Below are 50,591 nucleotides of genomic sequence, written 5' to 3' on the forward strand. Positions count from 1 at the left end.
AATTTCTTGACGACCATAGAGCATTGGAACCACCTGATCCCATCCCGAACTCAGAAGTGAAACGATGCATCGCCGATGGTAGTGTGGGGTTTCCCCATGTGAGAGTAGGTCATCGTCAAGATTAAATTCCGAAACCCCTATCTGCTGATGCAGGTAGGGGTTTTGTTTTGCCCGCAGGAAAGCGCTTGGGTGTTTCTATGCAACCGTCTTGTGCATGGCTATCATGCGGGCCTCGTTATCAGGCGCAGTTCGTATGCTCACGTTACTAAAACTTCTGAAGGACGGCCGTTTCCATTCGGGCCAAGCGCTGGGTGCTGGGTTAGGTATCAGTCGTAGTGCGGTATGGAAACAATTGCAGCATTTGGAAGCGGAGTTAGGCTTATCTGTGCATAAGGTCCGGGGCAAAGGGTACCGTTTGGCAAAGCCACTGCTGCTTTTGGATGTGGCCGAAATTTGCGCGAAAGAAGGCTGCGAGTGGCCTGTTCATCTGTATGACTCCATTGATTCCACCAATGCCGAAGCGCTGCGGTCCATCGGCCGTGGGGTGGAAGCGCCATTCCTTGTTCTGGCCGAGCGGCAAATAGCCGGTAGGGGGCGTCGCGGCCGCAAATGGGTCAGTCCATTCGCCGAAAACCTCTATTACAGCTTGGTGCTGCGCATTGACGGTGGCATGCGGCAGATTGAGGGGCTCAGTCTTGTCGTTGGGCTTGCCGTCATGCATTCGTTGCGTGACATGGGTGTTGTTGAGGCTGGGTTGAAGTGGCCTAACGATGTGTTGGTAGGTGAAAAGAAAATCGCCGGCATACTACTTGAGCTGGTGGGGGATCCTGCGGATGTTTGTCACGTTGTCCTGGGCGTCGGGATAAATGTGAATATGCATTCGACTGACGAGGTAGATCAGCAGTGGACCTCCATGAGTCTTGAAGCGGGTCGTGATTTTGACCGGAACGAGTTGGTGGCGCGAATGGGTGGAAAGCTTCAGGAATACCTGAAGCTGCATCATGCGTCGGGATTTGCAGCGATTCAGTCGGAGTGGGAGCGATATCATTTGTGGCAGGGGCGGGCTGTGTCGCTGATCGCCGGTATCAATCGTATCGACGGCGTGGTGATGGGCATTGATCGTCAAGGGGCGCTGCGTTTGAAGGTGGATGGTGTGGAAAAAATATTCAGTGGTGGCGAGCTCAGCTTGAGGTTGCGTGATGATTCTTGAGCTCGATTGCGGCAATAGTTTTATCAAGTGGCGTGTTGTTTGCGCAGATGGCGTCACCCCGGTTGGCGGTGGTGTAGTGGGCTCGGATAGCGATCTGCTCGCGAGCCTGACCGGCCCTGATAAATTTCAACTGAAGAAATGTCGTCTGGTCAGCGTCAGGACTCCTGAGGAGACCGATTTGTTAGTCGCCTCCCTGGTCGAGACCTTTGGCATCTCTGTAGTTCGCGCAGCACCTACCCGGGAAATGGCGGGCGTTAAGAACGGTTATGAAGACTATCAGCGCTTGGGGCTTGATCGATGGCTGGCTTTGCTTGGTGGTTACCATCTGGCTTCGGGTGCATGTCTGGTTCTGGATTTTGGTACGGCAATCACGGCGGATTTCGTCGCTGCTGACGGGCAGCACCTGGGAGGGTTCATCTGTCCGGGTATGCCTCTGATGCGTAATCAGTTACGTACCCATACCCGGCGAATCCGCTATGACGATACTGCTGCAGAGCGGGCTCACGAGAGTCTTGCTCCTGGCAGGGCAACGGTCGAGGCAGTGGAGCGTGGTTGTATGCTGATGTTGAGGGGCTTTGTGCTGACTCAGCTCGAATTGGCGCAGCAATACTGGGGGGAGAGCTTCGAGGTGTTTCTGACAGGAGGGGACGCCAATCTGGTTTCCGGGGTTGTTCCGGATGCCAAGGTCGTGCCTGATCTGGTTTTTGTTGGTTTGGCGATGGCTTGTCCTTTGTCTTGAGGTTTTTTATGCGGTGGCTGTTTTTGTTGTTGCTGGTTTTAAATGGCTTCTACTACATCTGGCATCAGCAGGAGGTCCCGCTTCGCGCGAAGGATGTCACTCCGCTGAGCCTGTATCGGGGTTCGCAGCAAGACATTCATCTCCTGAGCGAGACGGCGGATGCGCTAGTCAGGCGTGAGCCGGGTAAATCGAGTGAAGGGCAAAAGAACTGCAATTACCTGGGTGGCTTCGTTCGCCCGGAGCTGGCCAGGCAGTTGGAGCAGCGACTGGCTTCTTCGGGAGTTGCGGGCCGTACCGTTACGTTTAGCTCACCAGCGTCTCCAGAGTCTGGTGGACTCTGGGTCCAGGTTCCACCGGATAGCGCGGCGAAGATGAACGAGGCGCTGCTTCAAAACCTTTCCAAAGAATTCAATGAGTTAAAACATAAAATAATGCCTTGCGAAGGGGTTGCGCCTGCTGGGTAGTTTGCATAGAATGGCGCCCGCTTCGCAGTGAAGACCTTTAACGGTCATCGGTACGAAGCGGCGTCAACGCAGCTAACCTCAGGTTTTTTATGAGAAAATGCTTGACAGAAGGCTGGCATGATATAGAATGCCGGCTCGCTTAGGAGGGGTTCCCGAGCGGCCAAAGGGATCAGACTGTAAATCTGACGTCTACGACTTCGAAGGTTCGAATCCTTCCCCCTCCACCAGTTTTAGCGTGAGCTGCAAGCTCCGCGGGTATAGTTTAGTGGTAGAACCTCAGCCTTCCAAGCTGATGATGCGGGTTCGATTCCCGCTACCCGCTCCAAGTTTGCAGGTTGTGCAAAGTGTTTTGCTCTTGTAGCTCAGTTGGTAGAGCACACCCTTGGTAAGGGTGAGGTCAGCGGTTCAAATCCGCTCAAGAGCTCCATATTACAAGGCAGATATGAAAATATCTGCCTTTGTTTTAATGGCTCGTGTGACTCGCTAAATTCTTCTCCTAGGGGTGATTTCGATGGCTAAGGAAAAGTTCGAACGTAATAAGCCGCACGTCAACGTCGGTACCATTGGTCACGTAGACCACGGTAAAACCACGCTGACCGCTGCTCTGACCCGTGTCTGCTCCGAAGTTTTCGGTTCGGCCAAGGTTGACTTCGACAAGATCGACAGCGCCCCGGAAGAAAAAGCTCGCGGTATCACCATCAACACCGCTCACGTTGAATACGATTCGGCCGTGCGTCACTACGCACACGTTGACTGCCCAGGTCACGCCGACTACGTAAAAAACATGATCACCGGTGCTGCCCAGATGGACGGCGCGATCCTGGTTTGCTCGGCCGCCGATGGTCCGATGCCACAAACCCGTGAGCACATCCTGCTGTCCCGTCAGGTAGGCGTTCCGTACATCGTTGTCTTCCTGAACAAGGCTGACATGGTTGACGACGCTGAGTTGCTGGAACTGGTTGAGATGGAAGTGCGCGACCTGCTGAGCACTTACGACTTCCCAGGTGATGACACTCCAATCATCATCGGTTCGGCTCTGATGGCTCTGAACGGCCAAGACGACAACGAAATGGGCACCACTGCGGTGAAGAAGCTGGTTGAGACTCTGGACAGCTACATCCCAGAGCCTGAGCGCGCTATCGACAAGCCGTTCCTGATGCCAATCGAAGACGTATTCTCGATCTCTGGTCGCGGTACTGTTGTGACTGGTCGTGTTGAGCGTGGCATCGTCCGTATCCAGGAAGAAGTTGAGATCGTCGGTCTGCGCGACACTCAGAAAACTACCTGCACCGGCGTTGAAATGTTCCGCAAGTTGCTCGACGAAGGTCGTGCTGGCGAGAACTGCGGCGTGCTGCTGCGCGGCACCAAGCGTGACGACGTTGAGCGTGGCCAGGTTCTGGTCAAGCCAGGCACCGTTAAGCCGCACACCAAGTTCACCGCAGAAGTTTACGTTCTGAGCAAGGAAGAAGGCGGCCGTCATACTCCGTTCTTCAAAGGCTACCGTCCACAGTTCTACTTCCGTACAACTGACGTGACTGGTAACTGCGAGCTGCCAGAAGGTGTTGAAATGGTAATGCCAGGTGACAACATCCAGATGACTGTCACTCTGATCAAGACCATCGCGATGGAAGACGGTCTGCGTTTCGCTATCCGTGAAGGCGGTCGTACCGTCGGCGCCGGCGTCGTAGCCAAAGTCATCGAGTAAACAGTTGTAATGTCTTTTTCGGGCCGGCATAATGGTCGGCCTGATTTTGTTTTAGGTCAGTAGCTCAATTGGCAGAGCGACGGTCTCCAAAACCGTAGGTTGGGGGTTCGATTCCCTCCTGACCTGCCAGATTCACTCGGTGTGTCTGGCTTTCTTTTCACAGGATCTTCATAGATGACTCCTAAAGCTGAAGCTCAAGGCTCTCGCTTCGATCTGCTCAAGTGGCTAGTGGTAGTCGCTTTGGTGGTTGTTGGCGTTGTTGGCAATCAGTATTTTTCTGCTTCGCCGATCCTGTACCGCGTACTTGCATTGCTCGCTATTGCTGCTGTTGCTGCCTTTGTAGGCCTGCAAACAGCCAAGGGCAAGTCTTTCTTTGTACTCGCTAAGGAAGCTCGCACCGAGATTCGTAAAGTCGTATGGCCGACTCGCCAAGAAACCACGCAGACCACGTTGATCGTTGTGGCTGTTGTTCTGGTAATGGCGTTGCTGTTGTGGGGGCTTGATTCCCTGCTCGGCTGGCTTGTTTCCTTGATTGTTGGCTAAGGGTGTCCCGTGGCTAAGCGTTGGTACGTTGTGCATGCTTACTCGGGTTACGAGAAGCATGTCATGCGCTCGCTGATAGAGCGCGTAAAGCTGGCTGGCATGGAAGATGGCTTTGGCGAGATTCTGGTCCCCACTGAAGAAGTGGTGGAGATGCGTAACGGCCAGAAGCGCAAAAGTGAACGCAAGTTCTTTCCAGGCTATGTGCTGGTACAGATGGATATGAACGAAGGGACTTGGCACTTGGTCAAGGATACCCCTCGGGTGATGGGCTTCATTGGCGGAACCGCCGACAAGCCTGCGCCGATCACTGACAAAGAGGCAGAAGCAATTCTGCGTCGCGTCGCTGATGGTAGCGACAAGCCGAAGCCGAAGACGTTGTTTGAACCAGGTGAAGTTGTACGGGTCACTGATGGTCCATTCGCCGATTTCAATGGTACGGTCGAAGAAGTTAACTACGAAAAGAGCCGGATCCAAGTGGCGGTGCTCATTTTCGGTCGCTCTACTCCGGTAGAGTTGGAGTTCAGTCAGGTCGAAAAGGTCTGATTGAGCAGGCATCCCAACCCCGCAGCCCAAGGCTGTGGGGTTTTGTCGTCACTGGGATAAACGCGCAAGCAACCGGGGAGCCTTTCGAGGCGTTCGAACCCGTAATTGGAGTGCCTCATGGCCAAGAAGATTACCGCTTACATCAAGCTGCAAGTGAAGGCCGCTCAGGCTAACCCAAGCCCACCCGTTGGTCCTGCACTGGGTCAGCACGGCGTGAACATCATGGAATTCTGCAAGGCTTTCAACGCCCGTACCCAGGGTCTTGAGCCAGGTCTGCCGACTCCAGTGATCATCACTGTCTACAGCGACCGTAGCTTCACTTTCGAAACAAAAAGCACCCCTGCTTCGGTTCTGCTGAAGAAGGCTGCAGGTTTGACCAGCGGTTCCGCTCGTCCAAACACCGTTAAGGTTGGCACCGTTACCCGTGCTCAGCTGGAAGAAATCGCGAAAACCAAAAACGCGGATCTGACTGCAGCTGATATGGATGCAGCCGTGCGTACTATCGCCGGTTCTGCTCGTAGCATGGGCCTTAACGTGGAGGGTGTGTAATGGCTAAGCTGACCAAGCGCCAAAAGGCTATCGCCGGCAAAATCGAAGCAGGCAAGGCCTACAACTTTGTAGACGCCGCCGCTCTGCTGGCCGAGCTGTCGACTGTCAAGTTCAGCGAGTCGTTCGACGTTGCTGTAAACCTGGGCGTTGACCCACGTAAATCCGACCAGGTCGTTCGTAGCGCTACCGTGCTGCCACACGGCACTGGCAAGACCGTACGTGTTGCCGTGTTCACCCAGGGCCCGGCAGCTGAAGCTGCTCTGGCTGCTGGCGCTGATCGCGTAGGTATGGACGACCTGGCTGCCGAAATGAAAGGCGGCGACCTGAACTATGACGTCGTGATCGCATCCCCGGATGCCATGCGTGTTGTAGGCCAGTTGGGTCAGATCCTCGGTCCACGTGGCCTGATGCCTAACCCTAAGGTTGGTACCGTGACTCCAGACGTAGCCACCGCGGTTAAAAACGCCAAGGCTGGTCAGGTTCGTTATCGCACCGACAAAAACGGCATCATCCACACTTCCGTTGGCAAGATCGGCTTCGACGCCGTCAAGCTGAAGGAAAACGTTGAAGCCCTGATCGCTGATCTGAAGCGTATCAAGCCAGCTTCTTCGAAAGGTATCTACGTCAAGCGCGTTACCCTGAGCACCACTATGGGCCCAGGTCTGATCATCGATCAGAGCTCGCTCGACGCGTAAGACTCAGGTTGGCGCAAGCGATTGTGCCAATCACATATTGGGGTCCCTGCCTGGCGGGGGCTGTCCAAGACCGTAGGCGACGCAAGTCTTAAACCACAAGCCTACGCAGATGGTGCTCCCGGTTCCTTACCGAATCAGACACCAAAACGACATTCGGTTTCGATCGGATGAAACGGTAACAAGCAGGAGTTAAACCCGTGGCAATTAAACTCGAAGACAAGAAGGCCATCGTCGCTGAAGTCAACGAGGCTGCCAAAGCTGCTCTGTCCGCTGTCGTGGCTGATGCCCGTGGCGTAACAGTAGGCGCTATGACCGGACTCCGTAAAGAGGCTCGTGAAGCTGGCGTTTACGTACGTGTTGTACGTAACACCCTGCTCAAGCGCGCTGTTGCTGACACTGAATACAGTGTCCTCAACGACGTGTTCACCGGCCCGACCTTGATCGCGTTCTCCACCCAACATCCAGGCGCTGCTGCCCGTTTGTTCAAGGAATTCGCCAAAGGTCAGGACAAGTTCGAGATTAAGGCAGCTGCGTTCGAGGGCAAGTTCCTCGCAGCTAACCAGATCGACGTACTGGCAACTCTGCCGACCCGTGACGAAGCAATTTCTCAGCTGATGAGCGTGATTCAAGGCGCAACCAGCAAATTGGCTCGTACTCTGGCGGCACTGCGCGACCAGAAAGAAGCTGCCGCAGCCTAAGGCTCGACACTCCTTTTCGCGTTTTTTGTTTATTTCGATGGTCGCGTAGGCCGTCCCCCAATCCAGGAATATAGAGTCATGTCTATCTCTCAAAACGATATCCTCGAAGCCGTTGGCAACATGTCCGTAATGGAAGTTGTTGAGCTGATCAAAGCTTTCGAAGAAAAATTCGGTGTTACCGCTGCTGCTGCTTCCGCTGGTCCAGCTGTTGCTGCTGCCGTTGCTGAAGAGCAAACCGAATTCAACGTCATGCTGACCGAAGCTGGCGAGAAGAAAGTTAACGTGATCAAGGCAGTACGTGAGCTGACCGGTCTGGGCCTGAAAGAAGCCAAGGCTGTAGTTGACGGCGCTCCTGCCATGGTTCTGGAAGCTGTTGCCAAAGACGCAGCTGACAAAGCCAAAGCAGTACTGGAAGAAGCAGGCGCTAAAGTCGAGCTGAAGTAAGCATCGACTTTGCGTCTCCAGCCCGAGCGTTAAGCGACAGGCTGATGGCTGGTGGCTCTTGCCACCGGCCTTTTTCCGTTATTGGCAGCCGACTGGGTCGGTGCTGATCACGCGCTGTAACCACCCGATGTGGTGGCGCAAACCAAGGGGTTTGCACGATTTTCTGGCTGCTCCCGTCGGGAGGGGCCAAACAAGCAGGTGACCAAGCTGGGGAACGCTGATGGCTTACTCATATACTGAGAAAAAACGTATCCGCAAGGACTTTAGCAAGTTGCCGGACGTCATGGATGTGCCGTACCTCCTGGCCATCCAGCTGGATTCGTATCGTGAATTCTTGCAAGCGGGAGCGACTAAAGATCAGTTCCGCGACGTGGGCCTGCATGCGGCCTTCAAATCCGTTTTCCCGATCATCAGCTACTCCGGCAATGCTGCGCTGGAGTACGTCGGTTATCGCCTGGGCGAACCGGCATTTGATGTCAAAGAATGCGTATTGCGCGGTGTGACTTACGCCGTACCTTTGCGGGTAAAAGTGCGCCTGATCATTTTCGACAAAGAATCGTCGAACAAAGCGATCAAGGACATCAAAGAGCAAGAAGTCTACATGGGTGAAATCCCCCTGATGACTGAAAACGGTACCTTCGTAATCAACGGTACCGAGCGTGTAATCGTTTCCCAGCTGCACCGTTCTCCGGGCGTGTTCTTCGACCACGACCGTGGCAAGACGCACAGCTCCGGCAAACTGCTCTACTCCGCGCGCATCATTCCTTACCGCGGTTCGTGGTTGGACTTCGAGTTCGACCCGAAAGACTGCGTATTCGTGCGTATCGACCGTCGTCGCAAGCTGCCCGCATCGGTACTGCTGCGCGCGCTCGGCTATACCACCGAGGAAGTGCTGGACGCGTTCTACACTACCAACGTCTTCCATGTGCAGGGTGAAAACCTGAGCCTGGAGTTGGTGCCTCAGCGCCTGCGCGGTGAAATCGCCGTCCTGGATATCCAGGATGACAAGGGCAAGGTTATTGTCGAGCAAGGTCGTCGTATCACCGCTCGTCACATCAACCAGCTGGAAAAAGCCGGGATCAAAGAGCTGCAGGTGCCGATGGACTACGTCCTGGGTCGCACCACCGCCAAGGTCATCGTGCATCCGGCCACTGGCGAGATCATTGCCGAGTGCAACACCGAGCTGACCACCGAGATCCTGGCGAAAATCGCCAAGGCTCAGGTTGTTCGCATCGAGACTCTGTACACCAACGATATCGACTGCGGTCCGTTCATCTCCGATACGCTGAAGATCGACTCCACCGGCAACCAACTGGAAGCCCTGGTCGAGATCTATCGCATGATGCGTCCTGGCGAGCCACCAACCAAGGATGCCGCCGAGACCCTGTTCAACAACCTGTTCTTCAGCCCTGAGCGCTATGACCTGTCTGCGGTCGGCCGGATGAAGTTCAACCGTCGTATCGGTCGTACCGAGATCGAAGGTTCGGGCGTGCTGAACAAGGACGACATCGTTGCGGTGCTCAAGACTCTGGTCGACATCCGTAACGGCAAAGGCATCGTCGATGACATCGACCACCTGGGTAACCGTCGTGTCCGCTGCGTAGGCGAGATGGCCGAGAACCAGTTCCGTGTTGGCCTGGTGCGTGTCGAGCGCGCGGTCAAGGAACGTCTGTCGATGGCTGAAAGCGAAGGCCTGATGCCGCAAGACCTGATCAACGCCAAGCCAGTGGCTGCGGCGGTGAAGGAGTTCTTCGGTTCGAGCCAGCTGTCGCAGTTCATGGACCAGAACAACCCGCTGTCCGAGATCACCCACAAGCGTCGTGTCTCCGCACTCGGCCCAGGCGGTCTGACTCGTGAGCGTGCAGGCTTCGAAGTTCGTGACGTACACCCGACTCACTACGGTCGCGTATGCCCGATCGAAACGCCGGAAGGTCCGAACATCGGTCTGATCAACTCCCTGGCCGCCTATGCGCGCACCAACCAGTACGGTTTCCTTGAGAGCCCGTACCGTGTGGTGAAAGACGCCCTGGTTACCGACGAGATCGTGTTCCTGTCCGCCATCGAAGAAGCTGATCATGTGATCGCTCAGGCTTCGGCCACGATGAACGACAAGAAAGTCCTGACCGACGAGCTGGTAGCTGTTCGTCACTTGAACGAGTTCACCGTCAAGGCGCCGGAAGACGTCACCCTGATGGACGTATCGCCCAAGCAGGTAGTTTCGGTTGCTGCGTCGCTGATTCCGTTCCTCGAGCACGACGACGCCAACCGTGCGTTGATGGGTTCGAACATGCAGCGTCAAGCTGTACCGACCCTGCGTGCCGACAAGCCGCTGGTAGGTACCGGCATGGAGCGCAACGTTGCCCGTGACTCCGGCGTTTGCGTCGTGGCTCGTCGTGGCGGTGTGATCGACTCCGTCGATGCCAGCCGTATCGTGGTTCGTGTTGCCGATGACGAAGTTGAAACTGGCGAAGCCGGTGTCGACATCTACAACCTGACCAAATACACCCGCTCCAACCAGAACACCTGCATCAACCAGCGTCCGCTGGTGAGCAAGGGTGATCGGGTTCAGCGCAGCGACATCATGGCCGACGGTCCGTCCACCGACATGGGTGAACTGGCACTGGGTCAGAACATGCGCATCGCGTTCATGGCATGGAACGGCTTCAACTTCGAAGACTCCATCTGCCTGTCCGAGCGTGTGGTTCAGGAAGACCGCTTCACCACGATCCACATTCAGGAACTGACCTGTGTGGCGCGTGACACCAAGCTTGGCCCAGAGGAGATCACCGCGGACATCCCGAACGTGGGTGAAGCTGCGCTGAACAAGCTGGACGAAGCCGGTATCGTTTATGTAGGTGCCGAAGTAGGCGCAGGCGACATCCTGGTCGGCAAGGTCACTCCGAAAGGCGAGACCCAACTGACTCCGGAAGAGAAACTGCTGCGTGCCATCTTCGGTGAAAAAGCCAGCGACGTGAAAGACACCTCCCTGCGTGTGCCTACCGGCACCAAGGGTACCGTCATCGACGTACAGGTCTTCACCCGTGACGGTGTCGAGCGTGATGCTCGTGCATTGTCCATCGAGAAGACTCAGCTCGACGAGATCCGCAAGGATCTGAACGAAGAGTTCCGTATCGTTGAAGGCGCAACTTTCGAACGTCTGCGTTCCGCTCTGGTTGGCCACAAGGCCGAAGGCGGCGCGGGCCTGAAGAAAGGTCAGGAGATCACCGACGAGGTCCTCGACGGTCTTGAGCATGGCCAGTGGTTCAAGCTGCGCATGGCTGAAGATGCTCTGAACGAGCAGCTCGAGAAGGCCCAGGCCTACATCGTTGATCGCCGCCGTCTGCTGGACGACAAGTTCGAAGACAAGAAGCGCAAACTGCAGCAGGGCGATGACCTGGCTCCAGGCGTGCTGAAGATCGTCAAGGTTTACCTGGCAATCCGTCGTCGCATCCAGCCGGGCGACAAGATGGCCGGTCGTCACGGTAACAAAGGTGTGGTCTCGGTGATCATGCCGGTTGAAGACATGCCGCACGATGCCAATGGCACCCCGGTCGATGTGGTCCTCAACCCGCTGGGCGTACCTTCGCGTATGAACGTCGGTCAGATCCTCGAAACCCACCTGGGCCTCGCGGCCAAGGGTCTGGGCGAGAAGATCAACCGCATGATCGAAGAGCAGCGCAAGGTCGCCGACCTGCGTAAGTTCCTGCACGAGATCTACAACGAGATCGGCGGGCGCAACGAAGAGCTGGACACCTTCTCCGACCAGGAAATCCTGGACCTGGCGAAGAACCTGCGCGGCGGCGTTCCAATGGCTACCCCGGTGTTCGACGGTGCCAAGGAAAGCGAAATCAAGGCCATGCTGAAACTGGCAGACCTGCCGGAAAGCGGCCAGATGCAGCTGTTCGATGGTCGTACCGGCAACAAGTTCGAGCGTCCGGTTACCGTTGGCTACATGTACATGCTGAAGCTGAACCACTTGGTAGACGACAAGATGCACGCTCGTTCTACCGGTTCTTACAGCCTGGTTACCCAGCAGCCGCTGGGTGGTAAGGCGCAGTTCGGTGGTCAGCGTTTCGGGGAGATGGAGGTCTGGGCACTGGAAGCATACGGTGCTGCATACACTCTGCAAGAAATGCTCACAGTGAAGTCGGACGATGTGAACGGCCGGACCAAGATGTACAAGAACATCGTGGACGGCGATCACCGTATGGAGCCGGGCATGCCCGAGTCTTTCAACGTGTTGATCAAGGAAATTCGTTCCCTCGGCATCGATATCGATCTGGAAACCGAATAACACGTGACGCGAATCGAGAGCGGGGCTGTCTTGCCCGCTCTCTGCTCCGCCAGGAGGAAAGGCCTTGAAAGACCTACTGAATTTGCTGAAAAACCAGGGTCAAGTCGAAGAGTTCGACGCCATCCGTATTGGATTGGCCTCGCCTGAGATGATCCGTTCGTGGTCGTTCGGTGAAGTTAAAAAGCCGGAAACCATCAACTACCGTACGTTCAAACCTGAGCGTGACGGTCTGTTCTGCGCCAAGATCTTTGGCCCGGTCAAGGATTACGAGTGCCTGTGCGGTAAGTACAAGCGCTTGAAGCACCGCGGTGTGATCTGCGAGAAGTGCGGCGTTGAAGTCGCGCTGGCAAAAGTTCGTCGTGAGCGCATGGCGCACATCGAGCTGGCGTCGCCGGTTGCCCACATCTGGTTCCTGAAATCGCTGCCGTCCCGTATCGGCTTGCTGATGGACATGACCCTGCGTGATATCGAACGCGTTCTCTACTTCGAGAGCTATGTCGTTATCGACCCGGGCATGACCACCCTTGAAAAAGGTCAGCTGCTCAACGACGAGCAGTACTTCGAAGCGCTGGAAGAGTTCGGCGACGATTTCGATGCCCGCATGGGTGCCGAAGCTGTCCGCGAGCTGCTGCACGCTATCGACCTGGAGCACGAGATTGGCCGTCTGCGCGAAGAAATTCCGCAAACCAACTCCGAAACCAAGATCAAGAAGCTGTCCAAGCGTCTGAAGTTGATGGAAGCCTTCCAGGGTTCCGGCAACCTGCCAGAGTGGATGGTGCTGACCGTTCTGCCGGTTCTGCCGCCAGATCTGCGTCCACTGGTCCCGTTGGATGGCGGTCGTTTCGCGACTTCCGACCTCAACGATCTGTATCGTCGAGTGATCAACCGTAACAACCGCTTGAAGCGCCTGCTCGATCTGTCCGCTCCGGACATCATCGTGCGCAACGAAAAGCGTATGTTGCAGGAAGCGGTCGACGCACTGCTCGACAACGGTCGCCGTGGCCGCGCTATCACCGGTTCGAACAAGCGTCCTCTGAAATCCCTGGCTGACATGATCAAGGGTAAACAAGGTCGTTTCCGTCAGAACTTGCTCGGTAAGCGTGTTGACTACTCGGGTCGTTCGGTAATTACCGTAGGTCCAACCCTGCGTCTGCACCAGTGCGGTCTGCCCAAGAAAATGGCACTGGAACTGTTCAAGCCGTTCATTTTCGGCAAGCTGGAAATGCGTGGTCTCGCTACCACCATCAAAGCTGCCAAGAAGATGGTCGAGCGCGAGCTGCCAGAGGTCTGGGACGTTCTCGCTGAAGTGATTCGCGAACACCCAGTGCTGCTCAACCGTGCACCGACTCTTCACCGTCTGGGTATCCAGGCGTTTGAACCGGTACTGATCGAAGGCAAGGCTATCCAGCTGCACCCTCTGGTCTGTGCTGCGTACAACGCCGACTTCGACGGCGACCAGATGGCCGTGCACGTACCGCTGACGCTGGAAGCCCAGCTCGAAGCGCGTGCGTTGATGATGTCGACCAACAACATCCTGTCGCCAGCCAACGGTGAGCCAATCATCGTTCCGTCGCAGGACGTTGTATTGGGTCTGTATTACATGACTCGTGAAGCGATCAACGCCAAGGGCGAAGGTCGTGTATTCGCGGATCTGCAGGAAGTTGACCGTGTGTTCCGTGCCGGCGAAGCCGCACTGCACGCCAAGGTCAAGGTGCGGATCAACGAAACCGTCAACGATCGTGACGGTGGTAGCGTCAAGAACACTCGCATCGTCGACACCACTGTCGGTCGTGCGCTGTTGTTCCAGGTTGTTCCGCCTGGCTTGTCGTTTGACGTCGTCAACCTGCCGATGAAGAAAAAGGCGATCTCCAAGCTGATCAACCAGTGCTACCGCGTGGTTGGTCTGAAAGAGACCGTGATCTTCGCTGACCAGCTGATGTATACCGGTTTTGCCTATTCGACCATCTCCGGCGTTTCCATCGGTGTTAACGACTTCGTTATCCCTGATGAAAAAGCCCGCATCATCGGGGCTGCCACCGAGGAAGTGAAAGAGATCGAGAGCCAGTACGCGTCCGGCCTGGTAACCCAGGGCGAGAAGTACAACAAGGTGATCGACCTCTGGTCCAAGGCGAACGACGAAGTCTCCAAGGCGATGATGGCCAACCTCTCGAAAGAGAAAGTCATCGACCGCCACGGCAACGAAGTCGACCAGGAATCGTTCAACTCGATGTACATGATGGCCGACTCGGGTGCGCGGGGTTCTGCTGCGCAGATCCGTCAGCTCGCCGGTATGCGTGGCCTGATGGCCAAGCCGGACGGCTCCATCATCGAGACGCCGATTACCGCGAACTTCCGTGAAGGTTTGAGCGTACTTCAGTACTTCATCTCCACTCACGGTGCTCGTAAGGGTCTTGCGGATACCGCGTTGAAAACCGCGAACTCCGGTTACCTGACCCGTCGTCTGGTAGACGTGGCGCAGGATCTGGTTGTGACCGAGATCGATTGCGGCACCGAACACGGCCTGGTCATGACGCCGCACATTGAAGGCGGTGACGTTGTCGAGCCGCTGGGTGAGCGCGTTTTGGGTCGTGTCATTGCCCGTGACGTATTCAAGCCGGGCACCGAGGACGTCATCGTCCCTGCTGGCACCCTGGTTGACGAGAAGTGGGTCGAGTTCATCGAGCTCAACAGCATCGACGAAGTGATCGTACGTTCGCCGATCAGCTGCGAAACCCGCTACGGCATCTGCGCCAAGTGCTACGGCCGCGATCTGGCTCGTGGTCACCAGGTGAACATCGGTGAAGCGGTCGGCGTTATCGCTGCCCAGTCCATCGGTGAGCCGGGTACCCAGCTGACCATGCGTACGTTCCACATCGGTGGTGCCGCAAGCCGGACCTCCGCGGCCGACAGCGTTCAGGTGAAGAATGGCGGTACTGTCCGTCTGCACAACCTGAAGCACGTTGAGCGTGTCGACGGTCACCTGGTGGCGGTGTCGCGTTCCGGTGAGCTGGCGATTGCCGACGACTTCGGTCGTGAGCGCGAGCGCTACAAGCTGCCGTACGGTGCGGTGATTTCGGTGAAGGAAGGCGACAAGGTCGACGCTGGCGCTATCGTGGCCAAGTGGGATCCGCACACTCACCCGATCGTTACCGAAATGAAAGGTACCGTGACCTACGTGGGCATGGAAGAAGGCATCACGATCAAGCGTCAGACTGACGAATTGACCGGTATGACCAACATTGAAGTACTCGACGCCAAGGATCGTCCAGCTGCCGGCAAGGACATCCGTCCAGCCGTGAAGATGGTCGACGACAACGGCAAGGATCTGTTGCTGCCAGGCACTGACGTAATCGCTCAGTACTTCCTGCCAGCCAACGCCCTGGTCGGTGTGGCGGACGGCGCGCGGATCGCGATCGGTGATGTTATCGCTCGTATTCCGCAAGAAACTTCGAAGACCCGTGACATCACCGGTGGTCTGCCGCGTGTTGCCGACCTGTTCGAAGCCCGTCGTCCGAAAGAAGCCTCGATTCTGGCTGAAGTCAGCGGCACCATCGCGTTCGGTAAAGAGACCAAGGGCAAGCGCCGTCTGGTCATCACCCCGAACGACGGTAGCGATCCGTACGAAGAGCTGATTCCGAAGTGGCGTCACCTGAACGTCTTCGAAGGCGAACAGGTAAACCGCGGCGAAGTTATCTCCGACGGTCCGAGCGATCCACACGACATCCTGCGTCTGCTGGGTGTGAGTGCGCTGGCCAAGTACATCGTGAACGAGATCCAGGACGTTTATCGTCTGCAAGGCGTGAAGATCAACGACAAGCACATCGAGACCATCCTGCGTCAGATGCTGCGTAAAGTTGAGATCTCCGAGTCCGGCGATTCCAGCTTCATCAAGGGCGACCAGATGGAACTGACTCACGTACTGGTGGAGAACGAGCGCCTGGCGAACGAGGACAAGTTCCTTGCCAAGTTCACTCGCGTACTGCTGGGTATCACCAAGGCGTCGTTGTCCACCGAATCGTTCATCTCGGCGGCTTCCTTCCAGGAAACCACGCGGGTACTGACCGAAGCGGCGGTAACCGGCAAGCGCGATTACCTGCGCGGCCTGAAAGAAAACGTGGTCGTGGGTCGTCTGATCCCGGCCGGTACCGGTTTGGCCTACCACAGCGAGCGCAAGCGCCGCCGTGAAGCAGACAAGCCGTTGCGCGTAAGCGCCAGTGAAGTGGAAGCTGCACTGACCGAAGCACTGAACTCGAGCGGTAACTGAGTTCTGCGCTGATTGAGTGCCTGGCCCTGGTCGCCCCGTTCGGCGGATCGAGACAAATTGTCGAGATCCGGCGGGTGGGGAGGTCGGGGCCTTGCCTTGACTGGGGACAAGATCCTCTTTAGACTCTTGATCCCCTAAATTTGGCGGGAGTTCGTTCCTGCCATTTTGCTTTTCTTGTAAGACAATAGCGTCGCAAGACAACAGTGGAGCTAGTAGATGGCAACTATCAACCAGCTGGTACGTCAGCCGCGTAAGCGTATCGTCGAGAAATCCGACGTGCCTGCGCTGCAGAACTGCCCGCAACGTCGTGGCGTATGCACCCGTGTGTATACCACCACGCCGAAAAAACCTAACTCGGCACTGCGTAAAGTATGCCGTGTGCGTCTGACCAACGGTTTCGAGGTTTCCTCGTATATCGGCGGTGAAGGCCACAACCTGCAAGAGCACAGCGTGGTACTGATCCGCGGCGGTCGTGTAAAAGACTTGCCAGGTGTTCGTTACCACACCGTCCGCGGTTCTTTGGATACCTCCGGCGTCAAAGGTCGTAACCAAGGTCGCTCGAAGTACGGTACCAAGCGTCCGAAGTAATCGGTCGTTTTGCAGTTTTTCATTTTTATTGAGTCGATAAGAGTAAGGTCGGGCAAGCGTGAGCTGTCCCGGGCTAACCTGAAGACCGCTTGAGGGCTTATCATGCCAAGACGTCGCGTAGCAGCCAAACGTGAGATTCTGGACGATCCGAAATACGGAAGCCAGATCCTCGCCAAGTTCATGAACCACGTTATGGAGAGCGGCAAGAAAGCCGTTGCCGAGCGTATTGTTTATGGCGCACTGGACAAAGTTAAGGAACGCAAGAACAGCGATCCCCTGGAAATCTTCGAGAAAGCTCTCGACGCCATCGCTCCGCTGGTCGAAGTGAAGTCGCGCCGTGTAGGCGGTGCTACTTACCAGGTTCCGGTCGAAGTTCGTCCTTCCCGTCGTAACGCCCTGGCAATGCGCTGGCTGGTAGACTTCGCCCGCAAGCGCGGCGAGAAGTCCATGGCTCTGCGTTTGGCTGGTGAACTGTTGGACGCTGCTGAAGGTAAAGGTGCTGCAGTTAAGAAGCGTGAAGACGTGCACCGTATGGCTGAAGCCAACAAGGCTTTCTCGCACTACCGCTTCTAATTTTAGCGTCACTCAATTTGCGAGGGCTTTATGGCTCGTACTACACCGATTAATCGCTACCGTAACATCGGTATCGTTGCTCACGTGGATGCTGGTAAGACCACCACCACCGAGCGCGTCCTTTTTTACACCGGCAAAAGTCACAAAATGGGCGAGGTGCATGACGGCGCCGCGACCACAGACTGGATGGTGCAGGAGCAGGAGCGTGGTATTACCATTACTTCTGCTGCTATCACCGCCTTCTGGAAAGGTTCCGAGAAGCAGTACCCACACGAGCATCGCTTCAACGTAATCGATACCCCGGGCCACGTAGACTTCACCATTGAAGTTGAACGCTCCCTGCGCGTACTCGACGGCGCGGTCGTTGTGTTCTGCGGTACTTCGGGTGTTGAGCCTCAGTCGGAAACCGTATGGCGTCAGGCCAACAAATACGGCGTTCCTCGTCTTGTTTACGTAAACAAGATGGACCGTGCTGGTGCCAACTTCCTGCGCGTGATCGGTCAGATCAAGCAGCGTCTGGGTCACACTCCGGTGCCTATCCAGCTCGCTATTGGTTCGGAAGACAACTTCCAGGGCCAGATCGATCTGATCAACATGCAGGCCGTGTACTGGAATGATTCCGACAAGGGCATGGTCCCTGTTCGTAAGGAAATTCCTGCCGAGCTGTTGGAAGAAGCCGAGCAATGGCGTAGCAACATGGTTGAGGCTGCGGCCGAAGCCAATGAAGAGCTGATGAACAAGTACCTCGAGGGCGAAGAGCTCTCCAACGAGGAAATCAAGGCCGCTCTGCGTCAGCGTACTATCGCTGGTGAGATCGTTCTGGCTGTTTGCGGTTCTTCCTTCAAGAACAAGGGTGTTCCCCTGGTTCTCGACGCCGTTATCGACTTCCTGCCTGCTCCAACCGACATTCCTGCTATCAAGGGTTCCAACCCGGATAACGAGGAAGAAGAAATGGAGCGTCACGCAAGTGACGACGAGCCGTTCGCGGCTTTGGCATTCAAGATCGCTACCGACCCATTCGTGGGTACCTTGACCTTTGTCCGGGTTTACTCGGGCGTGTTGGCCTCCGGCGACGGCGTGATCAACTCGGTAAAAGGCAAGAAAGAGCGTGTGGGTCGTATGGTGCAGATGCACGCAAACGCCCGTGAAGAAATCAAGGAAGTGCGCGCTGGTGACATCGCGGCCTTGATCGGCATGAAGGACGTCACCACTGGCGAAACCTTGTGCAACGCTGACAAGCCAATCATCCTGGTTCGCATGGACTTCCCGGAGCCGGTTATTTCGGTTGCCGTTGAGCCCAAGACCAAGGATGACCAGGAAAAAATGGGTATCGCTCTGGGCAAGCTTGCTCAGGAAGACCCGTCTTTCCGCGTCAAGACTGATGAAGAGACTGGTCAGACGATCATCTCCGGCATGGGCGAGCTGCACCTGGACATCCTGGTTGACCGGATGCGCCGTGAGTTCAACGTCGAAGCCAACATCGGTAAGCCTCAGGTTTCCTATCGTGAGCGCATCACGAAGAACTGTGAAATCGAAGGCAAGTTCGTTCGCCAATCCGGCGGTCGTGGCCAGTTCGGTCACTGCTGGATCCGTTTTGCACCGGCTGACGAAGGTCAGGAAGGTCTGCAATTCGTGAACGAAGTCGTAGGTGGTGTGGTTCCTAAGGAATACATCCCGGCGATCCAAAAGGGTATCGAAGAGCAGATGAAGAACGGCGTTGTTGCCGGCTATCCGCTGATCGGCCTGAAGGCAACAGTGTTTGATGGTTCTTACCACGACGTCGACTCCAACGAGATGGCGTTCAAGGTGGCTGCTTCCATGGCAACCAAGCAACTGGCCCAGAAGGGCGGTGGTGAGTTGCTCGAGCCGATCATGGCGGTAGAAGTCGTTACGCCTGAAGACTACATGGGTGATGTCATGGGCGACCTTAACCGTCGTCGTGGCATGATTCTGGGTATGGAAGATACGGTTTCCGGCAAGGTTATCCGCGCCGAGGTTCCGTTGGGTGAAATGTTCGGTTACGCGACCGACGTTCGTTCCATGTCTCAGGGTCGCGCAAGCTACTCTATGGAATTCAAAAAATACAATACAGCTCCGTCGCATATCGTCGAGACTGTTACTAAAAAGCAAGGCTGATTCAGCCCTTTAGGCAAGGAGTTAATTGTCGTGGCTAAAGAAAAATTTGATCGTTCCCTACCGCACGTCAACGTTGGCACCATTGGTCACGTTGACCACGGTAAAACCACTCTGACCGCTGCTCTGACTCGCGTCTGCTCCGAAGTTTTCGGTTCGGCCGTTGTTGCTTTCGACAAAATCGACAGCGCTCCGGAAGAAAAGGCTCGTGGTATCACCATCAACACTGCGCACGTTGAGTACAACTCTTCGATTCGTCACTACGCTCACGTTGACTGCCCAGGTCACGCTGACTATGTGAAGAACATGATCACCGGTGCTGCCCAGATGGACGGCGCGATCCTGGTTTGCTCGGCCGCCGATGGTCCGATGCCACAAACCCGTGAGCACATCCTGCTGTCCCGTCAGGTAGGCGTTCCGTACATCGTAGTCTTCCTGAACAAGGCTGACATGGTTGACGACGCTGAGCTGCTGGAACTGGTTGAGATGGAAGTGCGCGATCTGCTGAGCACTTACGACTTCCCAGGTGATGACACCCCAATCATCATCGGTTCGGCTCTGATGGCTCTGAACGGCCAGGACGACAACGAAATGGGTACCACCGCTGTGAAGCGTCTGGTAGAAACTCTGGACAGCTACATCCCAGAGCCAGTTCGTGTTATCGACAAGCCGTTCCTGATGCCTATCGAAGACGTATTCTCGATCTCCGGTCGCGGTACTGTTGTGACTGGTCGTATCGAGCGCGGTATCGTCAAGGTTCAGGATCCGCTGGAAATCGTAGGTCTGCGTGACACCACCGTCACCACCTGCACCGGTGTTGAAATGTTCCGTAAGTTGCTCGACGAAGGTCGTGCTGGCGAGAACTGCGGCGTTCTGCTGCGTGGTACCAAGCGTGACGACGTTGAGCGTGGCCAGGTTCTGGTCAAGCCGGGTTCGGTCAAGCCGCACACCAAGTTCGAAGCTGAAGTGTACGTTCTGAGCAAAGAAGAAGGCGGTCGTCACACTCCGTTCTTCAAAGGCTACCGTCCACAGTTCTACTTCCGGACCACTGACGTGACCGGTAACTGCGAGCTGCCGGAAGGCGTTGAAATGGTAATGCCAGGCGACAACATCAAAATGGTTGTCACCCTGATCAAGACCATCGCAATGGAAGACGGTCTGCGTTTCGCTATCCGTGAAGGCGGTCGTACCGTCGGCGCTGGCGTCGTAGCCAAAATCATCGAGTAAGACTCTCTTGTAGAGTTGACTCGGTGAGTTGAAAAGCCCCCGCTTAGCGGGGGCTTTTTTATTGGGTTGACACCTATCGGGGGCGTCTATAGAATTGCGCCTCCTTTTAACGGGCGTATTGCGCCCGGTGGGAATAGCAGCCGGAGTCTGAAATCCAATGCAAAATCAGCAAATCCGTATCAGGTTGAAGGCTTTTGACCATCGCCTGATCGACCAATCCACCCAGGAAATCGTGGAAACCGCGAAACGTACTGGTGCTCAAGTGCGTGGTCCAATTCCACTGCCTACCCGTAAAGAGCGGTTCACCGTTCTGGTCTCCCCGCACGTCAACAAAGACGCGCGTGACCAGTACGAGATCCGTACTCATAAGCGCGTTCTGGACATCGTCCAGCCAACGGATAAAACCGTTGATGCTCTTATGAAGCTCGATCTTGCGGCCGGTGTGGAAGTGCAGATCAGCCTCGGCTAAGACTCGGTCTTAGTCGTGTAACGCTCTGAAATGGGCGGCCATAGCGGGTGAAAGCCCCGTACACTCATGAGGTTTACAACATGACTATTGGTGTAGTCGGTCGTAAATGCGGTATGACCCGTATTTTCACCGAAGAAGGTGTCTCCATTCCGGTCACGGTCATTGAGATCGAGCCGAATCGCGTCACCCAGTTCAAAACTGAAGAGACCGATGGCTATCGTGCAGTGCAAGTCACTGTCGGCGAGCGTCGTGCTTCGCGTGTAACAGCTGCTCAAGCTGGCCACTTCGCCAAGGCGAACGTTGCCGCTGGTCGTACCGTAATGGAATTCCGCCTTGAAGAAGGCGAGTACCAGGCCGGCGATCTGATCAACGCTGAAATCTTCGCTGCTGGTCAACTGGTTGATGTAACCGGTCAGTCCAAGGGTAAAGGCTTTCAGGGTACGATCAAGCGTTGGAACTTCCGCGGGCAAGATAACACCCACGGTAACTCCGTATCCCACCGCGTTCCAGGCTCTATCGGCCAGTGCCAGACTCCTGGTCGTGTATTCAAGGGCAAAAAAATGTCCGGTCATATGGGCGCCGAGCGCGTGACCGTGCAGTCCCTCGAAGTAGTGCGCGTGGACGCTGAACGCAATCTGTTGTTGGTCAAGGGCGCTGTTCCTGGCGCTACTGGCGGCAACTTGGTTGTACGTCCAGCAGCCAAGGCTCGCGGTTAAGGGGAAGCTGACATGCAATTAAATGTAAATGACGCTCAAGCGATCGAAGTTTCCGAACTGACATTTGGCGGCGAATTCAACGAGACGCTGGTTCACCAAGCAGTCGTGGCCTACATGGCCGGCGGCCGTCAAGGTAGCAAGCAGCAAAAGACCCGTTCCGACGTTTCTGGTGGCGGTAAGCGCCCATGGCGTCAGAAAGGTACTGGCCGTGCTCGTGCCGGTACTATCCGTAGCCCAATCTGGCGTGGCGGCGGTACCACTTTCGCAGCTCGTCCTCAGGATCATTCCCAGAAGCTGAACAAGAAGATGTATCGCGCAGCAATGCGTTCCATCCTTGCTGAGCTGGTGCGTACTGATCGTCTGGTCGTGGTTCAGGACTTCGCTGTTGAAGCACCGAAAACCAAAGATCTGCTGAACAAGCTGAATGGCATGGGCCTGACTGACGTCCTGATCGTGTCTGACGCTGTTGATCAGAACCTGTACCTGGCTGCTCGCAACCTGCCACACGTCGATGTCCGTGACGTGCAGGGTTCCGATCCGGTCAGTCTGATCGCATACGACAAGGTGTTGATCACCGTGTCGGCCGTGAAGAAATTCGAGGAGCTGCTGGGATGAACCAGGAACGCGTATTTAAAGTTCTGCTTGGCCCGCACGTTTCCGAGAAGGCTACGGTTCTGGCAGACAAGAAAGGCCAGTTCGTTTTCAAGGTTGCAACCGATGCAACCAAGCTGGAAATCAAGAAGGCCGTCGAAAGCCTGTTCAGCGTGAAAGTAGAGCGCGTTACTACCCTGAACGTTCTGGGTAAGAGCAAGCGCACTGCTCGCGGTCTGGGCAAGCGTAATGACTGGAAGAAGGCAGTTATCTCCCTTCAGCCAGGCCAAGATCTCGATTTCAGCAGCAGTGCTGAGTAAGGAAGGGGTGCATCATGGCAATCGTTAAATGCAAACCGACTTCCCCTGGCCGCCGTTTTGTGGTCAAGGTGGTCAACCAGGAGCTGCATAAAGGCGCTCCTCACGCACCGCTGCTCGAGAAAAAATCGAAGTCTGGTGGTCGTAACAACAATGGCCGTATTACCACTCGTCACATTGGTGGTGGTCATAAGCAGCATTATCGTCTGGTCGACTTCCGTCGCAACGACAAGGATGGCATCGCTGCCACCGTCGAGCGTATCGAATACGATCCAAACCGTACTGCTCACATCGCTCTGCTGCTGTACGCAGATGGCGAGCGTCGCTACATCATCGCCCCTAAAGGCGTGAGCGCTGGCGACCAGCTGATCGCAGGTGCCCTGGCACCGATCAAGCCGGGCAACGCTCTGCAACTGCGCAACATTCCGGTTGGTAGCACCGTACACGGCATCGAATTGAAGCCAGGTAAAGGCGCGCAAATCGCTCGTTCCGCTGGTGCTTCGGCTCAGCTGATCGCTCGTGAAGGTGTCTACGTGACCCTGCGTCTGCGTTCTGGTGAGATGCGTAAAGTCCTGGCTGAATGCCGTGCGACCCTGGGCGAAGTCTCGAACTCCGAGCACAGCCTGCGTTCGTTGGGTAAAGCTGGTGCCAAGCGCTGGCGTGGCGTTCGCCCAACCGTTCGTGGTGTTGCCATGAACCCGGTTGACCACCCACATGGTGGTGGTGAAGGTCGTACCTCTGGTGGTCGTCATCCGGTATCGCCATGGGGCTTCCCGACTAAGGGCGCGAAGACTCGTGGTAATAAGCGTACCGACAAAATGATCGTCCGTCGTCGCAAGTAAATAGAGGGATACGACAGTGCCACGTTCTCTGAAAAAAGGTCCTTTTATTGATCTTCACCTACTGAAGAAGATCGAAGTGGCGGCGGAAAAGAACGATCGCAAACCAGTTAAGACCTGGTCGCGTCGTTCGATGATCCTGCCACAGATGGTCGGTCTGACCATCGCTGTACACAACGGTCGCCAGCACGTCCCAGTTCTCGTGAACGAAGACATGGTCGGCCACAAACTGGGCGAGTTCGCCGGTACCCGCACATATCGTGGGCACGTGGCTGACAAGAAAGCCAAGCGTTAAGGGGTAAGGAAATGGAAGTAGCCGCTAAGTTGTCGGGCGCTCGAATCTCCGCCCAGAAAGCCCGCTTGGTCGCCGACCAGATCCGCGGGAAGAAGGTGGGCGAAGCGCTCAACCTGTTGGCTTTCAGCAGTAAGAAAGCCGCCGAGATCATGAAAAAAGTGCTGGAGTCGGCCGTAGCCAACGCCGAGCATAACGAAGGCGCAGACGTTGATGACCTGAAGGTCAGCACCGTTTTCGTCAACGAAGGGCGTTCGCTGAAGCGCATCATGCCACGTGCCAAAGGCCGTGCTGATCGCATCGTCAAGCGGTCTTGCCATATCACTGTCAAGGTTGCTGACAAGTAACGGAGTCGAAGAGATGGGTCAGAAAGTACATCCCATTGGCATTCGCCTGGGAATCGTCAAGGAGCACACCTCCGTCTGGTACGCAGACGGTCGGACTTATGCGGACTACTTGTTCGCTGATCTGAAGGTGCGTGAGTATCTCCAAGACAAACTAAAAAGCGCGTCCGTCAGCCGTATCGATATCCATCGTCCGGCTCAGACTGCACGTATCACCATCCACACCGCTCGTCCAGGTATCGTTATCGGGAAGAAAGGTGAAGATGTTGAGAAACTGCGTCAGGACCTGACCAAGCAAATGGGTGTGCCTGTGCACATCAATATCGAAGAGATCCGCAAGCCGGAGCTCGACGGTATGCTGGTTGCGCAGAGCGTAGCTCAGCAGCTGGAGCGTCGCGTAATGTTCCGTCGCGCTATGAAGCGCGCTGTACAGAACGCAATGCGCATTGGTGCCAAAGGCATCAAAATCCAAGTGAGCGGTCGTCTCGGCGGTGCTGAAATCGCACGTACTGAATGGTATCGCGAAGGTCGTGTGCCACTGCACACCCTGCGTGCCGACATCGACTATGCCAACTACGAAGCTCACACCACTTACGGTGTGATCGGTGTAAAGGTTTGGATCTTCAAAGGCGAAGTAATTGGTGGTCGCCAAGAAGAACTGAAACCACAAGCACCAGCGCCTCGTAAAAAAGCTGCTAAGTAAGGGGTACGCCAAATGTTGCAACCAAAGCGTACGAAGTTCCGCAAGCAGATGACCGGTCACAACCGTGGCCTGGCATTGCGCGGTAGCAAAGTCAGCTTCGGCGAGTTCGCGCTGAAGTCTGTTGCTCGTGGTCGTCTCACCGCTCGTCAGATCGAGTCAGCGCGTCGTGCTCTGACCCGTCACGTAAAACGTGGCGGCAAGATCTGGATCCGTGTATTCCCGGACAAGCCTGTCACCAAGAAGCCTCTCGAAGTTCGGATGGGTAAAGGTAAGGGTAACGTGGAGTACTGGGTTGCCCAGATTCAGCCAGGCAAAGTCCTGTATGAAATCGAGGGTGTTTCTGAAGAGCTGGCGCGTGAGGCTTTCGCCCTGGCTGCTGCAAAGCTGCCGCTCGCCACCTCCTTTGTTAAACGGACGGTGATGTGATGAAAGCGAATGAACTTCGTGAAAAATCAGCACAGCAGCTGAACGAGCAACTGCTCGGCCTGCTGCGCGACCAGTTCAATCTGCGTATGCAGAAGGCAACTGGCCAGTTGGGGCAGTCTCATCTGCTCTCGCAAGTTAAGCGTGACATCGCTCGCGTGAAAACTGTGCTCAACCAGCAGGCAGGTAAGTAATCATGGCTGAAGCCGAAAAAACTGTCCGTACGCTGACTGGCCGTGTTGTCAGCGACAAGATGGACAAAACCATCACCGTTCTGATCGAGCGTCGCGTTAAGCACCCGATCTACGGTAAATACGTTAAGCGTTCGACTAAGCTGCACGCGCACGACGAAACCAATCAGTGCCACATCGGCGACAAGGTCACTATTCGTGAAACTCGTCCGATGGCCAAGACCAAATCTTGGGCGCTGGTTGATGTTCTCGAACGCGCTGTGGAAGTCTAAGGGCTAGGGGTCGGAGAAATTATATGATTCAGACTCAATCCATGCTCGATGTGGCCGATAACAGCGGCGCTCGCCGTGTTATGTGCATCAAGGTGCTGGGTGGCTCCCATCGTCGTTACGCTGGTATCGGTGACATCATCAAAGTTACCGTCAAGGAAGCAATTCCTCGCGGTAAGGTGAAGAAAGGCCAAGTGATGACTGCTGTTGTAGTCCGCACTCGCCACGGTGTTCGTCGTGCTGACGGCTCCATCATCCGCTTTGATGGCAACGCTGCTGTTCTGTTGAACAACAAGCAAGAGCCAATCGGCACCCGTATCTTTGGGCCAGTGACCCGTGAACTTCGTACTGAGAAGTTCATGAAGATCGTCTCGCTCGCCCCAGAAGTGCTGTAAGGAGATCCGACATGCAAAAGATTCGTCGTGACGACGAGATCATCGTGATCGCCGGCAAAGACAAGGGTAAGCGCGGTAAGGTGCTGAAGGTTCTTGCTGACAACCGTCTGGTTGTTGGTGGTCTGAACCTGGTCAAGCGTCATACCAAGCCTAACCCGATGTCGGGCGTACAGGGCGGTATCGTCGAGAAAGAAGCGCCACTGCACGCTTCCAACGTCGCCATTTTCAACGGCGAAACCAACAAGGCTGACCGCGTTGGTTTCAAAGTAGAAGACGGTAAGAAAATTCGTGTCTTCAAGTCGACCCAAAAAGCGGTTGATGCTTGAACACTGCTAGGTAGAAGACCATGGCACGACTAAAAGAGATTTACCGGAAGGAAATCGCACCGAAACTTAAGGAAGAACTTAAGCTTTCGAACGTGATGGAAGTTCCGCGCGTTACCAAAATCACCCTGAACATGGGTCTGGGCGAAGCGATCGGCGACAAAAAAGTCATCGAGCACGCTGTAGCTGACCTGGAAAAGATTACCGGTCAGAAAGTCGTTGTGACTTACGCTCGGAAATCCATCGCTGGCTTCAAAGTCCGTGAGGGTTGGCCGATCGGCGTCAAAGTGACCCTGCGCCGTGAGCGTATGTACGAGTTCCTGGATCGTCTGCTGTCGATCTCCCTGCCTCGGGTTCGCGACTTCCGCGGCCTGAATGCCAAGTCCTTCGATGGTCGTGGCAACTACAGCATGGGCGTGAAAGAGCAGATCATCTTCCCGGAAATCGATTACGACAAGATCGACGCTCTCCGCGGTCTGGACATTACCCTGACCACCACTGCTCGGACGGATGAAGAAGGTCGCGCATTGCTGCGTGCTTTCAAATTCCCGTTCCGCAACTGATTGGAGTAGGACAATGGCCAAGAAGAGCATGAAGAACCGTGAGCTGAAGCGTCAGCTCACCGTTGCCAAGTACGCCACCAAGCGTGCAGCGCTGAAAGCTATCATCGTTGATCTGAACGCAAGTCCAGAAGCGCGTTGGGAAGCTACCGTAGCACTGCAGAAGCAGCCACGTGACGCCAGCGCTTCGCGCATGCGTAACCGCTGCCGCCTGACTGGTCGTCCGCACGGCGTGTACCGCAAGTTCGGCCTCGGCCGTAACATGCTGCGTCAAGCCGCAATGCGTGGTGACGTTCCAGGTCTGGTTAAAGCCAGCTGGTAAGCACTGTCAAAGTCGCGGCGGTCGGTATCGCAAGATCCTGACCGTCGGTGACCTTGAACTTGAATCAAGCCCCTTTTGGGGCTTGATTCATTTCTGGGGTGTGTCTAGAATACCCGGCTCGCCTGAGCCCGTGTTTTTATTGCGCGGATGCGCTCGGCGACACGTACTAGCCGAAAGGCTAATTTTTTGTGTATTAGGAGCGTCTAGCCCATGAGTATGCAGGACCCGTTAGCGGACATGCTAACTCGTATCCGTAATGCCCAGATGGCTGAAAAGTCCGTCGTAAGCATGCCATCTTCTACGTTGAAGGTAGCTGTTGCCAAAGTCCTGAAGGACGAAGGTTACATTGCGGGTTATCAGATCAGCAGCGAAATCAAGCCTCTGCTGTCCATCGAGCTTAAGTACTTCGAAGGCCGTCCGGTCATCGAGGAAGTGAAGCGCGTTAGCCGTCCAGGCCTGCGTCAGTACAAGTCCGTCGATGATCTGCCAAAAGTTCGTGGCGGTCTCGGTGTGTCTATCGTCTCCACCAACAAAGGTGTGATGACGGATCGTGCTGCGCGCGCTGCCGGTGTCGGCGGCGAAGTTCTTTGCACTGTGTTCTAAGGGGGGATAAGCATGTCACGCGTCGCTAAGAACCCCGTTAAGCTGCCAGCCGGTGTCGAAGTCAAATTCGCAGGCCAACAGCTTTCGGTGAAGGGTGCCAAGGGCACTCTGCAACTGAACATCCATTCGTCCGTTGAGATCGTTGAAGAAGCTGGTGAGCTGCGTTTCGCTGCTCGCAATGGCGATCAACAGACTCGCGCAATGGCTGGTACCACTCGTGCGTTGGTAAACAACATGGTCCAAGGCGTAAGCCAAGGCTTCGAGCGCAAGCTCCAGCTGGTCGGTGTTGGTTACAAAGCGCAAGCAAAAGGCACAGTGCTGAACCTGGCTCTTGGCTTCTCGCACCCAGTGGATTATGAACTGCCGGAAGGCATCACCGCTGAGACTCCTAGCCAGACCGATATCCTGATCAAGGGCATCGACAAGCAGCTGGTAGGTCAAGTGGCCGCCGAGATCCGCGACTTCCGTCCACCAGAGCCGTACAAAGGCAAAGGTGTGCGCTACGCGGACGAAGTCGTCCGTCGTAAAGAAGCCAAGAAGAAGTAGGGCATAGCAAATGACCGACAAAAAAGTTACTCGACTGCGTCGCGCTCGCAAAGCACGCCTGAAAATGCACGAACTCGAAGTCGTGCGTCTCTGCGTGTTCCGCTCGTCGCAGCACATCTACGCCCAGGTCATTTCGGCCGACGGCAACAAAGTCCTGGCAAGTGCCTCGACTTTGGATAAAGAACTGCGTGATGGCGCCACTGGCAACATCGACGCGGCCACTAAGGTTGGCCAGCTGGTCGCTACGCGTGCTAAAGCCGCTGGCGTCTCGCAGGTGGCTTTCGACCGCTCTGGCTTCAAGTACCACGGCCGCGTCAAGGCGCTGGCTGATGCTGCTCGTGAAGCTGGGCTGGAGTTCTAAGTTATGTCAAATAACGACCAAAAGCGCGACGAAGGCTACATCGAGAAGCTGGTTCAAGTTAACCGCGTAGCCAAAACCGTTAAAGGCGGCCGTATCTTCACTTTCACCGCGTTGACCGTGGTAGGTGATGGTAAAGGGCGTGTTGGCTTCGGCCGTGGCAAGTCGCGTGAAGTGCCTGCTGCGATCCAGAAGGCAATGGAAGCTGCTCGCCGCAACATGATCCAGGTTGATCTGAACGGCACCACCCTGCAGTACGCAATGAAGTCTGCCCATGGCGCTTCGAAGGTGTACATGCAGCCTGCTTCTGAAGGTACCGGTATCATCGCTGGCGGCGCTATGCGTGCTGTCCTCGAAGTTGCTGGCGTTCAGAACGTTCTGGCCAAGTGCTACGGCTCGACTAACCCGGTAAACGTGGTTCACGCCACTTTCAAGGGTTTGAAAGCAATGCAGTCTCCTGAATCCATTGCCGCCAAGCGTGGCAAAAGCGTCAAGGAGATCTTCTGATCATGGCTACCGTAAAAGTTACGCTGATCAAAAGCATGACCGGCCGCATCCCTAACCACAAACTGTGCGTTAAGGGTCTGGGTCTGCGTCGCATCGGTCACACTGTAGAAGTCCAGGATACTCCCGAGAATCGCGGGATGATCAACAAGGCTTACTACATGCTGCGTGTCGAGGGTTAATCGATGAAACTCAATGATCTGAGTCCAGCGCCGGGTTCCCGTCGCGAAAAGCATCGTCCGGGCCGTGGTATCGGTAGTGGTTTGGGCAAGACCGGTGGCCGTGGCCACAAGGGTCAGACCTCCCGCTCCGGTGGCACCATTGCTCCAGGCTTTGAAGGCGGTCAACAGCCGCTGCATCGTCGCCTGCCGAAGTTCGGTTTCGTTTCCCTGAAAGCCATGGACCGCGCAGAAGTGCGTCTGTCCGAGCTGGCCAAAGTGGATGGCGACATCGTCACCGTGCAGTCCCTGAAGGATGCCAACGTGATCAACCAGAACGTACAGCGTGTGAAAATCATGCTGTCGGGCGAAGTTGCTCGTGCTGTCACCATCGGAAAGGGAATCGGCGCCACCAAAGGTGCGCGTGCGGCTATCGAAGCAGCTGGCGGCAAGTTCGAGGAATAAATGGCTAAGCAAGGTGCTCTCTCTGCGCTCGGCAAAGGCGGTATGTCTGAACTCTGGGCTCGTCTGCGTTTTCTGTTCCTGGCGATTATCGTCTACCGAATAGGCGCACACATCCCGGTTCCAGGTATCAACCCGGACCGACTCGCGGACCTGTTTCGACAGAATGAGGGGACCATTCTTAGCTTGTTCAACATGTTTTCCGGCGGTGCGCTGGAGCGGATGAGCATCTTTGCACTGGGGATCATGCCGTACATTTCGGCATCGATCATCATGCAGCTGATGTCCGCTGTCAGCCCGCAGCTGGAGCAGTTGAAGAAGGAAGGTGAAGCTGGCCGTCGCAAGATCAGCCAGTACACCCGCTACCTCACTGTCGTCCTCGCTCTCGTCCAGGCTGTTGGCATGTCCATCGGTCTAGCGGGGCAGGGCGTAGCGTTCACTGGTGACTTTGGCTTCCATTTCGTCGCGGTAACCACTTTTGTGGCGGGTGCGATGTTCATGATGTGGCTGGGTGAGCAGATTACTGAGCGTGGTGTTGGCAACGGTATCTCGATGTTGATCTTCGCAGGTATCGTCGCCGGTCTTCCGAGAGCGATCGGGCAGTCTTTCGAGTCTGCGCGTCAGGGTGATATCAACATCTTCGCCCTGGTTGCCATCGGTTTGCTGGCAGTAGCGATTATCGGTTTCGTGGTGTTCATTGAGCGTGGCCAGCGTCGTATCGCTGTTCACTACGCCAAGCGTCAGCAGGGCCGCAAGGTATTTGCTGCGCAGACCAGCCACTTGCCGTTGAAGGTGAACATGGCCGGCGTTATCCCGGCCATTTTCGCGAGCAGCATCTTGCTGTTCCCGGCTTCGTTGGGTGCCTGGTTCGGCCAGTCTGAAGGTATGGGCTGGTTGCAGGACATCTCGCAGTCGATCGCTCCTGGTCAGCCGTTGAATATTCTGCTGTTTAGTGCAGGGATTATTTTCTTCTGCTTCTTCTATACGGCGTTGATGTTCAATCCGAAAGACGTAGCGGAAAACCTGAAGAAGTCCGGTGCCTTTATTCCGGGTATCCGTCCAGGCGAGCAGTCGGCGCGCTACATTGATGGCGTTCTGACGCGTTTGACCTTGTTCGGTGCTCTTTACATGACGGCCGTGTGCTTGCTTCCCCAGTTCCTGGTGGTTGCGGCAAACGTTCCGTTCTACCTTGGCGGGACCTCGTTGCTGATCGTGGTCGTGGTTGTGATGGACTTCATGTCCCAAGTACAATCGCACCTCGTTTCGCACCAGTACGAATCCCTGATGAAGAAAGCCAACCTGAAGGGCTACGGCAGCGGCATGTTGCGCTGAGTAGCGTCCATAAGGTTCGAGGAGTTGGTGATGAAAGTTCGTGCATCGGTGAAAAAGCTGTGCCGTAACTGCAAGATTATTCGCCGCGAAGGTGTTGTTCGGGTAATTTGCAGCGCGGAACCGCGTCACAAACAGCGCCAAGGCTGAGTGTGATTGTGCTTTAAGCCCGGCAGCTAGTGCGCTGCCGGGTTGATTATTTGTTATTACAGCGATATTATCTCGCGCCCTATTTCTTGGCTTCCGGGGCGTAGGTAGCTGTCAATTGGAGTCCCACTGAATGGCCCGTATTGCAGGCGTCAACATTCCAGATAACAAGCATACTGTTATCTCGCTGACCTACATCTATGGTGTTGGTCGCACTACTGCACAGAAAATTTGTGCAGAGACTGGGGTCAACCCAGCGGCAAAGATCAAGGATCTGAGCGACGAGCAAATTGAACAGCTGCGTGGCGAAGTGGCGAAGTTCACCACTGAAGGTGACCTGCGTCGCGAAATCAACATGAAAATCAAGCGCTTGATGGACCTCGGTTGCTATCGCGGTCTGCGTCATCGTCGTGGTCTGCCAGTACGCGGTCAGCGTACCAAGACCAACGCGCGTACCCGTAAAGGTCCGCGTAAGCCGATCCGCAAGTAATCGCCCCAGCGAATCGACAGGAATTTAATCATGGCAAAACCTGCTGCTCGTCCTCGTAAAAAAGTTAAAAAGACAGTGGTTGATGGCATCGCCCACATCCATGCATCTTTTAACAACACCATCGTGACCATTACCGACCGTCAAGGTAACGCTCTTTCCTGGGCTACCTCCGGTGGTTCGGGTTTCCGCGGTTCCCGCAAGTCCACCCCGTTCGCTGCTCAAGTAGCTGCTGAGCGTGCTGGTCAAGCTGCGCTGGAATACGGCCTGAAAAACCTCGACGTCAACGTCAAAGGTCCAGGTCCAGGTCGTGAATCCGCAGTCCGCGCTTTGAACGGCTGTGGCTACAAGATCGCCAGCATCACCGACGTGACGCCAATCCCGCACAACGGGTGCCGTCCGCCGAAGAAGCGCCGCGTGTAATCCAGGAGATTGTAAAGAATGGCTCGTTACATTGGTCCAAAATGCAAACTCGCTCGTCGCGAAGGCACCGATCTCTTCCTGAAGAGCGGCGTGCGCGCGATCGAATCGAAGTGCAACATTGAAGCAGCACCTGGTATCCACGGCCAACGCCGCGGTCGCCAGTCCGATTACGGCACCCAACTGCGTGAAAAGCAGAAGGTCCGTCGTATCTACGGCGTTCTCGAGCGTCAATTCAGCGGCTACTACAAAGAAGCTGCTGGCAAGAAAGGCGCAACCGGCGAAAACCTGTTGCAGCTGCTCGAATGCCGTCTGGACAACGTTGTATACCGTATGGGTTTCGGTTCTACTCGTGCCGAATCCCGTCAGCTGGTATCGCACAAGTCGATCAGCGTTAACGGCCAGACCGTGAACGTTCCGTCCTACCAGGTTCGTGCTGGTGACGTGGTTGCTGTTCGCGAGAAAGCAAAAAACCAACTTCGCATTGTCCAAGCTCTCGATCTGTGTGCCCAACGTGGCCGCGTAGAATGGGTAGAAGTAGACACTGAGAAGAAGTCGGGCGTTTTCAAGAACGTTCCTGCTCGCAGTGATCTGTCCGCCGACATCAACGAAAGCCTGATTGTCGAGCTCTACTCCAAGTAAGGGCTAGAAAATAGGTGCATCCATGCAGATTTCGGTAAATGAGTTCCTGACACCCCGCCATATTGATGTGCAGGTTGTCAGTCCAACCCGCGCCAAGATCACACTCGAGCCTCTCGAGCGTGGTTTCGGCCACACCCTGGGCAACGCGCTGCGCCGCATCCTGTTGTCCTCAATGCCCGGCTGTGCAGTAGTCGAGGCCGAGATTGACGGTGTGCTCCACGAGTACAGCGCCATCGAAGGTGTACAGGAAGACGTAATTGAAATCCTGTTGAACCTTAAAGGTCTGGCTATCAAGCTGCACGGTCGTGACGAAGTTACGCTGACCTTGTCGAAGAAGGGTTCGGGGGTGGTTACCGCTGCCGATATTCAGCTGGATCATGATGTCGAGATCGTTAACCCCGATCACGTAATCGCTAACCTGGCGTCTAACGGCGCCCTGAACATGAAGCTCACCGTAGCTCGTGGTCGTGGTTATGAACCGGCAGACTCGCGTCAGAGCGATGAAGACGAAAGCCGCAGCATCGGTCGCTTGCAGCTTGACTCTTCGTTCAGCCCGGTTCGCCGTATCGCATACGTGGTGGAAAACGCCCGTGTCGAACAGCGTACCAACCTGGACAAGCTGGTTATTGATCTGGAAACCAACGGTACCCTGGATCCTGAAGAGGCTATCCGCCGTGCTGCAACCATCCTGCAACAGCAGTTGGCTGCGTTCGTCGATCTCAAAGGTGACAGTGAGCCAGTGGTTGTCGAGCAGGAAGACGAGATCGATCCGATCCTGCTTCGCCCGGTTGACGATCTGGAACTGACTGTACGTTCGGCTAACTGCCTTAAGGCGGAAAACATCTACTACATCGGTGACCTGATTCAGCGTACCGAAGTAGAGCTGTTGAAGACTCCGAACCTTGGCAAGAAATCCTTGACTGAAATCAAGGACGTTCTGGCCTCCCGCGGTCTGTCCCTCGGCATGCGCCTCGACAACTGGCCGCCTGCAAGTCTTAAGAAGGACGACAAGGCGACTGCCTGATCGTCGTAATCACCGAACGTTGTGTTTGGTAAGGAATGAACCATGCGTCATCGTAAAAGTGGTCGTCACCTGAGCCGCACCAGCTCGCACCGCAAGGCCATGTTCCAGAACATGGCGGTGTCGCTGTTCGAGCACGAGCTGATCAAAACTACACTGCCGAAAGCCAAAGAACTGCGCCGCGTTGCCGAGCCGCTGATCACTCTGGCCAAGACAGACAGCCTGGCTAACCGCCGCCTGGCTTTCGACCGTACCCGTTCGAAAGCTATCGTTGGTAAGCTCTTCAACGACCTGGGCAAGCGTTACGCTACCCGTGAGGGTGGCTACCTGCGCATCCTCAAGTGCGGTTTCCGCGCTGGCGACAACGCGCCTATGGCGTACGTCGAGTTGGTTGATCGTGCTACTGCCGGCGAAGCTGTAAGCGCCGAGTAAGACGACAGTCTGCAACGAAGAACCGGGCCTAGTGCCCGGTTTTTTGTGCGTGATGGAAAAGCGTCCTGGCCGTTTCGTCTGGCTTGGCTATTGGCAATCTTCCTTATTAGATAATGACTATCGAAGCCCATGATTTAATGAATTTGGATACTGTCACTAACATGATCAATACTCCTCCCAGCCGATTAGCCGGCAGTCCGAAGACCGACCTAGGAAGATTTGAGCATGAGCCAGACCAAAACGCTTACGACCGCCAGTGGCGCTCCTGTCGCCGATAACCAGAACTCTCGCTCCGCTGGCCCACGTGGCCCGCTGCTACTCGACGATTTCCACCTGATCGAGAAGCTTGCTCATTTCAATCGCGAAAACATTCCAGAGCGTCGCGTACACGCCAAGGGCTCGGGCGCTTACGGCACCTTCACCGTAACTCGCGACATCACTCAATACACCAGCGCCAAGTTGTTCGAGTCGGTCGGCAAGCAGACGCCGACTTTCCTGCGCTTCTCTACCGTGGGTGGCGAGCGCGGCTCCGCCGATACCGAGCGCGATCCACGCGGTTTCGCCTTGAAGTTCTACACCGAAGAAGGCAACTGGGACATCGTCGGCAACAACACACCGGTGTTTTTCATCCGCGACCCACTGAAGTTTCCAGACTTCATTCACACCCAGAAGCGCCTGCCACAAAGCAACCTCAAAAGTGCCCAGATGATGTGGGACTTCTGGTCGCACTCGCCCGAAGCGTTGCACCAGGTCACCATCCTGTTCTCTGACCGTGGGATTCCTGACGGCTACCGCCACATGCACGGTTTCGGCAGCCACACCTACAGCCTGATCAATGCCCAGGGTGAGCGTCACTGGGTGAAATGGCACTACAAGACCAAGCAAGGCATCAAGAACCTCGCGCCGGCCGACGCTGCACGCCTGGCGGGTACCGATCCGGATTACGCCCAGCGCGACCTGTTCAACGCGATCGAGCGCGGTGACTTCCCGAAATGGAGCGTCTGCATCCAGATCATGACCGAGGCACAGGCCGCGGCCCATTACGAAAACCCGTTCGATGTGACCAAGACCTGGTCGCAGAAAGAGTTTCCGCTGATCGAAGTCGGCGAGCTGGAGCTCAACCGCAACCCGCTGAACTACTTCGCCGAAGTCGAGCAAGCGGCATTCGGGCCTAGCAACATGGTGCCGGGTGTGGGTCTCTCGCCTGATCGCATGCTGCAGGGGCGTGTGTTTGCCTATGCCGATGCACACCGCTACCGCGTAGGCACCAACCATCAGCAGTTGCCGGTGAACGCGCCGCGCAGCCCGGTCAATACCTACCAGCGCGACGGCGCCATGGCCTTCGGCAGCAATGGCGGTGCGGCTCCGAACTATGAGCCAAACAGCTTCGTGGAGGCGCCGAAGCAAGCGCCGCGTTATGCGGAGCCGGCACTGGCCCTCAGCGGTGCGGCGGATCGGTATGATCATCGCGAAGATACCGACTACTACAGCCATGCCGGTGCGCTGTTCCGCTTGATGAACGATGAGCAGAAAGCGCTGTTGATCAGCAATATCGCCGGTGCGATGGCGGGGGTCTCGGCGGATGTAGTTGATCGCCAGCTGCAGCATTTCTTCAGGGCAGACGCTGCTTATGGAGAAGGGATCGCAAAAGCGCTGGGCGTACAGCTTAACTAAGTCTAAACGAGAAGCAGAACCGCCCTCATTTGGGCGGTTTTTGCGTTATTTACCCTGCTTTTCTCGGATTTTCTTCACTTTTATTGCGATAGGCGAGTGACCTTGCAGTCAGCTTGGTTCAAACTAGGGCCTTTCAAAGCTTGTGGAGATGTAGGGCGATGCAAGGTCACCCAGACGTAATCGATTACCTCAACACGTTGCTGACAGGCGAACTGGCGGCCCGTGATCAATATTTCATCCACTCGCGGATGTACGAGGATTGGGGTTTTACCGAGCTCTACGAACGTATCAACCATGAGATGGAAGAAGAAGCGCAGCACGCTGACGCACTGATGCGCCGGATCCTGATGCTCGAAGGCACGCCACGCATGCGCCCGGACGACCTGGACATCGGTACCACCGTGCCTGACATGCTCGCCGCCGACCTGCGTCTGGAATACAAAGTCCGCGCGGCGCTGTGCAAAGGCATCGAGCTGTGCGAACAGCACAACGACTACGTCACTCGCGAGATCCTGCGGGTGCAGCTCAACGATACTGAAGAAGACCACACTTACTGGCTTGAAAAGCAGCTGGGTCTGATCAAGTTGATCGGGCTGGAGAATTACCTGCAATCGCAGTTCTGATGTATTTATCGTGGGATTAAAAAAGCCCCTGCCATCGATGAGATGACAGGGGCTTTTTCATGCCTGCTGCTTCAGTCCCGGTCACGCTCCAGCAACGGCTTGAGGTAATAGCCGGTGTGAGACTGCTTCATCTCCGCCACTTGCTCCGGCGTACCAACGGCAATGATCTGGCCGCCCTTGGAGCCGCCTTCCGGCCCGAGGTCTACCAGCCAGTCAGCGGTCTTGATCACATCCAGGTTGTGCTCGATGACCACCACGGTGTTGCCATGATCACGAAGGCGATGCAATACATCGAGCAATTGCTGGATATCGGCGAAGTGCAGGCCTGTGGTCGGCTCGTCGAGGATATACAGGGTCTTGCCGGTATCGCGCTTGGACAGTTCACGGGACAGCTTGACCCGCTGCGCCTCGCCGCCGGACAAGGTCGTCGCCGACTGCCCGAGCTTGATGTACGAAAGCCCCACATCCATCAATGTCTGGAGCTTGCGCGCCAATGCCGGTACTGCGTCGAAGAACGCTCGGGCCTCTTCGATCGTCATTTCCAGGGTTTCGTGGATGTTCTTGCCCTTGTACTTGATCTCCAGGGTTTCCCGGTTGTAGCGCTTGCTCTTGCAAACGTCGCACGGCACATAGATGTCCGGCAGGAAGTGCATCTCCACTTTGATCAGGCCATCGCCCTGGCAGGCTTCGCAGCGCCCGCCCTTGACGTTGAACGAGAAGCGGCCCGGGCCGTAGCCCCGCGAGCGTGATTCCGGTACGCCGGCGAACAGTTCGCGGATCGGCGTGAACAACCCGGTATAGGTCGCCGGGTTGGAACGTGGCGTCCGGCCGATCGGGCTCTGGTCGATGTCGACAACTTTATCCAGATGCTCCAGGCCCTTGATGCTGTCGTGCGCGGCGGCTTCCAGGGTGGTGGCACCGTTCAGCGCGGTGGCACTGAGGGGAAACAGCGTGTTGTTGATCAGCGTCGATTTGCCGGAGCCGGAAACACCGGTAACGCAGGTCAGCAGGCCGATCGGGATTTCCAGGTCGACGTTGCGCAGGTTGTTGCCGCGTGCGCCCTTGAGGGTCAACGACAGCTTTTTATTGCGTGGGGTACGCTTGGCCGGCACCTTGATCTTCACCCGGCCCGACAGGTATTTGCCGGTCAGTGAGTCGGGGTGCGCCATGACTTCGGCGGCGGTGCCCTGGGCGACGATGTGTCCGCCGTGCACCCCGGCGCCGGGGCCGATATCCACGACGTAATCGGCGAGGCGAATCGCGTCTTCATCGTGTTCGACCACGATCACCGTATTGCCGATATCGCGCAGGTGTTTCAGCGTGCCGAGCAACCGGTCGTTGTCCCGCTGGTGCAAGCCAATGGACGGTTCGTCGAGGATGTACATGACGCCCACGAGCCCGGCACCGATCTGGCTGGCCAGACGGATACGCTGGGCCTCACCGCCGGACAGGGTATCCGCGCTGCGGTCGAGAGTCAGGTAGTCCAGGCCGACGTTCACCAGGAACTGCAAGCGCTCGCGGATTTCCTTGAGGATCTTGTCGGCGATTTCGCCACGACGGCCGGTGAGCTTCAGGCCACCGAAATAATCAGTGGCATCGCCGATCGGCAGGCTTGTCACCGCCGGCAGGGTTTTCTCACCCACCCACACGTGCCGCGCCTCCCGGCGCAAACGGGTGCCGCGACAGTCCGGGCAGGGCTGGGTGCTGAGGAACTTGGCAAGTTCTTCGCGCACGCTGGCCGATTCGGTCTCGCGATAGCGCCGTTCCAGGTTGGGCACGATGCCTTCGAACGGGTGCGAGCGCTTGACGATATCACCACGGTCGTTCAGGTATTTGAAATCGACGTTCTGCGTGCCGCTGCCGTGCAGGATGAATTTCTGCTGGTCCGCAGGCAACTGGTTGAACGGCTTGTCCAGGCTGAACTTGTAATGGGCCGCCAGCGACCCGAGCATCTGGAAGTAATAGACGTTGCGCCTGTCCCAGCCACGAATCGCGCCTTCGGCCAAGGTCAGCTCGCCGTTGACCAGGCGCTTGGTGTCGAAGAACTGCTTGACCCCCAGTCCGTCACAGGTCGGGCAGGCGCCGGCCGGGTTGTTGAAGGAAAACAGCTTGGGTTCCAGCTCGCTGATGGCGTGGCCGCAGATCGGGCAGGCGAAGCGTGCCGAGAAGATAATCTCTTCACCAGGTTCGTCGTCCATTGGCGCCACCAGGGCGATGCCGTCGGCCAGCTTCAGCGCGGTCTCGAAGGATTCGGCCAAGCGCTGCTGCAGGTCGGCGCGAACCTTGAAGCGGTCTACCACCACGTCGATCGAGTGCTTTTTCTGTTTATCCAGCTTCGGCAGCTCGTCGAGCTCGCACAGCTTGCCGTTTACCCGGGCGCGTACGAAGCCCTGGGCGCGCAGCTCTTCGAAGACCATCAGGTGTTCGCCCTTGCGCTCGCGAATCACCGGTGCGAGCAGCATCAGCTTGCTGCCTTCCGGCTGGGCGAGCACCAGGTCGACCATCTGGCTGACGGTCTGGGCTTCCAACGGGGTGTCGTGATCGGGGCAGCGGGGGATACCGACTCGCGCATACAGCAAGCGCAGGTAGTCGTAGATCTCGGTAATGGTGCCGACCGTCGACCGCGGGTTATGGGACGTCGATTTCTGTTCGATGGAGATCGCTGGCGACAGGCCTTCGATGGTATCGACGTCGGGTTTCTCCATCATCGACAGGAACTGCCGGGCGTACGCCGACAGCGATTCGACGTAGCGGCGCTGACCTTCGGCATACAGGGTGTCGAAGGCCAGGGATGATTTGCCGGATCCGGACAGGCCGGTGATGACGATCAGCTTGTCCCGTGGCAGGGTCAGGTCGATGTTCTTCAGGTTGTGGGTACGGGCCCCACGAATCAGGATCTTGTCCAAAGTGGCCTCGCTCGGCGGGCGTCGAAAACGTAGGAGTATACGGGCAAATACTGGATGGATGCACACTATTGCAAGTCATACATGAAGACTGCGCGGCAAACGGTCGCCATATACCCCCTCAATCGATGGGACTGGTAGAATCCCCGCCGGTTCACACGAGGTTTTTCCATGCAAGATCCCCACAGCGAACGCATGAGTAGCGGCGAGGCCCGCGCGGCAGGCGGTCTGGCCCTGGTGTTCGCCTTCCGCATGCTGGGCATGTTCATGGTGTTGCCGGTACTGGCGACCTATGGCATGGACCTGGCGGGCGCGACCCCGGCCCTCATCGGGTTGGCCATCGGCGCCTACGGCCTGACCCAGGCGATTTTTCAGATTCCCTTCGGGATCATCTCCGACCGGATCGGCCGGCGCCCGGTGATCTACCTGGGGCTCATCGTGTTCGCCCTCGGCAGTGTGCTGGCGGCGAATGCCGATTCGATCTGGGGCGTGATCGCCGGACGGATCCTACAAGGAGCGGGTGCCATTTCCGCTGCCGTCATGGCGTTGCTGTCGGACCTGACCCGCGAGCAACATCGCACGAAAGCCATGGCGATGATCGGCATGACGATTGGTCTGTCGTTCGCCGTCGCCATGGTTGTAGGACCGTTGTTGACCCGTGCCTTTGGTTTGTCTGGTCTGTTCCTGGCGACCGGTGCCATGGCGCTGGTGGGCATCCTCATCGTCGCGTTGATCGTGCCGCGCTCCACCGGGCCTTTGCAGCACCGCGAGTCCGGGGTGGCCCGCCAGGCGCTGGTGCCGACGCTCAAGCATCCTGACCTGCTGCGCCTGGACCTGGGCATCTTCGTGCTGCATGCCATGTTGATGTCCAGCTTCGTGGCCTTGCCGCTGGCGCTGGTGGAAAAGGCCGGCCTGCCCAAGGAGCAGCACTGGTGGGTCTATCTGACGGCACTGGTCATTTCGTTCTTCGCCATGATTCCGTTCATTATCTATGGCGAGAAGCGACGCAAAATGAAACGAGTTTTGCTCGGCGCCGTCGTGACGCTCATGCTCACTGAGCTATTCTTCTGGCAGTTCGGCGACAGCCTGCGCGCCCTGGTGATTGGCACGGTGGTGTTCTTCACCGCGTTCAACCTGCTGGAAGCATCGCTGCCGTCGCTGATCAGCAAGGTGTCACCAGCGGGCGGCAAGGGCACGGCGATGGGGGTTTATTCCACCAGCCAGTTCCTCGGTTCGGCATTGGGGGGGATCCTCGGCGGCTGGCTGTTCCAGCACGGCGGTTTGTCGGTTGTGTTCCTGGGATGTGCCGCGCTGGCTGCACTTTGGCTGGTTTTTGCTGTTACCATGCGCGAACCTCCGTATGTGACGAGCCTGCGCTTGCCGTTGTCGCCCGAAGCCATTCGCGAAGCAGGCCTGGCCGAGCGCCTCAGGGCCGTCGTTGGAGTAACCGATGCAGTGGTGGTCGCCGACGAGGCGGCCGTTTATATCAAACTGGACACCGAATTATTGGATCGTGCGACGCTTGAGCGCCTGGTGAACAACCCGGCCCCGGCAGCGTGCGAAGCCTAGGAGAACGTTATGGCCCGTGGGGTTAACAAAGTCATATTGGTCGGTACTTGCGGCCAGGATCCAGAAGTTCGCTACCTGCCTAACGGCAACGCCGTGACCAACCTGAGCCTGGCGACCAGCGAACAATGGACCGACAAGCAGACCGGCCAGAAGGTCGAGAAGACCGAATGGCACCGCGTGTCGATGTTCGGCAAGGTGGCCGAGATTGCCGGCGAATACCTGCGCAAGGGTTCGCAGGTCTACATCGAAGGCAAGCTGCAGACCCGCGAGTGGGAAAAAGACGGCATCAAGCGTTACACCACCGAAATCGTGGTCGACATGCAAGGCACCATGCAGTTGCTCGGTGGCCGTCCGCAAGGCGACCAGCAGCAGGGCGGCAACAACTACCAGCAGTCGGCTCCGCGCCAGCAAGCCCCTCGTCCGCAATCGGCGCCACAGCCACAGCGCGAGCGCCCGGCTCCGCAACAGGCCGCACCGCAACCAGCGCCGGATTTCGACAGCTTTGATGACGATATTCCGTTCTGATTACTGGCTGAGCCTGTTCAGCCAGTAATTTAAAAATAAGCCCCAAGCGCACTTTGCCCTTGGGGCTTTTGTTTTTTTGTCAGCGGCCAGTTGTGGCTTGAAGAGCCAACGCAATCAGGATCATAAATCCAGATCCAGCAACTCCAGCATCCTCTCGCCAATCGACTGGCTCAGCCACGTGGCATGAAACGCCATTTCCGCCACCGTTATGTCGACCCCGAACCGAAGCGTTATCGGTTTACCATCGGCCCCTGCGTAGCTCACGTCAAAGTGATGCACGTTAGCGAAAGTGCTCAAGGTGTAGGGCTTGATGTAATGGATGTCGCTGTAGGGGATGCATTCATCGGTGGTTTCCCGGGCAGGACGGCGCTGGGTGAAGGTGAGGCGTTGCTGGCGTTCGTCAAAGCAGAAGCCCAGCACCTTGGGCCCGGAGACGAGCCAGTTGATCGTACAGACGGCGGCGAACGCACTGCTGAACATAAGCGCGATCATCAGCGGTTCCATAATGATCTGCTGGTGAATCGGCGACAGCCCTTCGACCTTGAACAACATCAGGGTAAACACTGCCAGCCAGTAGGCAGGCAGGGCCAGCAAGATTGCCACGACGTAGATCATGGTCCCGAGGAATCCTGGCCTCGATACGTCGCTTGAGCAATCCCACGTGGGCGGGTGCCGTGGCGCTGAGGTAGCGCTCGGGAAGGGAGATTCGACCAGGCGCGGCGGGCGTCTGCGTTTCATGCGGCTGGCTCTTGGGAAAGATATCTGGCCATTCTCGTCGTAACCGCTCACACACGCCTAGTCATTTTCCGCTTGCTGTTTTTGCCTACGCCTACGCCTGGCTGCCGCTCAGGAATTGCTCGGTACTCACCACATTCGCATAGGCAAACCCCAGCGCCGACATGAACGCAGCGTGGACATGGGCCGCAGGGACGACGAGGCCGTTGAATTCCAGGTCGCGGCTGGCACAGGCGTCATGCACCACCGTGACCTCATAGCCCATGTCAGCGGCAGCGCGGGTAATGCCGTCGATGCACATGTGGCTCATGCTGCCGACCACGACCAACCGTTCGATGCCGTGCTGTTCGAGGATCGCTTGCAGTTCGGTTTCACGAAACGAGTTGACGAAATGCTTGAGCACGACCGGTTCATCGGCGCGGTTTAGTACCTTGGGATGCAACTGCGCACCTTCAGAGCCGGGCGTAAAAAATGGCGCTTCGTCGGAAGTGAATTCGTGACGGATGTGCACCACCTGGTTTCCGGCCTGGCGAAACGCGTCGATCAACCTGGCGGCATTATCGGCGGCGGTCTCTGCACCGACCAAAGGCCATTTTCCCTGGGGGAAGTAGTCGTTCTGGATATCCACGACGATGAGCGCTTGCTTGGACATGGGGTCTTCCTCGTTTAAGTCAGAATGTGGCGCCAGTATTGGCGTTTTTCCGGGTTTCGAGGATTGGCCGCAACGACAATAGGCGGGGGAAAACTGACAATGCGGCGATGTCGCTGCATTGTCAGGCTCGGTTCACCAGTTATACGTCAGGCTCGTCGTCATGGTTCGGCCATCGCCGTAGTAGCAGTCCCAATTGCTGGTACAACGCGCAACGTATTTTTTGTCGTCGAGGTTTTCCATGTTCATGTCGACCTTTACGCCCTTGAGGCCCAGTGGCGATTGGCCAAGGTCGTAGGACAGGCGAGCGTCATACACGGTAAAGGACGGCACGTCGAAGGAGGGCGCAGTGGCTGTGCCTGGGTACTCGGTTCCGGGACTGCTGCGCACATAACGGACACCAAGCCCGGCACCGAATCCGGCCAGCGGGGTATCGCCCAGGAACGTGTAGTTGACCCAGGCGGAGGCAGTCAGCGGTGAGCTGCCGGCCAGGTGGTTGCCTTGACGCCCATCGTTGTCCTTGGTGTATTCAATATCGTTGCGCGATACCGAAGCGATGATGTCCAGTGACTTGTTCAGGCTGGCCTTGCCTTCCAGTTCAATACCCGTCGAGCGCACGGCACCGGTCTGGCCGTTGAAGCCCGGGTTGTCCAGGTCGGTGGTCAGCATGTTTTCCTGGTCCAGTTGATAAGCGGATAACTGCACAAAGCTCTGCTGCCCCGGCGGCTGGAACTTGAGTCCTATTTCATACTGTTTGCCGGTGGTGGCCTCGAACGGTTTGCCGGACACATCACGGCCGCTGACCGGCTGGAATGATTCGGCATAGCTGATGAACGGAGCCAGGCCGTTGTCGAACAGGTATACCAGGCCGGCGCGCCCGGTGAAGGCACTGTCGCGGACGTTGCTGTGGGCGCCGCTGACCGGTTCCTTGTTGTCCACTTCGGTCCAGTCGTAGCGGCCACCTAGCACCAGCACCCATTGGTCGAGCCTGATCTGGTCCTGCATGTACAGGCCGGTCTGGGTGATGGTGTTGTCCCATCGGTACAGATTGCCGAAATTGAGAGGCTGGCCATGGACCGGGTTGAAGATGTCTATGATTGGCGGGTTGTAGTCGTACAGCCCTTTGAACTTCGAGTTGAACCGGTAGTAGTCCAGGCCGGTGATCAGCGTGTGTTTCAGGGGGCCGCTGTCAAATTCGGCCTGGGCGATATTGTCCACGCCGAAGACCTTGTTGGTCTGCGACCAGTCGACGCCGTAGCGGGTCATGTAGCGTTTGTCGTCGGCGCCGGTGACGGGGTTGTTGACGAAGCGATAGCCATGCAGCGGGGCGGTGTAATGGTCGTCCACCACGGCATAACGAGCGTTCTGCTTCAAGGTCCAGACATCGTTCAGGCGATGGTTCAGCTCATAGCCCAGGGCATATTGGTTGCGCTTGTAGTCATTCACGCCGGGCTCGCCCAGGAAAAGGTCCCGCGAAATCCTGCCGTTGGGGTTGTTGAACACCGTCCCCAGGGCGGGCAATCCTTGTGCTTCAGGAACCGCGTCGTCGCGTTGGTACTGGGCAAACAGGGTCAGGCTGGTATCTTCGTTGGGTAGCCAGGTCAGGCTCGGCGCGAGGAACTGACGTTTCTGCTGGGCATAGTCAATGCTCGAATTGCTGTCGTTGACCAGCCCGGTCAAGCGATACAGCAGCGTGCCTTGTTCATCCAGGGGCCCGCCGATATCCATGCCGACACCCATCTGGTCGTAGCTGCCCGCCTTCAACACCACCTCATGGACGGGTTCGAGGGTTGGCCGCTTGCTGACCATATTGATGATGCCGCCAGGCTGGTTCTGACCGTACAGCACCGAGGCCGGCCCTTTGAGCACTTCAATGCGCTCCAAGGAATACGGTTCGATCTGCAGCGCGCCGCCGGTGCTGCCTCCGCCGTAGGGCAAGTGCAGGCCGTCCAGATACAACGGGACGGGCGTTATGCCGCGAGATGTCGGCTCGTCGAAAATCTTCACCCGGTCGGAGAAGCCGCCGCCCGTGATACCTGGTGTGTAGCGCAATGCTTGGGTAACGGTCTGGGCGCCTCGGGCCTTGATCTCGTCAGCGGTGACCACGTTGATGGTTTGCGGCACCTCCACCAGGGCGCTGTCGGTCTTGCTGCCCGTGGCGCTGCGCGTGGCGACGATCCCATCGACGGGGCCCCAGGGGTTTTCGCCAACGTTGCGGGCACCGATCAGTGTGGCATCCAACTGCAAGGTTGCGCTGTCGGGTGCGAGTTGCACAGACCAGGCGTTGCCGCTGTTGACGGCCTGCAAGCCCGAGCCCGCCAATAGGCGCTGCAGCGCCCCGGGAATGTTGAATTGCCCGTGCAGGCCCGGCGTGCTCTTGCCGGTGGTCAGTTGCGCGTCCACCGAGAGCAACACACCGGCTGTCCTGGCGAATTGGTTCAACGCCTGGTCGAGCTGGCCTGCGGCGATATCGTACTGGCGAACATCATTGATGTTGGCGGGCTCAGCCTGGGCTGTGGCGCAGAACATTGGCGTTGCAGCCAGGGCACCGAGGAACAAACCGTTGCGCAAGAAATGGAGAGGGGCTTGGACGGGCACTGCGATACTCCCTGGCGATAGCAATTGAAGGGTTTCAGAGCTATCCCGTAGCAACAGGAAAAACCGACAATGCCCGGCGAAAAAATCACGTGAGACGCTTTACCGTGACCCAATAACGCGTTGTCTGGTGGACACGCACGGGCAGCGAGCGGGCCAGCGCCGCCAGGATGGCGTCGGTGTCGGCCAGAGGAAATACTCCGGTGATCAGCAACGGTGCGGCGGCCGGATCGCAGCGCAGGATGCCGGGCCGGTAGCGGCTCAGTTGCGACAGAAACTGACCCAGCGGCTGGCGCTCGGCGATCAGGTGGCCCTCGCTCCAGGCGCTGGCGTTTGGGTCAGTGGCGGTGACGACACCGAGTCGGTCCTGGTCGAACCAGAGGCTCTGGCCTTCCACCAGCCTTTGGGCCGCTGCGGCGATAGGCCGTACTTCCAGCATTCCGTTGTAAAGGTCGACCCGGATGCCTTGCTGGGCCTCGGTCACACAGAAGCGCGTGCCCAGCGCCTGTATCTCGCCTGCCCCGGTCTGCACGATCAACGGCCGCTGGAGGTACTCGGGGTTGTGCCCGGTCTCCAGCAGGATGGCCCCCTTGATCAGGCGAATGCGCCGATGACCGGCAGAAAAAAGCACGTCCACGGCGCTGTCGGTATCCAGGTCCAGGCGCGTGCCGTCCTCCAGCGTCAGCCGACGGATTTCGCCGACCGCCGTGTGTTGATCGGCCAATGCGCCGCGCCAGGGTTTCTGGCTGTGCAGCGAATAACCGGTTGCGCCAGTGACCAGCATCAGCGAAAGCAACTTGAGCATGTCGCGCCGCGAGCGCTGCGGCGCATCCTTGAGCACGGCCTGAGCGCAGTCGCGCGGGACGCTACCCAAGGTCTGCTGCAAATCCTGCAAGCGCTGCCAGGCCCTGGCGTGTTCGGCATCGGCGCGCTGCCACAGGACAAACGCCTGCTGTTGAGCGTCAGTCATCTCGCCGCCCCAATGCAGCATCAGCCACTCGCTCGCCTGTTCGACGACGGCCGGGGAAACCGGAAGCTCGGCGCGGCGATTCATTCTTCGTAGACCGTCTGGTAGCAGGCCAGGATGGCGCGGGTCATGTATTTTTGTACGGAGCTGACGGTGACTTGCAGCCGTTCGGCAATTTGCGCATAGCCCAGGCCTTCGAATTGCGACAGCAGGAAGGCCGTCCGCACATTGCCGGGCATGCGGTCGAGCATCGCGTCGATTTTCTGAAGCGTTTCGAGAATGATTGCTCGTGTCTCCAGGCAAGGCGTCTGGGGTTCGGGCAAATGAGCGATACTTTCCAGGTAGGCCCGTTCGATTCGCTGTCGACGCCACTGATCGATCACCAGGTTGCGGGCGATCTGGGTCAGGTAACTGCGACCCTCCACTACCCCGGGAATACGTCCGGAAACCAGCAGGCGCAGGAATGTGTCTTGCGCAATGTCCGCCGCGTGGTCATGGTTGCCCAGCTTTCGACGTAACCAGGCGTGCAGCCAGCCGTGATGATCGCGGTAGAGTTCATGCAGTTGAGCATTGCCATTGGAAGTTGCTGACATGACGGGCTCGTCGGGAAGGTGTTAATGATAGGTATTATCATTACACTTTCATTTGGGCTTTGAAAGCCGATCGATGGAACTCTGGTGCGCAGCCGGGATTTGCAACGATGGGTTGAAAAAACAGACTGGGAAAACTGACATGGCGCAGGAAAGGGCATTCGTCGAACTCGGCGTGCTGATCTACCCCGGCGCGCAAATGGCCGCGGTGCATGGTTTGACCGATCTGTTTGCAGTGGCGGATGGCATTGCGGCGGAGCATGCCAGTGTGCAGCTGCCGCGGCTGCGCGTGAGCCACTGGCAAACGGTGGGCGGAGAAATGCCGTTGCGGGTGTTTGCCAGTGATGCCGGTCCGCATGCGCCATTGGTCGCCTTGTTGATCCCACCGTCCATTGCCGGCTTCAATGAAGCTGTCGCGACACAGACGCTGATGGATTGGCTCCGGGCGCAACATGCCAGCGGCACGGTATTGGGCGGGGTTTGCGTCGGCTCGATCCTGCTGGCCGAAAGCGGTTTGCTGGATGGGCGCAGTGCCACGACCCACTGGACCTCGGCCAAGAGCTTTGCGGCACGTTATCCGAAGATCAAGCTCAACGCCGATAAACCCATTGTCGACGACGGCGACCTGATCACCACCGCCGGGCTCATGGCCTGGTCGGAGCTCGGGCTGCGGCTCGTGGACCGCTTGCTCGGCCCCGGCATCGCCACTCGCACCGCGCAGTTTCTGGTGATCGAGCACAGCGATAGCGCGAGCCAGTGCGGCAGTAATTTCGCGCCGATCCTCGGGCATGGCGATGGAGCGATTCTGAAAGTGCAACATTGGTTGCAGCGCAGCGGCGCGGTGGATGTTTCCGTTGGCGCGATGGCCGAACAGGCCGGGCTGGAGGAGCGCACGTTCCTGCGCAGGTTTCGCGCGGCTACCGGCCTCAAGCCCACCGAATACTGCCAGCACCTGCGGGTCGGCAAGGCCCGGGAAATGCTGGAGTACACCAACGGTACCATCGACCACATTGCCTGGACCGTCGGTTATCAGGATCCTTCTGCCTTTCGAGCGACGTTCAAGAAAATCACCGGGTTGGCGCCGAGTGATTACCGGGCGAGGTTTGGGGTGAACCCGAGTGCTGCCAAAAGCTGACACGGAGCTCCCTCGCCACGGAAAATGCTGGCTCGGGATGTCGTGCAAATTGCCGGACATCCGCTTCCAGTCGTGCAGAATGAAACAGGCCCGGTGCCATATCTTCCGCTTATCCCCCCGTTTCCTTGACCGTTCGTCCCCCGCCGTGCCGTTGGCCTGATCTCTGCAATCCTTATAGCTACGGCTATTCAGCGCAGTTGAAAGGACAACGCATGACCCAGATCCATCGTGACAAATGTGTAGTGGCCCATTCGGTCAATCCCCAGGCACCGCTGCATGAAGTCGAGACCAATCGGGCGCTGGCGCGCTGGCTGGCGAATATCCTTGGCCTGGAGTTCGGCGGCAGCTATGACAGCCGGCACCACGCCGGGCGGGATCTGTACCTGTTGCCTACGCAAACCCTGATCGGCCCCGAGGCTGCGTTGCGCCTGGGCGTCAAGGGTCCGGATGATCTTTGGGGCGGTTACGTCGACCACGATTTCATCTGCACCAAGGCGATTGCCCATGGTCTGTTGAATAAGGATGCGGTCGCGCCGAAGGGCTGGTCACCGCTGTTTGCCAAGCTGACCCGGGGCGTTGTGCTCGACGGCATCAGCGTGTTTTCGCTCAAGGATGCGCGCCAGGCCGCCGAGCATTTGCTCTACGCCGGGCCGATTCGCTTCAAGCCAATCCATGCTTGCGCCGGACGTGGCCAGCGAGTCATCCGGAGCATCGGGCAATTCGATGAAATCGTCGCGGCTCCAGACGCCCAGGCATTGTTCAGCGAGGGAATCGTGCTGGAACAGAATCTCAGTGGGGTCAAGACCCAGAGCGTCGGCCAAAGCTTCATCAACGGCAAGGTTTTGAGCTACTGCGGCGTGCAGCACCTGACCCACGACAACGACGGAGAAGAGGTCTACGGCGGCTCCGACCTGCTGGTGGCGCAAGGGGGCTACATCGAGCTTCTCGGCCTGGAGTTGCCGGACGATGTGCGCGAAGCGGTCCGGCTGGCGCAGGTATTCGATGACGCCGCCAACCAGGCTTTCCCCACGTTCTTTGCCTCGCGGCGCAACTACGACATCGCCCAAGGGACGGATACCGGGGGCCAGCCTCGCGGTGGCGTGCTCGAGCAATCCTGGCGAATGGGCGGCGCCAGCAGCGCGGAACTGGCTGCCTTGCAGGTATTTGTCGAGGACCCATCGATCCGCGCGGTTCGGGTGTCCTCGGTGGAAACCTACACCGACCAACCGCTGCCGCCCGGCGCCACGGAGGTTTATCGCGGCGCCGCGGAAAATGGTGATTTCCTACTCAAATACGTAACGGTTCAATCCTATGACGGCTAGAAGCGAAACCATCCAGATTGCGATTGATGATGAACACATGAACGGGACCTTCCTCAGCCCCAAGTCGAAGGTTCCCGGTGTGTTGTTCGTGCACGGTTGGGGCGGCAGCCAGGAGCGAGATCTCGAGCGGGCCAAAGGCATCGCCGGCCTGGGCTGCGTGTGCCTGACCTTCGACTTGCGCGGCCACACCGGTGGGGCCGGGATTCCATTGTCGCGGGTCACGCGCGAGGACAACCTGCGGGACTTGCTGGCGGCCTACGACCGGTTGCTCGCCCACCCGGCTCTGGACACCTCGGCGATCGCGGTGGTCGGTACCAGCTACGGTGGTTACCTGGCCTCGATCCTTACCTCATTGCGACCGGTGCGCTGGCTGGCCCTGCGGGTGCCGGCCCTGTACCGCGACGAGCAGTGGCACACGCCCAAGCGCGACCTGGACAAGGCTGACCTGCTCGATTACCGCAGTACCCTGGTGCACGCCGACACCAACCGGGCCTTGCACGCCTGCGCGCAATTCACCGGGGATGTGTTGCTGGTGGAATCGGAGACGGACGATCATGTGCCCCACGCGACGATCATGAGCTACCGGGCCGCCTGCCAGCAGACTCACTCGTTGACTCATCGAATCATCGATGGCGCCGACCATTCTCTGAGTGACCCCGTGTCACAACAGGCCTACACCTCGATCCTGGTGAGCTGGATCACGGAGATGGTGGTGGGCGAGCGGTTGAGCATCATTCAGGAGCGGTAGACATGAGTTCCAGGCGGGCCTCTT

Annotated in this window: 57 protein-coding genes, 4 tRNA genes and 1 rRNA gene; 56 read left to right on the plus strand and 6 right to left on the minus strand. The window is 57.3% G+C overall.

Annotated features, from left to right (window positions below):
* Positions 1–5 precede the first annotated feature (5 nt).
* The 51 genes from rrf (at position 6) to bfr (ending at position 36,829) form a co-directional block, all read left to right on the plus strand.
* Positions 6–121, plus strand: a 5S ribosomal RNA gene (rrf, locus tag ACE04F_RS01160).
* A 132-nt stretch (positions 122–253) separates the two neighbouring features.
* On the plus strand, positions 254–1,210 hold the full coding sequence (gene birA, locus ACE04F_RS01165) for a bifunctional biotin--[acetyl-CoA-carboxylase] ligase/biotin operon repressor BirA (protein ID WP_486104191.1): 957 nt from the start codon (positions 254–256) through the stop codon (positions 1,208–1,210).
* Positions 1,200–1,949: a pantothenate kinase gene (locus ACE04F_RS01170; RefSeq protein WP_486104193.1), complete on the plus strand. Its 750-nt coding sequence runs from the start codon at positions 1,200–1,202 to the stop codon at positions 1,947–1,949. Before birA ends, ACE04F_RS01170 begins: the two co-directional genes overlap by 11 nt.
* 8 nt (positions 1,950–1,957) lie before the next feature.
* Positions 1,958–2,413 (plus strand): hypothetical protein, encoded by a 456-nt coding sequence (locus ACE04F_RS01175; protein WP_486104194.1) that lies wholly within the window; start codon positions 1,958–1,960, stop codon positions 2,411–2,413.
* A 142-nt stretch (positions 2,414–2,555) separates the two neighbouring features.
* Positions 2,556–2,640: transfer RNA gene (locus ACE04F_RS01180), tRNA-Tyr, on the plus strand.
* A gap of 24 nt (positions 2,641–2,664) precedes the next feature.
* A tRNA-Gly gene (locus ACE04F_RS01185) sits at positions 2,665–2,738 on the plus strand.
* A gap of 26 nt (positions 2,739–2,764) precedes the next feature.
* Positions 2,765–2,840 (plus strand) — tRNA-Thr (locus tag ACE04F_RS01190).
* A gap of 84 nt (positions 2,841–2,924) precedes the next feature.
* Positions 2,925–4,118 carry an elongation factor Tu gene (gene tuf / locus ACE04F_RS01195; RefSeq protein ID WP_003186103.1) on the plus strand — a complete coding sequence of 398 codons (1,194 nt, stop codon included), beginning with the start codon at positions 2,925–2,927 and terminating at the stop codon, positions 4,116–4,118.
* A gap of 53 nt (positions 4,119–4,171) precedes the next feature.
* Positions 4,172–4,247, plus strand: a tRNA-Trp gene (locus ACE04F_RS01200).
* 45 nt (positions 4,248–4,292) lie between these two features.
* Complete coding sequence (gene secE / locus ACE04F_RS01205) at positions 4,293–4,661, plus strand: preprotein translocase subunit SecE (RefSeq protein ID WP_024776457.1); 369 nt, start codon at positions 4,293–4,295, stop codon at positions 4,659–4,661.
* Positions 4,662–4,670: 9 nt separating this feature from the next.
* Positions 4,671–5,204, plus strand: coding sequence for a transcription termination/antitermination protein NusG (gene nusG / locus ACE04F_RS01210; RefSeq protein ID WP_010443972.1), 534 nt, complete (start codon positions 4,671–4,673; stop codon positions 5,202–5,204).
* A 117-nt stretch (positions 5,205–5,321) separates the two neighbouring features.
* On the plus strand, positions 5,322–5,753 hold the full coding sequence (gene rplK / locus ACE04F_RS01215) for a 50S ribosomal protein L11 (protein ID WP_003176435.1): 432 nt from the start codon (positions 5,322–5,324) through the stop codon (positions 5,751–5,753).
* On the plus strand, positions 5,753–6,448 hold the full coding sequence (gene rplA / locus ACE04F_RS01220) for a 50S ribosomal protein L1 (protein WP_030138521.1): 696 nt from the start codon (positions 5,753–5,755) through the stop codon (positions 6,446–6,448). The genes rplK and rplA overlap by 1 nt, the downstream gene beginning before the upstream one ends.
* 197 nt (positions 6,449–6,645) lie before the next feature.
* Positions 6,646–7,146, plus strand: coding sequence for a 50S ribosomal protein L10 (gene rplJ / locus ACE04F_RS01225; protein ID WP_003206099.1), 501 nt, complete (start codon positions 6,646–6,648; stop codon positions 7,144–7,146).
* A 78-nt stretch (positions 7,147–7,224) separates the two neighbouring features.
* On the plus strand, positions 7,225–7,590 hold the full coding sequence (gene rplL / locus ACE04F_RS01230) for a 50S ribosomal protein L7/L12 (RefSeq protein ID WP_003206098.1): 366 nt from the start codon (positions 7,225–7,227) through the stop codon (positions 7,588–7,590).
* A 220-nt stretch (positions 7,591–7,810) separates the two neighbouring features.
* Positions 7,811–11,884: a DNA-directed RNA polymerase subunit beta gene (rpoB, locus tag ACE04F_RS01235; protein ID WP_434571472.1), complete on the plus strand. Its 4,074-nt coding sequence runs from the start codon at positions 7,811–7,813 to the stop codon at positions 11,882–11,884.
* Between the two features lie 64 nt (positions 11,885–11,948).
* Entirely contained in the window at positions 11,949–16,148 is a 4,200-nt protein-coding gene (gene rpoC / locus ACE04F_RS01240; RefSeq protein ID WP_305498443.1) for a DNA-directed RNA polymerase subunit beta', read from the plus strand.
* A 216-nt stretch (positions 16,149–16,364) separates the two neighbouring features.
* Positions 16,365–16,736: a 30S ribosomal protein S12 gene (gene rpsL / locus ACE04F_RS01245; protein WP_003186084.1), complete on the plus strand. Its 372-nt coding sequence runs from the start codon at positions 16,365–16,367 to the stop codon at positions 16,734–16,736.
* 102 nt (positions 16,737–16,838) lie between these two features.
* Positions 16,839–17,309, plus strand: coding sequence for a 30S ribosomal protein S7 (gene rpsG / locus ACE04F_RS01250; RefSeq protein WP_003186074.1), 471 nt, complete (start codon positions 16,839–16,841; stop codon positions 17,307–17,309).
* A gap of 30 nt (positions 17,310–17,339) precedes the next feature.
* Complete coding sequence (gene fusA, locus ACE04F_RS01255; protein ID WP_486104200.1) at positions 17,340–19,445, plus strand: elongation factor G; 2,106 nt, start codon at positions 17,340–17,342, stop codon at positions 19,443–19,445.
* A 30-nt stretch (positions 19,446–19,475) separates the two neighbouring features.
* Complete coding sequence (gene tuf / locus ACE04F_RS01260; RefSeq protein ID WP_003186071.1) at positions 19,476–20,669, plus strand: elongation factor Tu; 1,194 nt, start codon at positions 19,476–19,478, stop codon at positions 20,667–20,669.
* Between the two features lie 157 nt (positions 20,670–20,826).
* The gene (gene rpsJ / locus ACE04F_RS01265; protein WP_003186070.1) at positions 20,827–21,138 is read left to right on the plus strand and encodes a 30S ribosomal protein S10; all 312 of its coding nucleotides are present in this window, start codon (positions 20,827–20,829) and stop codon (positions 21,136–21,138) included.
* Positions 21,139–21,218: 80 nt separating this feature from the next.
* On the plus strand, positions 21,219–21,854 hold the full coding sequence (rplC, locus tag ACE04F_RS01270; protein ID WP_003186059.1) for a 50S ribosomal protein L3: 636 nt from the start codon (positions 21,219–21,221) through the stop codon (positions 21,852–21,854).
* A 12-nt stretch (positions 21,855–21,866) separates the two neighbouring features.
* Entirely contained in the window at positions 21,867–22,469 is a 603-nt protein-coding gene (gene rplD / locus ACE04F_RS01275) for a 50S ribosomal protein L4 (RefSeq protein WP_003186057.1), read from the plus strand.
* On the plus strand, positions 22,466–22,765 hold the full coding sequence (rplW, locus tag ACE04F_RS01280; RefSeq protein WP_002555488.1) for a 50S ribosomal protein L23: 300 nt from the start codon (positions 22,466–22,468) through the stop codon (positions 22,763–22,765). Before rplD ends, rplW begins: the two co-directional genes overlap by 4 nt.
* A 14-nt stretch (positions 22,766–22,779) precedes the next feature.
* Positions 22,780–23,604, plus strand: coding sequence for a 50S ribosomal protein L2 (rplB, locus tag ACE04F_RS01285; protein ID WP_003186055.1), 825 nt, complete (start codon positions 22,780–22,782; stop codon positions 23,602–23,604).
* 16 nt (positions 23,605–23,620) lie between these two features.
* Positions 23,621–23,896, plus strand: a complete 276-nt coding sequence (gene rpsS, locus ACE04F_RS01290; RefSeq protein WP_002555486.1) for a 30S ribosomal protein S19 — start codon at positions 23,621–23,623, stop codon at positions 23,894–23,896.
* An 11-nt stretch (positions 23,897–23,907) separates the two neighbouring features.
* On the plus strand, positions 23,908–24,240 hold the full coding sequence (rplV, locus tag ACE04F_RS01295; protein WP_003103908.1) for a 50S ribosomal protein L22: 333 nt from the start codon (positions 23,908–23,910) through the stop codon (positions 24,238–24,240).
* A 13-nt stretch (positions 24,241–24,253) separates the two neighbouring features.
* Positions 24,254–24,940, plus strand: coding sequence for a 30S ribosomal protein S3 (gene rpsC, locus ACE04F_RS01300; protein WP_003176422.1), 687 nt, complete (start codon positions 24,254–24,256; stop codon positions 24,938–24,940).
* Between the two features lie 12 nt (positions 24,941–24,952).
* Positions 24,953–25,366 carry a 50S ribosomal protein L16 gene (rplP, locus tag ACE04F_RS01305; protein WP_003186052.1) on the plus strand — a complete coding sequence of 138 codons (414 nt, stop codon included), beginning with the start codon at positions 24,953–24,955 and terminating at the stop codon, positions 25,364–25,366.
* Complete coding sequence (gene rpmC, locus ACE04F_RS01310; protein WP_002555481.1) at positions 25,366–25,557, plus strand: 50S ribosomal protein L29; 192 nt, start codon at positions 25,366–25,368, stop codon at positions 25,555–25,557. The genes rplP and rpmC overlap by 1 nt, the downstream gene beginning before the upstream one ends.
* Positions 25,558–25,559: 2 nt before the next feature.
* The gene (gene rpsQ / locus ACE04F_RS01315) at positions 25,560–25,826 is read left to right on the plus strand and encodes a 30S ribosomal protein S17 (protein ID WP_003194644.1); all 267 of its coding nucleotides are present in this window, start codon (positions 25,560–25,562) and stop codon (positions 25,824–25,826) included.
* Between the two features lie 23 nt (positions 25,827–25,849).
* Complete coding sequence (gene rplN / locus ACE04F_RS01320) at positions 25,850–26,218, plus strand: 50S ribosomal protein L14 (RefSeq protein WP_002555479.1); 369 nt, start codon at positions 25,850–25,852, stop codon at positions 26,216–26,218.
* Positions 26,219–26,229: 11 nt separating this feature from the next.
* Complete coding sequence (gene rplX, locus ACE04F_RS01325; protein WP_003186046.1) at positions 26,230–26,544, plus strand: 50S ribosomal protein L24; 315 nt, start codon at positions 26,230–26,232, stop codon at positions 26,542–26,544.
* A gap of 20 nt (positions 26,545–26,564) precedes the next feature.
* Positions 26,565–27,104, plus strand: a complete 540-nt coding sequence (rplE, locus tag ACE04F_RS01330; RefSeq protein WP_030140492.1) for a 50S ribosomal protein L5 — start codon at positions 26,565–26,567, stop codon at positions 27,102–27,104.
* 13 nt (positions 27,105–27,117) lie between these two features.
* Positions 27,118–27,423 (plus strand): 30S ribosomal protein S14, encoded by a 306-nt coding sequence (rpsN, locus tag ACE04F_RS01335; RefSeq protein WP_003186042.1) that lies wholly within the window; start codon positions 27,118–27,120, stop codon positions 27,421–27,423.
* Between the two features lie 210 nt (positions 27,424–27,633).
* The gene (gene rpsH / locus ACE04F_RS01340; RefSeq protein WP_003186040.1) at positions 27,634–28,026 is read left to right on the plus strand and encodes a 30S ribosomal protein S8; all 393 of its coding nucleotides are present in this window, start codon (positions 27,634–27,636) and stop codon (positions 28,024–28,026) included.
* A 12-nt stretch (positions 28,027–28,038) separates the two neighbouring features.
* Positions 28,039–28,572, plus strand: coding sequence for a 50S ribosomal protein L6 (gene rplF, locus ACE04F_RS01345; protein WP_003186039.1), 534 nt, complete (start codon positions 28,039–28,041; stop codon positions 28,570–28,572).
* A 10-nt stretch (positions 28,573–28,582) separates the two neighbouring features.
* On the plus strand, positions 28,583–28,933 hold the full coding sequence (rplR, locus tag ACE04F_RS01350; RefSeq protein WP_003186037.1) for a 50S ribosomal protein L18: 351 nt from the start codon (positions 28,583–28,585) through the stop codon (positions 28,931–28,933).
* A gap of 3 nt (positions 28,934–28,936) precedes the next feature.
* Entirely contained in the window at positions 28,937–29,437 is a 501-nt protein-coding gene (gene rpsE / locus ACE04F_RS01355) for a 30S ribosomal protein S5 (protein ID WP_003186035.1), read from the plus strand.
* A gap of 2 nt (positions 29,438–29,439) precedes the next feature.
* Complete coding sequence (rpmD, locus tag ACE04F_RS01360) at positions 29,440–29,616, plus strand: 50S ribosomal protein L30 (RefSeq protein WP_003176408.1); 177 nt, start codon at positions 29,440–29,442, stop codon at positions 29,614–29,616.
* Positions 29,617–29,619: 3 nt separating this feature from the next.
* Entirely contained in the window at positions 29,620–30,057 is a 438-nt protein-coding gene (gene rplO, locus ACE04F_RS01365) for a 50S ribosomal protein L15 (protein WP_003186032.1), read from the plus strand.
* Positions 30,058–31,386 (plus strand): preprotein translocase subunit SecY, encoded by a 1,329-nt coding sequence (secY, locus tag ACE04F_RS01370; RefSeq protein ID WP_018612224.1) that lies wholly within the window; start codon positions 30,058–30,060, stop codon positions 31,384–31,386. It begins immediately after the preceding gene.
* A gap of 30 nt (positions 31,387–31,416) precedes the next feature.
* On the plus strand, positions 31,417–31,533 hold the full coding sequence (gene rpmJ, locus ACE04F_RS01375) for a 50S ribosomal protein L36 (RefSeq protein ID WP_002555468.1): 117 nt from the start codon (positions 31,417–31,419) through the stop codon (positions 31,531–31,533).
* 130 nt (positions 31,534–31,663) lie between these two features.
* The gene (rpsM, locus tag ACE04F_RS01380; protein ID WP_009045849.1) at positions 31,664–32,020 is read left to right on the plus strand and encodes a 30S ribosomal protein S13; all 357 of its coding nucleotides are present in this window, start codon (positions 31,664–31,666) and stop codon (positions 32,018–32,020) included.
* 30 nt (positions 32,021–32,050) lie between these two features.
* Positions 32,051–32,440 (plus strand): 30S ribosomal protein S11, encoded by a 390-nt coding sequence (gene rpsK, locus ACE04F_RS01385; RefSeq protein ID WP_002555466.1) that lies wholly within the window; start codon positions 32,051–32,053, stop codon positions 32,438–32,440.
* Between the two features lie 18 nt (positions 32,441–32,458).
* Positions 32,459–33,079, plus strand: a complete 621-nt coding sequence (gene rpsD / locus ACE04F_RS01390) for a 30S ribosomal protein S4 (protein ID WP_003176404.1) — start codon at positions 32,459–32,461, stop codon at positions 33,077–33,079.
* 22 nt (positions 33,080–33,101) lie between these two features.
* Complete coding sequence (locus ACE04F_RS01395) at positions 33,102–34,103, plus strand: DNA-directed RNA polymerase subunit alpha (RefSeq protein WP_003186012.1); 1,002 nt, start codon at positions 33,102–33,104, stop codon at positions 34,101–34,103.
* A gap of 42 nt (positions 34,104–34,145) precedes the next feature.
* Positions 34,146–34,532, plus strand: a complete 387-nt coding sequence (gene rplQ, locus ACE04F_RS01400) for a 50S ribosomal protein L17 (protein ID WP_003176402.1) — start codon at positions 34,146–34,148, stop codon at positions 34,530–34,532.
* 225 nt (positions 34,533–34,757) lie between these two features.
* Complete coding sequence (locus tag ACE04F_RS01405; RefSeq protein WP_486104205.1) at positions 34,758–36,206, plus strand: catalase; 1,449 nt, start codon at positions 34,758–34,760, stop codon at positions 36,204–36,206.
* Positions 36,207–36,364: 158 nt separating this feature from the next.
* Positions 36,365–36,829 carry a bacterioferritin gene (gene bfr / locus ACE04F_RS01410; RefSeq protein ID WP_024778335.1) on the plus strand — a complete coding sequence of 155 codons (465 nt, stop codon included), beginning with the start codon at positions 36,365–36,367 and terminating at the stop codon, positions 36,827–36,829.
* Between the two features lie 71 nt (positions 36,830–36,900).
* On the opposite strand, the gene uvrA is transcribed toward bfr, so the two are convergent.
* Positions 36,901–39,735, minus strand: coding sequence for an excinuclease ABC subunit UvrA (gene uvrA / locus ACE04F_RS01415; protein ID WP_486104207.1), 2,835 nt, complete (start codon positions 39,733–39,735; stop codon positions 36,901–36,903).
* A gap of 168 nt (positions 39,736–39,903) precedes the next feature.
* Between uvrA and ACE04F_RS01420 the strand changes: the two genes are divergently transcribed.
* Both ACE04F_RS01420 and ACE04F_RS01425 read left to right on the plus strand, forming a co-directional pair.
* On the plus strand, positions 39,904–41,301 hold the full coding sequence (locus ACE04F_RS01420) for an MFS transporter (RefSeq protein ID WP_486104209.1): 1,398 nt from the start codon (positions 39,904–39,906) through the stop codon (positions 41,299–41,301).
* A gap of 9 nt (positions 41,302–41,310) precedes the next feature.
* Entirely contained in the window at positions 41,311–41,826 is a 516-nt protein-coding gene (locus ACE04F_RS01425; protein WP_024778338.1) for a single-stranded DNA-binding protein, read from the plus strand.
* A 120-nt stretch (positions 41,827–41,946) separates the two neighbouring features.
* On the opposite strand, the gene ACE04F_RS01430 is transcribed toward ACE04F_RS01425, so the two are convergent.
* The 5 genes from ACE04F_RS01430 to ACE04F_RS01450 all read right to left on the minus strand — a co-directional run bounded on the left by ACE04F_RS01430 (position 41,947) and on the right by ACE04F_RS01450 (position 47,365).
* The gene (locus ACE04F_RS01430; protein ID WP_486104211.1) at positions 41,947–42,441 is read right to left on the minus strand and encodes a hypothetical protein; all 495 of its coding nucleotides are present in this window, start codon (positions 42,439–42,441) and stop codon (positions 41,947–41,949) included.
* Positions 42,442–42,655: 214 nt separating this feature from the next.
* Positions 42,656–43,213 (minus strand): cysteine hydrolase family protein, encoded by a 558-nt coding sequence (locus ACE04F_RS01435; RefSeq protein WP_486104213.1) that lies wholly within the window; start codon positions 43,211–43,213, stop codon positions 42,656–42,658.
* A 132-nt stretch (positions 43,214–43,345) separates the two neighbouring features.
* The gene (locus tag ACE04F_RS01440) at positions 43,346–45,739 is read right to left on the minus strand and encodes a TonB-dependent siderophore receptor (protein WP_486104231.1); all 2,394 of its coding nucleotides are present in this window, start codon (positions 45,737–45,739) and stop codon (positions 43,346–43,348) included.
* Positions 45,740–45,893: 154 nt separating this feature from the next.
* Entirely contained in the window at positions 45,894–46,859 is a 966-nt protein-coding gene (locus tag ACE04F_RS01445; protein WP_486104215.1) for a FecR domain-containing protein, read from the minus strand.
* Positions 46,856–47,365 carry a sigma-70 family RNA polymerase sigma factor gene (locus ACE04F_RS01450; RefSeq protein ID WP_305498455.1) on the minus strand — a complete coding sequence of 170 codons (510 nt, stop codon included), beginning with the start codon at positions 47,363–47,365 and terminating at the stop codon, positions 46,856–46,858. Before ACE04F_RS01450 ends, ACE04F_RS01445 begins: the two co-directional genes overlap by 4 nt.
* Positions 47,366–47,504: 139 nt before the next feature.
* Between ACE04F_RS01450 and ACE04F_RS01455 the strand changes: the two genes are divergently transcribed.
* From ACE04F_RS01455 to ACE04F_RS01465, 3 genes are all read left to right on the plus strand, one after another.
* Positions 47,505–48,497 (plus strand): GlxA family transcriptional regulator, encoded by a 993-nt coding sequence (locus tag ACE04F_RS01455; protein ID WP_486104217.1) that lies wholly within the window; start codon positions 47,505–47,507, stop codon positions 48,495–48,497.
* Between the two features lie 212 nt (positions 48,498–48,709).
* Entirely contained in the window at positions 48,710–49,819 is a 1,110-nt protein-coding gene (locus ACE04F_RS01460) for a DUF3182 family protein (protein WP_486104219.1), read from the plus strand.
* Positions 49,809–50,567 (plus strand): alpha/beta hydrolase family protein, encoded by a 759-nt coding sequence (locus ACE04F_RS01465; RefSeq protein ID WP_434571500.1) that lies wholly within the window; start codon positions 49,809–49,811, stop codon positions 50,565–50,567. The genes ACE04F_RS01460 and ACE04F_RS01465 overlap by 11 nt, the downstream gene beginning before the upstream one ends.
* Positions 50,568–50,591: the final 24 nt, after the last annotated feature.

This window comes from Pseudomonas sp. AGC41, assembly GCF_057334555.1.

Excerpts from the sequence above, each read along its gene's own strand:
- rplR (WP_003186037.1), top strand. The coding sequence starts at position 28,583 with ATGACCGACAAAAAAGTTACTCGACTGCGTCGCGCTCGCAAAGCACGC.
- rpsE (WP_003186035.1), top strand. The coding sequence starts at position 28,937 with ATGTCAAATAACGACCAAAAGCGCGACGAAGGCTACATCGAGAAGCTG.
- rplQ (WP_003176402.1), top strand. The coding sequence starts at position 34,146 with ATGCGTCATCGTAAAAGTGGTCGTCACCTGAGCCGCACCAGCTCGCAC.
- ACE04F_RS01405 (WP_486104205.1), top strand. The coding sequence starts at position 34,758 with ATGAGCCAGACCAAAACGCTTACGACCGCCAGTGGCGCTCCTGTCGCC.
- rplX (WP_003186046.1), top strand. The coding sequence starts at position 26,230 with ATGCAAAAGATTCGTCGTGACGACGAGATCATCGTGATCGCCGGCAAA.
- rplK (WP_003176435.1), top strand. The coding sequence starts at position 5,322 with ATGGCCAAGAAGATTACCGCTTACATCAAGCTGCAAGTGAAGGCCGCT.
- rpsK (WP_002555466.1), top strand. The coding sequence starts at position 32,051 with ATGGCAAAACCTGCTGCTCGTCCTCGTAAAAAAGTTAAAAAGACAGTG.
- rplV (WP_003103908.1), top strand. The coding sequence starts at position 23,908 with ATGGAAGTAGCCGCTAAGTTGTCGGGCGCTCGAATCTCCGCCCAGAAA.
- rplN (WP_002555479.1), top strand. The coding sequence starts at position 25,850 with ATGATTCAGACTCAATCCATGCTCGATGTGGCCGATAACAGCGGCGCT.
- ACE04F_RS01455 (WP_486104217.1), top strand. The coding sequence starts at position 47,505 with ATGGCGCAGGAAAGGGCATTCGTCGAACTCGGCGTGCTGATCTACCCC.
- rplE (WP_030140492.1), top strand. The coding sequence starts at position 26,565 with ATGGCACGACTAAAAGAGATTTACCGGAAGGAAATCGCACCGAAACTT.
- rpsD (WP_003176404.1), top strand. The coding sequence starts at position 32,459 with ATGGCTCGTTACATTGGTCCAAAATGCAAACTCGCTCGTCGCGAAGGC.
- rpmJ (WP_002555468.1), top strand. The coding sequence starts at position 31,417 with ATGAAAGTTCGTGCATCGGTGAAAAAGCTGTGCCGTAACTGCAAGATT.
- ACE04F_RS01395 (WP_003186012.1), top strand. The coding sequence starts at position 33,102 with ATGCAGATTTCGGTAAATGAGTTCCTGACACCCCGCCATATTGATGTG.
- rplA (WP_030138521.1), top strand. The coding sequence starts at position 5,753 with ATGGCTAAGCTGACCAAGCGCCAAAAGGCTATCGCCGGCAAAATCGAA.
- rpsM (WP_009045849.1), top strand. The coding sequence starts at position 31,664 with ATGGCCCGTATTGCAGGCGTCAACATTCCAGATAACAAGCATACTGTT.
- rplL (WP_003206098.1), top strand. The coding sequence starts at position 7,225 with ATGTCTATCTCTCAAAACGATATCCTCGAAGCCGTTGGCAACATGTCC.
- rpsC (WP_003176422.1), top strand. The coding sequence starts at position 24,254 with ATGGGTCAGAAAGTACATCCCATTGGCATTCGCCTGGGAATCGTCAAG.
- bfr (WP_024778335.1), top strand. The coding sequence starts at position 36,365 with ATGCAAGGTCACCCAGACGTAATCGATTACCTCAACACGTTGCTGACA.
- rplP (WP_003186052.1), top strand. The coding sequence starts at position 24,953 with ATGTTGCAACCAAAGCGTACGAAGTTCCGCAAGCAGATGACCGGTCAC.
- secY (WP_018612224.1), top strand. The coding sequence starts at position 30,058 with ATGGCTAAGCAAGGTGCTCTCTCTGCGCTCGGCAAAGGCGGTATGTCT.
- fusA (WP_486104200.1), top strand. The coding sequence starts at position 17,340 with ATGGCTCGTACTACACCGATTAATCGCTACCGTAACATCGGTATCGTT.
- rpoB (WP_434571472.1), top strand. The coding sequence starts at position 7,811 with ATGGCTTACTCATATACTGAGAAAAAACGTATCCGCAAGGACTTTAGC.
- rpsL (WP_003186084.1), top strand. The coding sequence starts at position 16,365 with ATGGCAACTATCAACCAGCTGGTACGTCAGCCGCGTAAGCGTATCGTC.
- ACE04F_RS01420 (WP_486104209.1), top strand. The coding sequence starts at position 39,904 with ATGCAAGATCCCCACAGCGAACGCATGAGTAGCGGCGAGGCCCGCGCG.
- rpmC (WP_002555481.1), top strand. The coding sequence starts at position 25,366 with ATGAAAGCGAATGAACTTCGTGAAAAATCAGCACAGCAGCTGAACGAG.
- rplB (WP_003186055.1), top strand. The coding sequence starts at position 22,780 with ATGGCAATCGTTAAATGCAAACCGACTTCCCCTGGCCGCCGTTTTGTG.
- rpsH (WP_003186040.1), top strand. The coding sequence starts at position 27,634 with ATGAGTATGCAGGACCCGTTAGCGGACATGCTAACTCGTATCCGTAAT.
- rplD (WP_003186057.1), top strand. The coding sequence starts at position 21,867 with ATGCAATTAAATGTAAATGACGCTCAAGCGATCGAAGTTTCCGAACTG.
- rpsQ (WP_003194644.1), top strand. The coding sequence starts at position 25,560 with ATGGCTGAAGCCGAAAAAACTGTCCGTACGCTGACTGGCCGTGTTGTC.
- ACE04F_RS01430 (WP_486104211.1), bottom strand. The coding sequence starts at position 42,441 with ATGATCTACGTCGTGGCAATCTTGCTGGCCCTGCCTGCCTACTGGCTG.
- ACE04F_RS01425 (WP_024778338.1), top strand. The coding sequence starts at position 41,311 with ATGGCCCGTGGGGTTAACAAAGTCATATTGGTCGGTACTTGCGGCCAG.
- rplF (WP_003186039.1), top strand. The coding sequence starts at position 28,039 with ATGTCACGCGTCGCTAAGAACCCCGTTAAGCTGCCAGCCGGTGTCGAA.
- secE (WP_024776457.1), top strand. The coding sequence starts at position 4,293 with ATGACTCCTAAAGCTGAAGCTCAAGGCTCTCGCTTCGATCTGCTCAAG.
- rpsJ (WP_003186070.1), top strand. The coding sequence starts at position 20,827 with ATGCAAAATCAGCAAATCCGTATCAGGTTGAAGGCTTTTGACCATCGC.
- ACE04F_RS01465 (WP_434571500.1), top strand. The coding sequence starts at position 49,809 with ATGACGGCTAGAAGCGAAACCATCCAGATTGCGATTGATGATGAACAC.
- ACE04F_RS01175 (WP_486104194.1), top strand. The coding sequence starts at position 1,958 with ATGCGGTGGCTGTTTTTGTTGTTGCTGGTTTTAAATGGCTTCTACTAC.
- rpsG (WP_003186074.1), top strand. The coding sequence starts at position 16,839 with ATGCCAAGACGTCGCGTAGCAGCCAAACGTGAGATTCTGGACGATCCG.
- tuf (WP_003186103.1), top strand. The coding sequence starts at position 2,925 with ATGGCTAAGGAAAAGTTCGAACGTAATAAGCCGCACGTCAACGTCGGT.
- birA (WP_486104191.1), top strand. The coding sequence starts at position 254 with ATGCTCACGTTACTAAAACTTCTGAAGGACGGCCGTTTCCATTCGGGC.
- rpsN (WP_003186042.1), top strand. The coding sequence starts at position 27,118 with ATGGCCAAGAAGAGCATGAAGAACCGTGAGCTGAAGCGTCAGCTCACC.
- rplO (WP_003186032.1), top strand. The coding sequence starts at position 29,620 with ATGAAACTCAATGATCTGAGTCCAGCGCCGGGTTCCCGTCGCGAAAAG.
- rplC (WP_003186059.1), top strand. The coding sequence starts at position 21,219 with ATGACTATTGGTGTAGTCGGTCGTAAATGCGGTATGACCCGTATTTTC.
- ACE04F_RS01170 (WP_486104193.1), top strand. The coding sequence starts at position 1,200 with ATGATTCTTGAGCTCGATTGCGGCAATAGTTTTATCAAGTGGCGTGTT.
- ACE04F_RS01435 (WP_486104213.1), bottom strand. The coding sequence starts at position 43,213 with ATGTCCAAGCAAGCGCTCATCGTCGTGGATATCCAGAACGACTACTTC.
- ACE04F_RS01440 (WP_486104231.1), bottom strand. The coding sequence starts at position 45,739 with ATGTTCTGCGCCACAGCCCAGGCTGAGCCCGCCAACATCAATGATGTT.
- ACE04F_RS01460 (WP_486104219.1), top strand. The coding sequence starts at position 48,710 with ATGACCCAGATCCATCGTGACAAATGTGTAGTGGCCCATTCGGTCAAT.
- ACE04F_RS01445 (WP_486104215.1), bottom strand. The coding sequence starts at position 46,859 with ATGAATCGCCGCGCCGAGCTTCCGGTTTCCCCGGCCGTCGTCGAACAG.
- rpmD (WP_003176408.1), top strand. The coding sequence starts at position 29,440 with ATGGCTACCGTAAAAGTTACGCTGATCAAAAGCATGACCGGCCGCATC.
- rplW (WP_002555488.1), top strand. The coding sequence starts at position 22,466 with ATGAACCAGGAACGCGTATTTAAAGTTCTGCTTGGCCCGCACGTTTCC.
- ACE04F_RS01450 (WP_305498455.1), bottom strand. The coding sequence starts at position 47,365 with ATGTCAGCAACTTCCAATGGCAATGCTCAACTGCATGAACTCTACCGC.